This window comes from Acinetobacter sp. SwsAc2, from assembly GCF_013391465.1.
GTDB classification, from domain to species: Bacteria; Pseudomonadota; Gammaproteobacteria; order Pseudomonadales; family Moraxellaceae; genus Acinetobacter; species Acinetobacter johnsonii.
Genome location: NZ_JACBEZ010000005.1, coordinates 57,672 through 115,342, shown reverse-complemented (window position 1 = coordinate 115,342; position 57,671 = coordinate 57,672). Strand labels below are relative to the sequence as shown.

Below are 57,671 nucleotides of genomic sequence, written 5' to 3'. Positions count from 1 at the left end.
CTTGATATCTACAGTCTTAAAGAAGCCTGTACGCTCTAAACGAACTTTAGATAAATCAATTTTCTCATTACTTGCAAGTGCACCTTCCATTTGGCGCATTTCACGACGTAATACTTCATCCGCAGTTTTCGTGTTGCCGGTAAAGTTAATACGACGCACAGTTACTTGCTGACCTGGATTCACATAATAATTTAAATCCACCAGATGAGTTTCTTTATCAATCTGAGGCACGACGTTCACTTCTGCATAGTAATAACCTGCATTACCGTATTTACGTAGAAGCAACTGTTTAACCGCATTCACTTTTTCTTGTGAATAGATATCGCCATCTTTATATATTTGTAAAGCTTTCAGTTCTGCTGGGGTGTATAAAGCATCGCCCAAAAATTTGGTTTCGCCAAATTTAAACTGTTCGCCTTCATCCACTGAAACTTCAACAAAAATATTCTTTTTATCTTCACTTAAATTTAAGCTTGAGTGATTGATATTAAAGTTGATATAGCCTTTGTTTAAATAAAGTGCACGTAAAGACTCTAAGCTTGCAGCCATCTTTTCACGTGCATAACGGTCATTACGTGAAATAATGGACGTCCAACCACTTTCTTTTACCGCAAACGCTTGTTCAATTTCGCTTTCTTTAAATACGGTATTACCAATAATATTGATATCTACAACTTTTGCAGCCTTACCTTCAACAAACTCAATAGTAAGATCTACACGGTTGTTCGGCTTCGCTGTTGTCACAACTTTTACATCAGCATCATAACGACCTTGCTGCATGTACTGTTGTTCAAGCTCAGACTCAACCGTCTGTAGCGCTGATTTTTTCAGCACTTCACCTTCGGTAATCCCCATCTTCTTCAAGCCTTCTTCCAAGGCCTCTTTAGGAATGAGTTTATTACCTTTAAATTCAACTTTAGAAATTAGTGGACGTTCGACAACTTTGAAAACCAGCGTATCACCCTGCTTTTCTGTTTTAATGTCATCAAACAAACCTGTTGCATATAAACTACGAATGGCATTGGCAAGTGCTGCATCGCTCACACGATCCCCACTATTCAACGGAATCATTCCATAGACATTTGCTGGCGTTAAACGAACAAGTCCATCAACCTTAATATCACGTACTATATAATCTTCTGCTGCATATACTTGTTGTACTGTTGCCATAGCACTGATGAGCGCCAAAGGCATAAATAAATGTGTGTGCTGCATGCCAGTTTTTTCCGATGTAAAATTTAATTCCGTATCTACGCTTTTTTACAAACGCATAAAATCATTGAATAGTGCCAAAAGCATCATACTTCCGAGCAATACCATACCAATTTTTAAACCAACCAATTGTATTTGTTCAGAAACAGGTTTACCACGTATTAGTTCTATAAAATAATAGACCAAATGTCCACCATCAAGCATAGGAATAGGCAATAAATTTAATATCCCTAAACTTACACTCATCAATGCCATAAATGAGATAAAAGTTTGCCAACCCATTTCCGCACTTTGTCCTGCGACTTTGGCAATCGTGATCGGTCCTGATAGGTTGTCTAGACCAATCAAACCGCGCACCATTTTTACAATCGAGTTCAAAATCATACTCGACAGTTGACCGGTTTTATCTACCGCCATCATGAAGGCTTCGGCAGGATTATATTGTATCGTTTGTTTATATTCTGTAGGAATACTGATTTTCCCAGGGTCACTTTGTACACCTAAGACACCAGAAACCTTGCCCATATTGTCGCGCTTACCTTGCGGCATCACCTCAAGTTGTACTAATTTATTTTGACGAAGCACATCAATTTTTAACAATTTCTCAGGTGAAGCTTGAACCACTTGAACCACATCAAACCAATCATTCATCTTAATGCCATCAATCGCGACAATTTTGTCACCTTGTTGCATACCCTGACGAATGGCTGCACCATCTTCGCTCAACTTAGTCACGACCGCAGGAATTTTAGGTCGATAAGGCGTAAAACCCAGAACATCAAGCGAAGACTGTGTTTGATCTTTCAAGAAGTTTTGAATAGGCAAACTAAATGTCTTAACTTGTCCCGCACGTTCGGCCTGAATTTGGATTGATCCCGTTTCACCTACACGATCAACCAAGGCAAAATTCAACTTTTCCCAAGTTGGTGTCGTTAAGCCATCAACAGCGGTAATTTTATCGCCCACTTGCATTTGAACTTGTGCTGCAGGTGTATTAGGTAGCACTTTACCCACACGTGTATTCAACTGCTCTTGTGCAGGTAAAAACAAAATCCAAAACAGAAAAATGGCGAATGCCAAGTTAATCAATGGGCCCGCTGCAACAATTGCGATACGCTTCCAAGGTGACTGACGATTAAATGCTTTGGGCGCATCCTCTTCAGCAACATCACCTTCACGCTCATCCAGCATTTTGACATAACCACCCAAGGGCAATGCCGAAAGCTGATATTGAATACCTGACTTTTTAGAAGTCCACTTTAAAACCGTTGGCCCAAAACCAATGGAATAAACTAAAACTTTTACGCCCAATTTACGCGCAACAAAATAGTGCCCAAACTCATGTATTGCAATAAGTGGGCCTAAAAGCAAAATTGCCGCAACAATCATAAACAAGGCGCTCATGCTTAAATTCCTATATTCACCACATATTGCTGAGCAACATGACGTGCGTTTTGATCGGCTTCTAAAATAACATCAAGTTGTGTTGCTGCTTGATGTGGGATGGTATTCAAAGTGTGTTCAACAATAGCAGGAATACCCATAAACCCCACCTGTTGATTTAAAAATGCAGCAACCGCAATTTCATTGGCTGCATTTAAAATCGCTGGGGCTGTGCCCCCAGTTTTCATCGCTTGACGTGCCAAGCTTAATGCAGGGAATCGATGCGTATCTGGCGCTTGAAAATCCAACTGATGATTTTTAAATAAATCTAAAGCTGGAACATGGGTTTGAATACGCTCAGGCCATGCCAACGCATGTGCAATCGGCGTACACATATCAGGATTTCCCATTTGCGCCAATGTTGAACCATCCACATATTGCACCATGGAATGAATAATACTCTGCGGATGCACAACTACTGTAACAAAATGTTCTTCGATTGAAAAAAGATGACAAGCTTCAATTAGCTCTAACCCTTTGTTCATGAGGGTCGCCGAATCAACCGAAATTTTCTGCCCCATGGACCAATTCGGGTGTTTGCACGCCTGTGCAGGCGTTACATTGTGTAATTCATCTAAACTATGTTTTAGAAATGGCCCGCCGGATGCAGTCAGAAGGATACCAGACACTCCAAGTTTCGGCTTTCCGTGACGCTCAGCTTGTAAATAGGTCTGGGGCAAGCATTGAAAGATTGCATTATGTTCAGAATCTACAGGAAGTAAAAGAGCCTGATGGTCATGAGCAGCTTGCATCATGATGTCACCCGACATCACCAGCGCTTCTTTATTTGCCAAAAGGACACGCTTTCCTGCTTTTACCGCTGCTAGCGTCGGCATTAAACCTGCCGCACCAACAATCGCCGCCATTACCACATCCACTTCTGGATGTTCAGCAACTGCGATGAGGCCTGCCTCATCCGCCAAAATTTCAATGTTTTGTAAATTGGCTGCGACTAGAAGCTGGCGCAGTTCATCTACTTTGGCTTGAGGTACAACTGCAATTTCAGGTTGAAACTGCTGACAAATATCGACAAGTTCTTGCATCCGACTATGTGCCGTAACAGCAAACACAGTGTAGTGTTCAGCATGTTGTTGCAATATTTTTAAGGTGCTCTGCCCAATCGAACCAGTAACACCCAAAATACAAACAGATTGAGACATTTACAAATCTACGCCAATAAGTTTTAACACATATACACCCGCAGCAAAGATAGGTGCCGCAGCCAGTAGCGAGTCAATACGATCCAATACCCCACCATGCCCTGGCAAAATACGACCTGAGTCTTTAATTCCAGCACGACGTTTAATCATAGACTCAAACAAATCACCTAAAACTGAGCTAAATACAGTCACTACAGATAAAATAAGAAATAATAAATGCTGTGCGTACGTTAGGTCTAAATAGAGGATTTCAACAGCGACCACAATGATCATGGCCGTAATCACACCACCATAGAGACCTTCCAACGATTTATTTGGACTCACTTCAGGTGCAAGTTTACGCTTACCCAGTTTACGCCCAACAAAGTATGCCCCGCTGTCAGCACCCCATACCAATAAAAACAGGTACATCAGCCACCATGGAGACATCTTCCAGAGTGCAAAAATAGCAGTCACAGCCGAAGATATCAGAACAATCCCAACCACTTTAAGGGTTGAATTATACCAAGCATCATAATTTGGATAGGATTTAACCCAATACAGACTGAGCAACCAGCATAGAATAGAGGCAGCCCAAAGTAGAAGTGCAATATCATTAAAGTATAAGGCAAGTGTAGCAAGGCCAGCACTTAGTAAACCAAAACCCCATGCTAGAGGTTTATTAACATTTTTTGTTGTACGGGGCATGAGTTTAAACCACTCATAGCCTGCAACCCCTGCCGCAATAATCATCAGCACAAACATTGGATAGTGTGACTGGGTTGCAAACATACAACTCAGTACAACGGCCACCAAAACCAATGCGGTTATAATCCGCTCTAACATTTATTAGTTCTCAATTTTATCTTGTAGAATTTGTTCCGTCGTTTTTCCGAAACGACGTTCACGCCCACCAAATACAGCCAAGGCGTCATCAAACTCTTCTACACTAAACTCTGGCCAAAGAGTCGGAGTGAAGTAAAGCTCTGCATAAGCTGCTTGCCACAACATAAAGTTCGATAAACGAAAATCCCCACCTGTACGAATCAATAGATCTACAGCGGGTAAATCACTCAAACTTACGTATTGGCCAAAAACATGTTCATCAATTTGCTCAGGATCTAACGAGTGAGATTGAACAGCAAGTGCAATCTGCTTAGCCGCATGCGCCATATCCCACATCCCACCGTAACTAATTGCGATGGTCAAAGTCATCTTGTCGAAATTAGCAGTGTCTTGTTCGGCATGCAACATTAAGTCACGCAATTGCGGAGATAATTTAGAACGATCACCAATAAAACGTAAGGACATTTGATATTGATGCATACGAGGCAACTGTTCATGAATCGTGTCTTCCAACAGTTTCATGAGCAAATCAACTTCAGCTTGAGGGCGCTTCCAATTTTCACTCGAAAAAGCAAAAACGGTTAATGCTTGAATATTTCTTTTTCGACAATGCTCTACAATTGGGTCAAGGACATTTTTTCCTTCACGGTGACCATCGCCCTTTTGCATTGCATTTTTTTTGGCAAAACGATTGTTGCCATCCATGATGATGGCAACATGTTTTGGAAGAGTAAGCTTATCTTCTGAATCGGTCATTATACAAGTTAGACCTTCAACAACTCAGCTTCTTTATTCGCAAGACGTTTGTCGATTTCAGCAACAAACTTATCTGTGATTTTTTGAATATCATCAGATGCACGACGCTCATCATCTTCAGAAATTTCTTTTTCTTTCAACAATGCTTTGATGTCGCCCAGTACATCACGGCGAATATTACGTACTGCAACTTTTGCATTTTCAGCTTCGTTACGCGCAACTTTTTGCATGTCACGACGTGTTTCTTCCGTCAATGCAGCCATTGGAACACGAATCGCATCAGCCGTAATTGGGTTTAAGCCCAAATCTGACTCACGAATCGCTTTATCAATTGCCGCAACCATCGTACGCTCAAATGGCTGAACCAACAATGTACGCGAGTCTTCAACACCCACGTTTGCCACTTGGTTTAATGGCACATCTGAGCCATAGTAAGGAACCATCACCCCGTTTAAGATAGATGGATGCGCACGTCCTGTACGAACCTTGGCAAAACCGTGTTCTAACGAGTCAAGTGACTTGTTCATACGGTCTTCTGCGTCTTTTTTAAGATCGTTAATCATGTGATCTTCCTTACTTAATTCGAAAAGATATAAATTCTAAAATAGCGTGTAGTATAAAGAGCTTTCGAGGTCACGTACATTAGTTCGTTACGTGAGTACCCTCTTTTTCGCCCATAACCACTGAAAGCAATGAACCTGCTTTATTCATGTCAAAGACTTGAAGCGGCACATTATGGTCACGACACAAGCAAATCGCTGTTAAATCCATCACACCCAATTTCTCATCTAACACTTGGTCAAAAGTTAAGGTGTCATATTTAACAGCATCATCATATTTGCTTGGGTCTTTGTTGTAGACACCGTCAACTTTCGTTGCTTTCAAAATAAGGTCTGCTTCAATCTCGATACCACGTAAGCATGCTGCTGTATCTGTGGTAAAGAATGGGTTACCTGTACCTGCGACAAACACACAAACTTCACCTTGAGTCAGGTGGCGAATTGCATCACGGCTTGAGTATGATTCAACCACAGCACCAATTGGCAATGCTGACATCAAACGGGTTTTAATATTACGACGTACCAAAGCATCACGTAATGCTAGACCATTCATTACGGTTGCAAGCATACCCATTTGGTCACCCGTTACGCGACCAACCAAACCATCTTTTTGCAATTGACTACCGCGATATAAGTTACCACCACCCACAACAATCCCGACTTGCACACCCAAACCCACTAAGTGCGCAATGGCCAAAGACATTTGATCAAGTACTTGAGCATCAATACCCATATCTTTATTTCCAGCCAATGCTTCGCCAGAAAGTTTCAGTAAGATGCGTTGAAAACGTGGTTTTTTAGAATCCAACATCGCAATAACTCCAATATCTAAATTTTTAAATTTTATTTGTGTCTTAATTCGATTTAATCGAAATCAATTGTGCATACAGATCATATTCATCTGCATCGGTAATTTCGACTTCTAGCAAATCGCCTGATTTAATCTGGCTTTTATCAATATCTTCCACAAAGACATTGCCATCAATTTCAGGAGCATCTGCGTATGAACGTGCAATCGCAACTGGGAATTCTTCATCCAGTTCATCGACCAGCACCGTCATTTTCTGACCAACACGCTTTTGAAGTTTTGCAGCAGAAATCGCCTGTTGCACTTCCATAAAGCGCTCATAACGTTGTTGCTTAATCTCTTCAGGCACGTGATCTGGCAAGTCGTTTGCTGTCGCACCTTCAACAGGCGAATACGTAAAGCAGCCTACGCGATCAAGTTGTGCTTCTTTCAACCACTCAAGCAAGATTTCAAAATCTTCTTCAGTTTCGCCAGGGAAACCCACAACGAAGGTTGAGCGAATCACCAAGTCAGGACATTTTTCACGCCATAGCTTTAAACGCTCAAGTGTATTTTCACTATGCGCTGGCCGTTTCATTAGTTTTAAAACTTTTGGACTTGCATGTTGGAATGGAATATCCAAATAAGGCAAAATTTTGCCTTGTGCCATCAAGTCAATCACTGCATCCACATGTGGATATGGATATACATAGTGCAAACGCACCCAAATACCGAGTTGACCTAAGGCCTCACACATGTCATAGAACTTCGTCTTAACAGGTTGACCATTCCAAAAGTCTAATTTGTATTTGGTATCGAGGCCGTAAGCAGAAGTATCTTGGGAGATAACGAGTACTTCTTTTACACCGGCACGTTTAAGCGCAGCCGCTTCTTCTAAAACAGAACCGACTGGGCGAGACACTAAGTCACCACGCATACTTGGAATAATGCAGAAGGTACAACGATGGTTGCATCCTTCTGAGATTTTTAAGTACGCATAATGCTTCGGCGTTAAACGAATCCCTTGTTCTGGAACAAGGTCAATAAATGGGTTGTGTTTTGGTGGCTCAGGCACGTATTGGTGCACAGCTTCCATCACTTCTTGATATGCAGCCGCCCCTGTCACTTTTAAGACATTTGGGTGCATTTGGCGAATTTTGTCTTCGTCTTTACCTAGGCAGCCCGTAACGATTACACGACCGTTCGCACTCATGGCTTCGCCAATGGCATCTAAAGACTCTTGCACTGCAGATTCAATAAAACCACAGGTATTTACAACAACTAAATCCGCACCATCATAATCTGATGCTACATCATAACCTTCAGTCTTCAACTGAGTTAAAATTCGTTCGGAATCAACCAATGCCTTAGGACAACCTAAAGAAACAAAACCGACTTTGGGGGATTTCATGAATCTGCGCTCCACTAGAATGCGCGTATTGTATGTCTTTTCTGTTTATAAAAACAGATCGATTCCACACTCTTTGTTTAATGCACCAAAATAAAACCAACACTGTAGTAGAATTAACATAACGCACCATTTTAATTCACTTTCGGTTTACTTGATTTTTAGAATCCGCTATATCTTTAGCTAATCGTTCATTTACAGCGCATTCCGCAAAAAAAGTGTGCTCATTTCACTATACAAAATCAAAGTTGGCGTGCATTTTGCTTTATTTGCATCAATTCAGTCCGCTATTTGGAACGGTTAATGCTTTATCAAGATGCCATTGCGCTATTTTAATACAGGATACATTCGCTAATGGATCACCCTATTTCTATCGACTATCGCCTTTTAGTGGACAATTTGACCACTGCGATTTTATTGGTCGACAGTAAATTAAATATTTTTTACTTAAATTCCTCTTGCGAAGCATTATTTGATATCAGTCTTTTACGTGCCTCTGGTCAACCTGCGCTTAATTTACTCCATGCACCCAATGATGAGTTCAATACAGAAGAAGCTCTTCTCAATACTTTAAACTCGGGACAACACTACACCCGCCGTGAAGCCATCATTAAGGTCAACTTTAAAGATATTCATGTTGACTATACCGTGTCACAGTTGAATTCAAATAAGCCCTATCATCCTTTGCTTTTAATTGAGATCAATCCGATTGATCGGATGCTCAAAATTTCCAAGGAAGAAAACTTCTTACAACAACATCAGGTTGCACGCCAACTGATTCGCGGTGTTGCACATGAAATTAAAAATCCGCTAGGCGGAATTCGCGGTGCTACACAACTTTTAGCACGTAGCCTCAATGATCCTCAATATAGCGAGTTCACCGACATTATTATTAGTGAAGTCGATCGCTTACGTAATTTAGCAGACACCATGCTTGGTTCACGTCAGCTCCCAAGTTATGAGTTGGTCAATGTACATGAGCCTTTAGAGCGTGTTCGCTCACTCATTACCAACCAAACCAAAAAGAAAATTAAGATCACCCGTGATTATGATTTGTCATTACCTGAAGTGATGGCCGATCGTGATCAACTGATACAAGTTATGCTGAACATTAGCGTCAATGCAGTGCAAGCCATGACTGAAAATAAAGAGTTCTTTGTCGACCACCAACCTGAACTAATGTTACGCACCCGTATTCAACGTTTAGTGACCATCAATGGTGTACTGCAACGCTCTGTGGTACGGATTGATATCGAAGACAATGGTCCGGGCGTTCCAGAAGAAATTTTAGAATCCGTGTTTTACCCACTGGTCACGGGTCGTGCTAAAGGCACAGGACTGGGTTTAAGTATTGCGCAAAATATTATGCATCAACATAACGGAATGATTGAATGCCAATCTGTTCCCGGAAAAACAACTTTTAGCTTATATATACCTTGGGAGTTAAACCATGTCGCGAAATAAAATATGGGTAATTGATGACGATCGCGCCATGCGCTGGGTGCTGGAAAAAACGTTCAAAGAAGAAGGTTTTGACGTCACAAGTTTTGAAGAAGCTCAATCTGCTTTAGACCAACTCAGTTTAGATGCACCCGATGTGATCTTGACCGATATTCGTATGCCCGGCATAGATGGCTTAACTTTTTTAGCGAAAGTTAAAGCCAACTATCCTGATCTACCTGTCATTATTATGACGGCTCACTCTGACCTAGAGTCTGCTGTTTCAAGTTATCAAACAGGCGCATTTGAGTATTTACCCAAGCCTTTTGATATTGATGAAGCCTTAGCTTTAGTGAATCGTGCGATTTTGCACATCACCAAAATGCAGCAGCAAGAATCGGCAAAAACGGTACCACCGATTCAATCGACCGAAATCATTGGCGAGTCTCCTGCTATGCAGGAAGTCTTCCGCGCGATTGGTCGTTTGTCTCAATCACACATTACAGTGTTAATTAATGGTGAATCTGGTACAGGTAAAGAGTTAGTTGCGCATGCGCTACACCGCCACTCACCACGGAGCAGCAAACCTTTTATTGCACTCAACATGGCCGCGATTCCCAAAGACCTAATTGAAACAGAGCTTTTTGGTCATGAGAAAGGTGCATTTACTGGCGCCAATACCCAGCGCCAAGGTCGCTTTGAACAGGCCAATGGTGGAACGCTGTTTTTAGATGAAATTGGCGATATGCCTTTTGAAACACAAACGCGTTTACTGCGTGTCTTGGCTGATGGCGAGTTTTACCGTGTTGGTGGGCATATCCCAGTAAAAGTAGATGTACGTATTGTCGCGGCAACGCACCAAGACTTAGAAAAATTGGTACATGATGGTCGTTTCCGTGAAGACTTATATCACCGTCTGAACGTGATTCGCATTCACATTCCAAAACTGGCGCATCGTAGCGAAGACATCCCAATGTTAGCGCAACACTTCTTGGCACGTGCAGGCAAAGAATTAGGTGTAAGCCCTAAAATCCTTCGTCCTGAAACGCAAGAATATATGCAACAGCTGCCTTGGCAAGGAAACGTACGTCAGCTCGAGAACACTTGCCGCTGGTTAACGGTCATGATTACAGGACGTGAAGTTTATCCTGAAGACTTACCATCAGAGCTGAAGCAAATTCCAATTACCCGCTCAGGTGAAGATGCGCAAGCCGCGCAAAACTTAGATCGGATTGCGGTGCATCATTGGGACGAGTTGTTGGGTCAATGGGCTGTGCAAAAGCTGAAAAATGGCGAGATGAAAATCCTCGATATCGCCACCCCAATGTTCGAACGTACATTGATCATTGCTGCGCTGCAACAAACCCGTGGCCGTAAACGGCATGCGGCTGAGTTACTCGGTTGGGGGCGTAACACCCTTACGCGTAAACTTAAAGAGCTAGGTATGGATACCGCAGATGATGAAAGTGAAGAAGAAGCTTTAGAAAACTAAGACAGATTCAAATAAAAGCGCCGCAATGGCGCTTTTATTTATTAAGCCGTAAAGCCTAAATAGCGTGAATAGCCTTCAACACCAAGTGGTGCTTTTAACATGATAAATTTTGGGTAACTGGCTTGAGTTAACTCTTCAAACATAATCACTTGATCATCATGTGCATGGAGATCATCAACACTGCGCTTCATGGTCGCTTCAAATTCATCTGTGATATATTCAAAACCAATGTCCATCGCAATAAATAAGGTATGCTCACAAGGCTGAACGTATTGTTCCTGAGACCAATCAATTACCTGTTGTTGGCAGTGTGGACACACTACGGGATCTGTCGCTTCACAGTCTAGTGGGATCAATTGATAAGTCATAATTTAGTTTTTAAACAAAGATGCTGCGAAGTTTAGCATAGGATAAAGTACCTAGAATAATCATGTCGACTTTAGAAAAAGCCATTGCACTGGCTGCAACCCAACATGCGGGGCAACTCGATAAGGGCGGACAACCTTACATCTTGCATCCACTTCGCCTAATGTTGCAATTTTCCAATCCCACCCTACAAATCATTGCGGTGTTGCATGACATTTTGGAAGACACCGCAACGACTGCTGAAGACTTAGAAGCGCTTGGCTTTAGTGCCGAGATCATTCAAGCCATACAAGCACTGACCAAACAAATAGGTGAATCACGTTTGGAAACGGTCAAGCGTACTGTATTAAACCCTCTTGCAACCCAAGTAAAATATGTCGATGTACTCGATAATATGAACCTTTCGCGCATAAACAACCCAACAGCACGCGACTTTGCACGGCTTGAAGAATATAAAGTAGTGCTTGAAATACTCAAACAAGCGAAAATACTGTGAAACCCTTTGAATAACTGAGTATTTTCAATTAAATCTCTACAATTTCAAAATTGACAAACTGCAACGATCACTTTTTAATTAAGACTATCGTTGCACAAATGGACATCGTGAATGTTAAGCGATTTAGATGATTTTTATTGTTTTGCTCAAGTGGTTGAACATGGTGGTTTTAGCGCAGCCGAACGCGCAACAGATATTCCCAAGTCCAAACTCAGTCGACGTGTGTATAACCTCGAAGAGCGCTTGGGTGTACGCCTAATTCAACGCAGCTCTCGACACTTCGCCGTGACCGATATTGGCATGAACATTTACCGTCATGCGCAAGTGATGATGAATGCTGCACAAGCTGCACACGATTTGGTCGATCATCTCAGTTTACAACCGCGCGGTGTAATTAAACTCAGCCTGCCAGTATCGATTGCACAAAACGAAATTGCACGTATTTTACCGAGCTTCTTAAAAACCTATCCCGAAATTAAAGTACAAATGATGGTGACCAATCGCCGTGTGGATATTATCAACGAAGGTTTTGATATTGCCCTTCGCGTCCGCTCCAATCTAGACGATGATCCAAGTTTGGTGATTCGTAAATTTGAAAATATCGAGCAGCATTTATTTGCCAGTCAAGCCTACTTAAATGAATTTGGCGAACTGAAACAACCTGAAGATTTAAGCCAACATCATATACTGAGTATGGTTGATGAGCATTTAGACCAACATATCATCGTGCATAATGATGCGCAGCAACAAAAGAAAATACGCGTCAATCCTGTGGTGATGGGCTCTGATTTGAGTATGTTGGCTCAACTGGTCCGTAAAAACTGCGGTATTGCCTTACTTCCAGACAGCATCGTACAAGATATGGTGAAAAGTGGTGAGCTGGTTCGTGTATTGCCCGATTGGAAAGCACCACACGGCATTTTTCATGCGGTGTATCCTTCACGTCGTGGTTTACTGCCTGCTGTCCGTGTGTTTATTGACTATTTAATTGAACACCTCAGCGCAAATAAATCACTTTAAACCCTACACATGCTCAATCACATTGAGCCAATCCATGAGACAAAAAAAAGAGCTTAACCGAGGTGGATAAGCTCATAAACTTTCAAAATAAGAAACTACAGCGAGTATCTTGGAAACAATTTTAGTGACAAAATAAAGTCTAGACCAATAGCTTACATGTATAAGTTTTAATCAAAAAATATCAAAAACACGACAAATAAAGGGTTTCAGAAATATCAGTGATTGCTTTTAAGACTTAATTTAGCTTTTAGGCCACAAAGCTAGACCAAAGTCTAAAATTTAATCACCGACAAAACATCAACTTAAATTTCTGGATAACTGCCCGTACCTTCAGGCCAAGGTGATAGTAACTCAAAACCTGTTTCAGTCACGAGTACCATATGCTCCCACTGCGCAGTTAAAGACTTATCGGCAGTCACAACTGTCCAACCATCCTTAAGTTCTTTGACATGCGCTTTGCCCATATTAATCATCGGTTCAATCGTGAACACCATGCCCGCTTTAAGCTGCATCCCCTTACCGGGTTGACCATAGTGCAATACGCTTGGCTGTTCGTGATAAACCTTGCCAATACCATGACCACAATACTCGCGTACCACACTATAACCTTCACGGTGCGCAACTGTTTGAATGGCATAACCAATATCACCAAGCGTTGCACCTTGCTTCACAGCATGAATACCCGCAACCATCGCCTCATAAGTCGTATCGACTAGCTTTTTGGCTTCCGGTTTCACTGTACCCACATAGTACATACGACTGGTATCACCAAAGTAGCCATCTTTAATAATCGCCACATCAATATTAATAATATCGCCATCTTTGAGTACAACATTCGGCGATGGAATACCGTGACAGACCACTTCATTTGGAGAAATACAGGTGGTTTTGGTATAGCCATGATAACCAATATTGGCAGGCGTCACTTTTAAGGTATTTACAATGAAGTCATGACAAATATCATCCAGATATTCAGTCGTGACACCCGGCTTTACATGCTCACCAATCATCGCTAAAACTTCGGCAGCCAAACGACCAGATATACGAAGTTTTTCTACATCTTGTTCAGTTTTTATGCTCACATTTAAGCCACGCATTGAAATATCCTCAATTATGAAGTCGCAAGTATAGACCTTTTCTCAATATTTTTGTTCAAACTTAAATCTTAGGGTAGCCTCCAACAACCGGCCTTTAAAAAATTTGTGTAATTTTAAAGCATTTGCACTACAACTTTTAATTTAGGAAAAATAGCGCCTCAAGCTTTTAATATTTATAATTTTTCTATTTTAAAATGGATAATCAATTACATATATCAACCTATTTTTTTACAAGTTGATATATTCACTTTTCATCTTATAAAAAAATTTAATACCACCCATGAAATAAATTAGCCAAAAAAACACTTATGCACTAAAATCGTCCCCTTTGTTCAACTCGATCTCCCTTTTATGACAAGTCTGCGTACTCGGGATATTGTTGCTTTGGGTTTTATGACTTTCGCACTCTTCATTGGTGCGGGCAACATTATCTTTCCACCGATTGTGGCTCAACAAGCGGGTGAGCATGTATGGCTAGCAGCTTTTGGTTTCTTAATCACTGCTGTAGGCTTACCTGTAATCACCATTATTGCGCTGTCACGTGTCGAAGGTTCGATTCAAATTTTAAGTTCACCTTTGGGTAAAATAGCCAGCCTCATTTTAACCATTACGTGTTACCTAACTGTCGGGCCACTCTTTGCAACACCACGTACTGCAACCGTTTCTTATGAAATTGGTTTTTCATCTTATCTTGGAACATCAAGCAGCAGCTTGCTGATCTACAGTGCAATCTACTTTAGTGTAGTCACCCTCATTTCACTGTATCCAAACAAAATTTTAGACACGGTTGGCTATGTACTCTCGCCACTGAAGATTTTATCTTTGGCCATCCTTGGCATTGCGGCGATGATGATTCCAACGGGTTTCGTTCCGCCAGCCATCAATAATTATGTCGACAGCCCTGTTTCTGAAGGTTTTGTAAATGGTTATTTAACCATGGACACTTTAGGTGCTTTGGTTTTTGGTATTGTGATTATTCAAGCCATTCGTTCACGTGGTGTCAGCAACCCTAAACTGATTACGCGTTATGCAGTTATTGCAAGTATCATTTCTGGTATTGGTTTAACTGTAGTTTACCTCAGCTTATTTAAACTTGGCCTTGGAAGCCATGAAGTCGCAGCAAATGCGAGCAATGGTGCAGTGATCCTGCATGCATATGTTCAACATGCATTTGGTGACTTAGGTTCTATCTTCCTTTCTGCCATGATTTTTATTGCGTGTATGGTCACTGCGATTGGCCTGACCTGTGCATGTGCTGAATATTTCAGTTCAATCACTAAAATTGGCTATAAAGTTTGGGTCTTCATTCTGATTGGTTTCTCTTTCATTATTTCAAACTTAGGTTTAACCAAACTCATCGCCTTTTCTGTGCCTGTTTTAAGTGCAATTTATCCACCTGCAATTGTGGTGATTATGCTGAGCTTTGGCTGGAAATTCTTTAATCATCCTCGCCGAGTGATTGCACCTGTTACCGCAGTGTCTTTGGTCTTTGGTCTTCTAGACGGTTTAAAAGTTGCAAACTTTGAACTGCCTTATGCGCTGACTCACTTACCTCTTGCAGAACAAAACCTTGCATGGCTTATCCCATCTTTAGTGGTTTTTGTAATTGCCATTGTAATCGACAAAGTGAAAAAGTAAGCAAAAACTGATGTTGTTAAAGTCTGGTTTTACCCAAACCTGATTTTAAGCATGATCAATATTTGTCACATTTTATCCAAATGGACACATATTGTTTCATTTCTTTCTACATCAGTTTTTGTACATACTGACACATTTCATATACACCGCTAAAGTCGTATATCAACACCATCATATCTCTTATAAATTTAATATTAGAAAATAAAAAACTCTTTAAAGCCTGTCCTAGCAAGCCACTCATGGCATCAATATTGCTTTATACAATCTATGTATAAGCTTACATACATCATTTATTTGTCATCTTATACGGTAACGAAATACTATTTATTCACTAAAAAAATGCTACATATATATTTTCTAATGGGTATAGCATAATTTCTCTGAAAAATAGTTGTTTTTGCTCTTGATCAACGCAAGTTTTAGCAGTACAACATTAAGAACTAATCCGACTAAACACATTGGTTTTTAGTCAAAAACTCAAGGAGGGATGGAGATGTTATCATTACATTTCAACAAGCAAGTCTTCATTAACGCTCTGAAGGCAAACAAGAATATGGTGACGTATTTAAGTACCACCATTGCCCTGATGGTCATTATGATCATGCATGGCTTAATTCAAGGTAACCTTAAAGCTGAATATTTTGTTTACGCTATCGTCGTATCATTTGCCTTTTATTTATGGGCAGTCGTCGATCAAAAATTCCGAAAGGCCACACAGTCAATTGACTAGCAAACAGGTGGATGATTAGTCATCCACCTTTGTAAAAGTATAAAAATTAAAAAAGCTATAAGAACAACTTAAAATAAACCTAAAAACATTCCCCACAACAAGCCTAACGTCGCCACAATTTCCCCCACAACCAATGCCATCATTGCCATTAGCATAATTGATTTGGGTAAAGTCCATTTGCCTAAAACATGCGGACTACGGAACTGGTTATTGGTGTCTTGCAATAACCCATGCACAATATAGCTCAGTATAGAGAAGCTAAAAAAGAATAAATTGATTCCCACAAACAGTATGTTCACAGGCTCTGTCCAGACTGAAATTGCGGCCATTAACGCAATAATTAAACTTGCAGGTGCATATAACAAACTGCTGCGGTGGGCGATATCAACATAATAGTGCGCGCGAAACTGCGGTGAATGGCGTATTTGTGCATATTTCCATACCCCTGTCAGCATCCCAACAAATAGAAAAATCCCACTAAATAAAAGTGCAAATTTTACCGACATATCTAATTCAACAAACTGCATGTGTTTTCCTTTTTTATTTTCACCCTATTCTATACAGATCTACTTGACTTCAAAGTCATAGATTAGACCAGTTTCTTTTTGGAACTTAGATAGAGTAGAAAAAAATTCAATGCTTAACCGATTATGCAAAATTACGAAACTTTAGCTATTACCTGCTCTGACCATTATTCACTCAGTGGACGCTTTTATGCAGCCCAAGGTACACAACAAGCCCTACCTGTTTTAATCTGCCCTGCCACAGGTATTACCCAGCAGTTTTACCACCATTTTGCATCATGGCTTACAGAACAAGGCTATGCCGTTTTGGTTTTTGACTTTCGCGGCATTGGTGAGTCTTTGCATGAACCACTGAAAAAGTCGAAAGCCAGCATCGTGCAATGGGGGCAATTGGATATCCCAGCGGCGATGGAGGTATTATTGAATAAGACCCAAGCGAAACAAGTGATTTTGCTAGGTCATAGTGCAGGCGGGCAACTTTTAGGCATTAACCCAAACTATGAAAAAGTCGCAAAAGTCGTTGCTGTTGCAGGATCAACAGGCCACGTAAAAGATTTGAAAGGTCGTACCAAACTCTTGGCTCCTGTGATGTTTAAACTGATCTTTCCTATTGCACGTTATACCTTAGGTTATGGGCCGACCAATGCCATTGGCATGGGCGAAAACCTACCCAAAGATGTGGCGCGTGATTGGGCACAGTTTTGCAGCAAACCAGGTTATGTAATTAATGCCTTAGGCAAAACAGTACAAGATGACTTCCACCGTGATATTCGCTGTCCAATCACAGCCATTTGGGCCTCGGATGATGAAATTGCCACGCAAGTGAATGTCAAAAGCTTACTCAGCCTTTACCCAAATGCACAAACAGATCAAATTGAACTCAAACCACAGGCTTATGGCCACAAAGCCATTGGTCATATGGCGATGTTTAAGCGTTCCCATCAAAACATATGGCCTGAAATTGCAGCACAGCTTTCATCTTAAGGCGGCACATATCAAGCCAAGCCTATCCGCCAGTTTAAGCAGCACTTGCTTGACTGGCTTTATTTTCACCGCAAAATTGCAGCTTTCAGATAAAAACCAACGCTATTGATAAATTTAATTTCATTAATCGATAAATAAATATTATATTTCCACCACGAATTTTTATTAAGTCATAGTTCATGTGATGTCTATCGCATGTGCTAGAGATGGATGAATCATGTCTGCACAACAGCAACCCCAGCTTAAGCATGGGCTGAGCAACCGTCATATTCAGCTGATTGCTTTAGGCGGCTCTATTGGTACAGGCCTATTTTTAGGCATTTCGCAAACCATTAAACTGGCTGGCCCTTCCGTTATTTTAGGCTACGCACTGGCGGGCTTAATTGCATTTTTCATGATGCGCCAGTTGGGTGAAATGGTGGTTGAAGAACCCGTGAGTGGCTCTTTTAGTTATTTTGCCTATAAGTTTTGGAGCCCTTTTGCCGGCTTTATGTCGGGTTGGAACTATTGGGTGCTCAATGTCTTGGTCTGCATGGCGGAACTAAGTGCCATAGGCCTCTATGTCCAGTATTGGTGGCCTGAAATTCCCACATGGATTTCAGCACTTGGTTTCTTTGTACTGATCAATGCCATCAATCTGTTACATGTCAAAGTCTTTGGTGAAACAGAATTTTTATTCTCCATGATTAAAATTCTCGCAATCATTGGCATGATTGGATATGGCGCTTGGTTACTGGCAAGTGGTCATGGTGGTGCACATGCCTCTATTTCCAACCTCTGGGCTCTAGGCGGTTTCTTTCCCAACGGGATTTCTGGCCTAATCATGGCGATGGCCATCATTATGTTTTCCTTTGGCGGGATTGAACTCGTTGGTATTGCTGCTGCGGAAACCAAAAATCCGACTACAACTATTCCTAAAGCAGTCAATCAAATTGTCTATCGTGTGTTGCTGTTTTACGTGCTTACGATCATCGTTCTGCTCTCATTGTTTCCATGGAATCAAATCGCAGAAGGCGGTAGTCCTTTTGTTTTGATTTTTGACTCCTTAGGTAGTCAAGGCGTTGCAACTGTGCTGAATTTTGTGGTCTTAACCGCAGCTATATCGGTGTATAACGGTACCAGCTATGGCACGAGTCGTATGCTGCTAGGTCTGGCAGAACAAGGCAATGCCCCACAGTTTTTAAAGAAAATTAACCAGCGTGGCATTCCTTATGCAGCCATTTTATGCTCTGCATTGGTGACCCTACTGTGTGTCGTCTTGAATTATATCTTTCCAGAAAAAGCCTTTAAACTACTGATGAGTCTTGTGGTTTCAGCCATTGTAATTAACTGGATGATGTTGGCATTGACCCACTTAAAATTCAAGCAACGTATGCTGGCATTGAAAAAATCAACCTTGTTTCCAACTTTGATTTACCCCATCAGCAACTATATCTGTATTGTATTTATGCTTGGTATTTTAGTGGTGATGTGGCTCACACATGATATGCGAATTGCAGTAATGCTGATTCCACTTTGGATTGGCTGCTTAACCCTAACTTATTGGTTTAAACAAAGATCAAAAACGCAAAAAATACAATAAATAAGTAAGCAAACAGCGCCAATAAAAGGCACCCTTCCCTTTATAGACGCTGTTTGCAAATCAAAGTCAATTTCCCAAATGACTTTGATTGAATCACTTTATTGTAGTCATGGCTGATGCAGAGTATTTCTCTTTTATTTGCTTATTTTGAGTATTTATTGAGAAATATTTTCACATAAAATAGTTTATAAAGAAAATTATACGCAGGAATACATTATGAATGACGCCCACTACGTTTTAGATAAAATTGACCGTCGTATTTTGTCTGAACTTCGCCAAGATGGCCGCCTGACCGTTACCCAGTTGGCTGAGAAAGTTGGGCTGTCCTCTTCTCCTTGCTGGACACGTGTAAAACGCCTAGAAAATCTCAACATCATTGAAGGCTATACAGCAAAGATTAATTCAAAAGCCATTGGGATTAATGAGCTGTTTTTTATTGAAATTACCCTTGAACGCCATGATGATGAAATCTTAGAACAATTTAGTGAAGCACTGGCTTACATGCCTGAAGTGATTGAAGCGCATTTAGTAACTGGCGATTACGACTATTTACTCAAAGTTGCCGTGAAAAATGCAGAACACTATGAACGCTTTTTGCGTAAAAACTTATACTCAATGAAAGGTGTACGTCATACACGCTCCATTTTTGCCTTACGCCCTTTGAAGCTCGAAAATAAATCCGACCTCATTATGATTGAGTGATTGCTGCAAATATTGTGTAAATGTGGTTTAATACACGCAGTATGAGATGAGCCTCTTACAGTATGTGCCTTAGATGTGCATACGACTAGCCCCTAACCATGGGGCTTTTTAATGTCTATAAGTTTTAGAATACTGATATTTTAAATAGTACACATTATTCAAATACAAAATGGTAGCCAATAAAAAAGCACCCCAAGGTGCTTTTTTATTAACGATATCATCTCTAAAAATATTAACCCAAAATACCAATTGAGAGCTGAATCACAAAAGCATTCACAATATCGACAAAGAATGCGCCCGTCAGCGGAATGATCAAAAAGGCTTTATGGGATGGTCCATAGGTATTGGTTACCGCTTGAATATTGGCAATTGCTGTCGGTGTCGCACCTAAATTGACACCACATTGACCTGCACACAGTACTGCAGCATCATAGTTCTTGCCCATTACACGGAAAGTTACAAAGTACAAATAAAGTGCTAAAAATATAGTTTGAACAATCAGGATAATCACCAGTGGACCAGCCAAATCTGCCAACAACCAAAGCTGTAAGGACATCAACGCCATGGCTAAAAACAGTGCCAGTGAAGCATTGCCAAATACATCGATGCAGCGGTCAAAGACCTGAACTTTCAAACCATGCTCTAAAATATTACGTAAAACCACACCACACATTAGCGCCCAAACAAAACTTGGTAGCTCAAACCACTGCCCTTTAGCTACCCCTGTCATGAAGTATGCAAAGCTGATGCAAATGGCAAACATCCCCATGGTTTTGACCGCATCATCTGCCGTAATTAGACGTGTTTTTTCAGGAAATTCAAATGGAGCCGTTTGTGCTGAAGGTGGCGCTTCATTACGCCCTGTTGCTGCTGGAATTTCTTCAGCCAACTGGTAGCGACGTATCAGAAATTTAGCGATAGGTCCACCTATTACCCCACCAATGATTAAACCAAATGTTGCACTTGCCATACCCAGCACAATCGCACCATGCACACCATGTTCTTGTTCAAATATCGTGCCCCATGCACCTGCTGTCCCATGACCACCTGTGAGTGTGACCGAACCGGTAATTAAACCAATCAGCGGGTCTAGACCTAAAACTTTGGCAAGACTAATACCGACCACATTTTGCAGCAGGACAAATACAATAACGCAGACTAAAAATATAAGCAGCGACTTCCCACCTTCTTTGAGCTTAACTAAGCTTGCACTTAACCCCACAGAGGTGAAGAACATCAGCATAAAAATTTGCTGAATATTGGTATCAAAGTTGACAGTTATGTTTGAACTTTTAAATAAGATATAAGTGATAACAGCTGCAACCAACCCACCCGCAACTGGTTCGGGAATGTTATATTTTTTTAAAATACTGACTTTATTCACAAATACATAACCGACCAATAGCACAGCAACTGCTGCAACAATGGTCATAAATGCATCGAATTGATAGTTCATGAGATATCCAATGATGCTTATTGCATTAATTCTAAAACAGATAAGTCAGTGATGAACAGGCTAAAGTTTCTCAATGTACAATTTCTATGCTTTAGATTACATGATGTTTTAAAACTGAGCTCAGTATTTTAAAAATACATAATCTTAAAAAATAAAAAGACCCAATTGGGTCTTTTTTGTTTTTACAGCAACATAACTTTAAAATTAAAATTTATAATGAAAGCTTAATGTTGCATTTCTTGGTTCGCCCCAAATCATTGAATCTGAGCCTATTCCATCATAATATTTTTTATCAAATAAATTATTTACATTGAGTTGTGTACTAAAATTTGGATCAAACTTATAACCCAGCATTGCATTTGCAAGATACAAATCACCTCTGTCCACACGCGTCGCACCAGTACCTTTATAAATTTTACTAAAATAATTTAGACCAGCACCGGCATACCATGCTTCATTTTTATATTTAACAAATAAGTCTGCCGTAGTCCGAGAACTGGTAGAGTTATAATCAACACCTTTAGCATCCTTAGCATCAAAATTGGCAACACCAAAGCTAAGCCCCCAATTCTCATTAAGCTCGCCATCAATATTGAGTTCAACACCTTTACTGGTTACACCTTCAGCTGCAAAATAAGCATTTTCTGGGGTATCAGCCCCGTTGCTATCTTTAACTTTTACTTCTTTTCCATTTGAATCATATAATTGCTCTGCAACATTATCTTGCTCAATTCGGAAGATAGATAAGGAGGCATTTAGCTTTCCATCCAAATATTCACCTTTTAAACCCATTTCATAGCTTTTACCATCAATAGGATCAAGGTAATTACCACTTACATCTTTTCTGTTTTGTGGTTTAAAAATACTGGTATAGCTCAGGTATGCTGAATAATCTCGCGCAACGTCATAAATAAGGCCAAAGTAAGGTGTAATCTCATTTTTAAACTCTCTATTCCCTTTACCATCTGCTGCTTCGTATTCCCAATTTGAAACACGAACACCTGCAACTGCTTTTAATGGATCTAAAATATGGAATTTACCTGAAATGTAACCTGCTGTTTGAACCGTGTTATTGAGTACACCTTTTTGATTTTTTTCTATAGGTACAACAATTTGGGTATTCATATCGTTAAAGTTTAATGCATCTACATTTAATACATTCCCCCCCGTATAATAAGAACCACCAAAATTATTTTTCTTTAGTTCAGATTTATTCCATGCCCCTCCAATAACAATCTCTTGCTCACGGCCGGCAAGTGTGAAAGGTGCTGCGATATAAACATCGACATTATTTTCATCGGTACGTTGATCATCTGCATAAACAGAAACATTATACTTTTTGGTAGCCTCATTATAGACAGGAAGTTTATTTGTTTCTTTATTCACTTGCCCTGTTGTGTACAACAAGTTTGAAGATGAATCTTCTTGTCTGTATAAATATGAAACGTTTAAACTTACATCATTAAACAAAGTATGCTTTAAGTCAGCAAAAAGCATAGTCGTTTTTGCGTCCCAATACGTCCAGTCAGAACTAACTGTTAGTGATCGATCAAAATTGGTTCTGGTACCATCGGTATAAAATGCGGGTAAGCCTCCCCAACGCACACCATCGCGATTCAACTCTTGATAAGATGCTGCGAAAGATAATAGTGTTTTATCGCTAATATCATAATCAATTGCACCATAAACAATATTTCGCTCTTTCTCATAAAAATCCATAAATGAATCTTCATCAGAATGTTTTACAAAGATGCGTCCACGAAGTGAACCATCATTATTTAAAGGTGCAGATAGATCTGCCGAGCTTGAATAACTATTCCACGAACCTGCCGATGCACTTACTGATCCAGCAAATTCCCTTGAATTTGCATGCTTACGGATTAAATTAATACCCATTGCTGGGCTTCCAGCTCCAGTCATTAAACCATTAGCACCCTTTACGACTTCAACACGATCATAAATACTTAAATCTAAGTCAGCTGCCACTAAGTTTGCAGTTGTTGGCTTGCCATCGATAAGGAAGTAATCTACATCAAAACCGCGTGCATAAGGTCGTTGACGTTCGTCCGTACGCGGAGTAGATACACCTGTAATATTACTCATCAAATCTTGGAAGGACTCAATGTTTCGGTCATCCAAATATTCACGGGTATAGACTTTGACTGTTTGTGGGGTTTCACGTAGGGATAAATTTAACTTGGTTGCGGTATTTGTGCTACTCGTCGTATAGCTGCCTGTATTTTCGGTAACTGCTGTTTTATCTTGGGCTGTAAGGGTAATGGTCGCCAACTGTGCATTTGGCTGAGACGTTGCATTCGCCTCCTCCTCTTCCACGGTGTTTGCGTGTGTTATAGACAGCATGGCAGTTGAAGACAGGAAAATAATTTGCATCGCCAAATAGAGTGGCTTTTGCGTAGACAGAGGACGTATAAACATATCAGGACATTCACAGCTAATGAGAAAAAATAAGACAATGAATTGATAATTTTAAAGTGCGCACGTGCCTACTATGCTTAAGTAAAACAAGCACCTTTGTAGCATCACAAGTACTAAGATTCGTAAAATCCTTTTCGAACATCTCAGTGGTTTGAGTCATTACATATCAATCCATTTCGAAAAATTATAAACAAAAAATAATATAAGTGATACTAATTATCATTAGCAAATACATCTTTAATTTAGATTTAAGATATTTGTATTGCCGATATAAGTTCCTTTTCACAGAAAAACTGAGTGAAAAACAAACAATCGATATTTATAATGCTCTAATTTTTTATAATTATAAATATGACAACAAAAAAATAGACCACGTGTATTTTGGTCTATTTTAACTCACGATCTTGTCACGGACTTACTCGATGTCATACACCCAATTTTTGGCTTGTTGGTCTGTTGTCGTTTCACACACATAGTAATCTTGATCCCACGAGTCTTGATGGAAAATTTCCATTTTTCGGTAGGTCACTTGTTTACCATTTTCCACACAGACAAAACTGTCACCTTGGTCTTTGACTTGGGTTCCGTTGAGGAAACCACCTATACAGAGGAATCGGGATTGTTTAGCCATTTCTAGATCAACTTTTTTAAATCATTCTTTAATGTGGGGGATTAAACGATTTATTGGTTGAGCTGTAAAGTGGCGTTAATTATTTTGTTTAAAATAAAATTTAAGCTTTCTATTTCATACTCATATGTAATGAATCTGAGGCTATATACTGCTACCCCCTAAACTATCAGGGCTTTTAATTTCTAATAATGTAACATCAACAACTGTGCAGTATTGAACGGCTGCTCAAAACACTCCTTTGGTACTTTAGTTAATTTTATTGAAGTAAGATAATTTTTATTTATGTTATCTAAGTTTAGGTATTTTGCATTTTCTTGAATAATTTGAAAAATTAATTGTTGTACTACCTTTGCCAACCCCAAAATAATCAAATCTCCTTGATTAAGTTTTCTAAAAACAGTTTCTTGTAACTTCATTATCAGCGGATGAAGATCTTTATCTACATGCGCACCACCTTCTTTATTTGCCATGATTTTGATTAATCTTTCTATAGTTATAGGCACAGGATGTGCTAATACAATTTGATTAATCCAAGTATTTAAAGGTAATAATTCTTTCCCTAATATTGGTAAGCTATCCTCAACTCCATTCCAATAGCATCTTACTTCAAAAGGCATACCTATGTAGGCTGAAATTTCTTTATCATTACAACCAACATGCTCAAAAGTCTGTAATTCCAGACCTGGTATCAACCTTAGCAATAGTGGTTCTGACTTATTACTATAATCACATAATAACATTCTTAGTTGCACAGAGAGAACTCTACACATATATGTCTCCCCAGCATAAATTTCTTTTAAACAATTCCCTATCACTTTAAAGCACTTTAAGGTTTCTACAAGATTTCTATCGTAAAGCATACTAATCTCGATTCATTTATTTCAAATTTTTGCATTTTTATACTCAAAAAATAAGGGCTGATTAATCAGCCCTTATTTTCAACTCATTTAATCTTAATTTTCAAAAAATTAAGTCAACTGAGCAGCAGCAATTTTCTTCGTATCAACATTCGCAGCAGCGTCAGTATAGTCGCCCATTTTGTCGAAGCTTAAGTATTGGTAGATGTCAGCAGACATGCTATCAATTTGAGCTGCATACTGTTGGTATTCTTCTGGAGTTGGTAATTTACCAAGTACAGCAGCAACAGAAGCAAGTTCAGCAGAAGCTAAGTAAACATTCGCACCTTGACCTAAACGGTTCGGGAAGTTACGAGTAGAAGTCGATACACAAGTAGTGTTTGGTGCTACACGTGCTTGGTTACCCATACATAATGAACAACCTGGCATTTCAGTACGCGCGCCAGCTTTACCATAAGTATTGTAGAAACCTTCTTCCATCAATTGACGCTCGTCCATACGCGTAGGTGGAGCAATCCACAAACGAGTTGAAAGTACGCCACCAGGAACTTTCTCTAACAACTTACCAGTTGCGCGGAAGTGACCGATGTTTGTCATACATGAACCAACGAATACTTCGTCAATTTTCACGCCTTGAACATCAGAAAGCAATTTCGCGTCATCTGGGTCATTCGGGCAGCAAAGCACTGGTTCAGTAATTGTCGCAAGGTCAATTTCATACACTTTCGTGTATTCAGCGTCAGCATCAGCTTTAAGAAGTGATGGGTTCGCTAACCATTTTTCCATGTTCTCTACACGACGAGCCATAGTACGCGCATCGCCATAACCTTCAGAAATCATCCACTTCAACATTGTGATGTTTGATTTCAGGTATTCAGCAACTTTCTCTTCAGAAAGTGTGATAGAACAACCAGCAGCAGAACGTTCAGCAGATGCATCAGAAAGTTCGAATGCTTGCTCAACCGTTAAGTCAGTTTCCATTTCTGTTAAGTCGATCTCAAGGATACGACCAGAGAAGATGTTTTTCTTACCTTTCTTCTCTACAGTTAAGTCACCTTGCTGAATCGCAACGTAAGGAATGGCATGTACAAGGTCACGTAGAGTGATACCAGGTTGCATTTTACCTTTGAACTTAACAAGTACAGATTCAGGCATGTCTAGTGGCATAACACCAGTCGCAGCAGCGAAGGCTACAAGACCAGAACCTGCTGGGAATGAAATACCAATTGGGAAACGAGTATGTGAGTCACCACCAGTACCAACTGTATCTGGAAGAAGCATACGGTTTAACCAAGAGTGAATAATACCGTCACCTGGACGTAAAGACACACCGCCACGGTTCATGATGAAATCAGGAAGTGAGTGTTGCATTTGAACGTCAACTGGTTTTGGATACGCAGCGGTATGACAGAAAGATTGCATAACAAGGTCAGCAGAGAAACCTAGGCAAGCCAAGTCTTTCAATTCGTCACGAGTCATTGGACCAGTGGTATCTTGCGAACCAACAGTCGTCATCTTAGGTTCACAGTAAGTACCTGGAAGTACGCCTTGACCTTCAGGAAGACCACATGCGCGACCAACCATTTTCTGTGCTTGAGTGAAACCTTTGCCAGTAGCAGCAGGTTGAACTGGAGTACGGAATAAAGTCGATGGAGCAAGACCTAAAGCTTCACGCGCTTTAGTCGTCAAACCACGACCAACGATTAAGTTGATACGACCACCCGCACGTACTTCGTCTAGAAGAACTGGAGTTTTAAGTTCAGCTTCAGCAATGACTGCGCCGTCTTTAGTTGCAGTAACTTTTGCAGCAGCATGATCAATGTTAAGAACGATTTCGTCGCCCATGTTCATGTTGGCAACATCAATCTCGATTGGCAATGCGCCAGCATCTTCCATTGTGTTGAAGAAAATCGGAGCGATTTTAGAACCTAAGCAGTAACCACCGTCTTTTTTGTTCGGGATGTGAGCAATTTCGTCACCGAAGAACCAAAGTACAGAGTTAGTTGCTGATTTACGGCTTGAACCAGTACCAACAACGTCACCTACGTAAGCAACTTGGTTGCCTTTCGCGATTAAGTCTTTGATTTGGTTAAGTGGACCAACTTCACCAGGAACTTCTGGGTTGATACCGTCACGTACGTTTTTCAACATTGCATTTGCGTGCAATGGAATGTCTGGGCGGCTCCATGCGTCTTGTGCAGGTGACAAGTCGTCAGTGTTAGTTTCGCCAGTTACTTTGAAAACAATCAGTTTGATTTCAGTCGGAACGTCTTTACGAGTCGTGAACCATTCAGCATCAGCCCAAGACTGCATAACCGCTTGTGCATTCGCGTTACCCGCTTTTGCTTTGTCTGCAACGTCATGGAATGCATCAAATACTAGAAGCGTTTTCTTTAATGCTTCAGCAGCTAATTCAGCAAGTGCAGCATCGTCAAGAAGAGCAACTAAAGGAGCAACGTTATAACCACCAAGCATAGTGCCTAGTAAGTAAACCGCACGTTCTTTAGAAACTAATGGAGAAGTCGCCTCGCCTTTAGCCAAAGCAGCTAAGAATGCAGCTTTAACATATGCAGCTTGGTCAACACCCGCTGGAACACGGTTTTCTAGTAAATCAACTAAAAATGCTTCTTCGCCAGCTGGTGGGTTTTTTAATAATTCAACTAATGCAGCTGTTTGAGCATCGTCAAGTGGCTTCGGTGGGACTCCGAGTGCGGCACGTTCTGCAACGTGTTGGCGGTAAGCTTCTAGCACGGTGTTATTCCTCTTTTTTAAAAAATTATTTGCGTATTCCTGCTTTAAATAAAGCTACGTAAATAATATGGACTGCTTAATTTTACTAAAATTCCAGTTAAAAGTTAATGCGCTACAAGTGTTTCTTCGTGATGCCCATTATTTTCTAACTAAATGATGTTCATATCGATTGAACATAAAAACAGCAATATAGTCAGATCGTTTGGAAATGTTTCACATTAACTTTGAACTGCCATTTAAAAACAAAAAAGGCAACCTATGTTGCCTCTTTTTACGCAATATAAATATTCAACCTTAGTGTACTGTTGTGGCTTGAATATATTGTTTGAAACTTTCACGGCAACCTTCAAATTTCATCTGAATTTCATCATCATGCAAATTTTGATGTGCAGAGCTTGCAAAAGAAATTTGTACTGAAATTCGTGTAGGTTCATGGTCAAGTGCGTGTTTGAAGTATACATGGTCACCCAAGCTAAGGACATAATGACCACCGCCAATTACGGCCACACCATTTTCATCTTCCAAGAGTAAATCAGCGTGATTTAAATAGCCAACAACTTCCATTTTCTGCTCCTCTCGTTTTTTATTCTATGTTCATTATTCTTTATTTTTATATGCTTTGCTATATATATGATTTAGAGTTTTGTCACAAAAAGTTCCATGCAAAAAATAAAAAAACCGTTCCTTAGAACGGTTTGTAATCTGGCATTTCAGTATGCGGTGTTGCAATACATTTTTCAGTATATTTCACCCGAACTTTTTCACGTGCACCTTCAATATCGGATTTAATTTCAGCCTCAGGTAAAGCATAAACATCTTCAATAATTTCTAACGCAAATGTTTTGGTCATTTCGTCTTCAACTTTATTGGCATGCTCAATTGCTTTATCTTTTTCAATGGCATTTTGACGGTCTAACATAATTGAACGTGCTGCATTACCAATACTTTTACAATAGCCATGCCATTGCTCTTCTGGTGTTAACGGTTTTTTTTCAGCACAACCCACCAGTGCAATCACAGCAGCCAAAGCGAATAACTTTTTCATTACAACTCTCCTATTCGCCCTATCATAATCAAACTTTTTCAAATGAAGAACCATTACCCACGTTAAATAGAATAAAAGCCCAAATTTGGGCATTTATTCTTAGAAAAATTAACCGCAGCTTGCTTGAACTACTTTATTGGTTTTCGGATCGACTGTTACTGTCACACGGTCTTCACGATAATCCATAGTCACAGGCTGCCCTGGTTGAACTAAGCGAACCATCTTCGCACTGGTTTTTTGCTTAATCTGTGCTTCAGTTAAATTTGACTGACCAATCAAAGCTGTCGCTTGCTCAGCAACACATTTGCTTTGACTAGCACGGAAAAGCGCCCATTCTTCAATGACTTGACCATTCGGCAAATGGCAATAGCCTACTTCACCATTGGCCTCTTTTCGAATCTCTAATTTACCACCCTGTTCAACACAGTATGTACTGGCAGGATTAGCCATACCTAAAGTTGGCTTTTCAGTTTCATTCTTTTGCGCAGTACTACAACCCGAAATAGCAGCAACCATTAATCCAAGCATTAAGATTTTTTTCATAAAAAATATTTCTTTAAATAAAAGATCAACATAGCAAATATGTTTGAAAAAAATTGTGCGAGTTTTGCAAAATTTAAGATTGCATAAAAAAGCCCATCACTTGACGGACTTTTTAGGTTGAAAAGCTATATTTTCAGGTCATTTTTAATTGACTGAGTGAATATCAAGCTCTTCATTTTTCGCTAAAACTACAGATGCTAAAATTGGAGTACCTAAAATGAACGGCATAGCAAAGATCCAAAAGACCACGGTATAGTGCGGATCAAAGAAAAACTGAATAGCAAGCGCCACTAAAATTAAAACTGAAAATAAAATCGCTGCAAAGCGTATTACAAAATTGATCGGCATAGGGATCATCACTCTAAATTTAGCAAGTCCATTTACTATACACCTACTTTCATTATGGTTTAATTGATTTTAAGTATCTAGTGTCTGTTATTCATAGGTTTTCTTCATCTATCAAATAAAAAGTTTTATCAAATGGCGGATTAAGCTTTTTTAACACCTAAAAGTAAAGCCTACATGATGTAGGCTTTATTTAGCAGAAGAGTAGCTTTAGAACTTCCAGTTATAGAAGACGTCGATGGCACGCTCTAATGACTGACTCGCCTCTAAGTACATACGTTTGTTCATTTGATAACGCAGAGTCAGTTTATTGACTGGCGTAAAGACACCCACGCCATAACGAATATATAAATCAGGTGTAATATAACCCGTCAGGCTGACTTGTGTGTCATCCCCTGTACCTTGCGCATCCAGCGCTAAACCGCTTAAACCAAAAGTACGTCCAATTTGGTTAGTGAAGGCGCGTGTGCCGCCTAAACCTAAACTAATCCCTGCGGCAGCAATGGTGTTATTGACATCTGACTTAAAGCCTTCCGTTTGACTTAAACCAGTTGTACCTTCATTAATGCGGCCTGTAATTAACGCATTCAAAGCTTCTTGCTCGGAAAGCCCTGCATCGTTATAGACTTGAATATTGGGTGATGTTGCCGTACCCGTCACACGGAAACCCACAGTGCTGCCTTGTACATTTTTATTTGCATCGACATCCAGTGTTGGGTTGCTCAACACACCGTTAAAACGCGCTATGGCACGGTTTAAATCCAAACTCTGTCCATAAGCTTCAATTTTAACTTTCTGACTTACCCCAATTGCACCATTGGCACGCATTGCAGTTTCAGCACCGCGCTGCGATAGATATAAACGTCCTAACAATGGAATACGACTATTAAAGCCTTGGAAGACAACTTGATTACCTAGTCCAACCATCAGATCGGCACGAATGTCCCAAGGTTTTGCACTATTTAAAATCGCCAATTGGTTTTGACCTTCTCTGACCACGCGTACATCAGACGATACGTTCACCACAGGTACAGATGCTTCAGGCATGGAAATAAGCGCACGAGGAACTTGAATTTCACCGTTTAAGCTTAATTTCTTACTCAACGGTAAAACATCCAGTGTGATTTTCGGCGTCACTAGCGCGGTAATTAATGGCGCTTGGCGAATCAGTAGATTTTCTCCATTCAACTGAAGCTGAATACGTGGATCATTTTTCCAATCTACCGTCCCTGTAAGTGTCCCCACACCACGACCACTGTTAAAAGCACCATTGATGGTGGCTTGGTCTTGGCGTATAGCGGAATACAGCTGAATATTGGTCAAATTGACTGGAAGTGAGATCATACTAATTGAACCATCTTTCAGACGGACATCGCCTGTAAGTAGTGGTGCTTTTAGCGTTCCATTAATTTTACCTGCATACGAAAGTGTTCCGCCCATCGAACGTACATCAGCAATGAAAGGTTTAAAAACTTTGAGTTGTATCTGATCAAATGCAATTTCACCGCGCATAGGCATATTGTCCCGATACGGATCAATAACCACATTGGCATAGCCCACACCAATTTCAGGTGTTTTGACATCCAAACGGATTTGTAAACCTTCCGCGATGCTTTTGGCAACCAAAGCTACTTGTTCATATTTTAAGGTAGAACCCATATCTTGTGGATCATCCGCCGCCAAGCCAATCACACCATCACGAGTGACTAAACGCGCATCAATTTTTGGTTTAGACCCTTGTGCCCAAACCGCTTTAGCATGACCATTTAACTTACCTGTAATTGCTAACCCTTCAGGCATAAAGGCAGCAAAGTCGTTTAGGTCGAGGTTTTGAGTTACGAATGAAATATTGCCACGTGTTTTACTCACACGAATCGGCTGGTCAAAACACAACTGACTTTGTTGACTCATCCAACAATGCGCACCAATCAACAAATCTGCTTTGGCACTGTTATAGACAACTGCTGCATTTTGGCGCTGTACCAAACGTGCACGTAAAGAGTCAAAATCACCTTTTTGGATCTGACCTAACCAATCATTTTGCGCATTAAAACCACCTGCCAATTGCACATAAAATTTCGACTTTTCGTTTTGTGCAGAAACTTTTAATAAATGGGCTTTACGAATACCTGCCAGTGAAATTTCACCTTGTTGAATTTCACGATTACCACTTCTTAAGCTTTCCATTTTTGCAGTCAATAATGACGGCGTTGTTTCCGATGTCGGCAATTGCCCGACAATGCGTAATTTACGCATATCAATCAGATCTTTAAAGCCAAAATTATCCACTGCTAAGTTTGCGGTAGCCCTTAAACGCGGTTGAGATTGGATATTTAAATAGCCGTAGGCACGGCCACGTAAGCCCGCATAAATTTCATACAGAGCAGGTGCATTAATATTCAGTCTCAGGTTTTGTGCATTACCCGTCGCTTGCACTTGGTTTTTGGCATAAGCCAACAGTAGATTATTCGCTTCAAACTGTTGCGGTAAAAAGCCCTTTTCACTGGAGTTGAGCACCAAAGCTAAATTACCTGTACCACGGACTGGCTTATTGTTCAGTGTACCCGCTAGGTTTAAGCTTTCAATGTTAATGCGTTTTAAAGCATCCGACCATGTGCCTTTGGTTTTCACTACACCAGACAATTCGCCTTTAACACTAGATGCAAAATATTGTGGTTTAAAACGAATGAATGCTGCATTCACATCCCAAGTGATACCGTGAATAAAATGTACCAAACCACTGGCATTAATTTGACCTGCCACACCATTGTGTTTCAGCTCAGTTACTTTAATAAACTCAGGCGTTCCTGAAAGTTTTAGGTTTAACGTGCCCTGACTGGCTTCAAACTGGCTGGCTTTTAAAGCACCATCATAGTTCACTGCATAGCCTTTGAAAGCACCACCAGCTTTTTCATCATTAAACAGGAGTGCCGCTGTTGACTTACCCGTTAAGTGAACCGTTTCATTATTGCCCACCATTTTTCCAGTCAGATCAATGCCCTGTAGCTGAATGATTTGCTGATTCGGTTTGGCATAGCCACTTGCTTGTAGCTTTCCGTTCAATAGATTAACCGGTGAAGCTTCTGCAACCATTTGCGGATTAAAATCTTTCGCGTTTAAAGCGGCTTTCCACTTCAGTTGACGTTTCTCATCTGGCAGCTCAACCACCGCATTGCCACTTAAGCTTCCCTTGCCTGCCACATAACTAAAACTCGGCACATTTAAATTATTATTTTTAAAATTTAACTGTGCGAGGTAATTACCCGCAGGTAACGTCGCTTTTTCGTGTTGACTCACAACAGTGGCAACATGAATATCTTGCTGACCTTCAACCAACGCCAGTTTTACATCCCCTGAAGCACTACTTAACCAACCGATATAAGGCACGGCGCGGTCAATATTTTTCCAAGAGACATCCATCAACATTGGCTGGACTTTGTTATTTTTCTCTGGGTTTTGGTCTAGTGCGAGATGCCATGCTTCATAACGATCAAAGTCTAGATCTGCGGTTAAGTGTAAACCCTTTTCAAGCGTACCTTTAGATGCAATTTTTGCATCTAAACTTGGCGGTAGAAAGTCAGAAACCACTTGTGGCAGTACATCGTCTTTAGGATTGATTTTATCTAAACGACCTTGTACATCCCAAGTGACATGATCTTTCCAACTCACCACACCACCCAGATTGACCGAACCTTTCATCAACTGAGCATTTAGGTTATCAATATCGAGTTGATGAACCAAATCGGTATGCATCAAAGCAGTATATTGACCTTTTGGAATGTCTTTACCACTCAGATCTGTATTTAAGTCGATATTTAAACGTTCGATATCACCTGAAAATTTAGCAACGCCTTTTTCAGCATAGAGTTTGTAATCGGTCAGGAGTGGTAAGTTGTAATGATTAAATTTAAGCTGACCTTGCATCGGTACATGCTTACGTACAGGGTGCAAAATGGCCCAACCTGTCAACAGGTCAGGTGTCCGCGTTGCAAAACCCGCTTGGATGGTGTCCAGTGTTCCTGTTGCATGTACAGCAATATCATGCACATTTAAACTATCACGCAGTGCCGGTAGGTTGGCAATAGCAGTCGCCTCAAGTGGATATTTCCCTGAGAATTTCATTTTCCCAGTTGCATTACGAACTGCTAAATAGCCCATGTCCATACGAGAGTCTTCAAACTCAAGTTCTGTCCCCGACCAGAGGGCATTATTTAAATGCACATCATAAAAATCTACTTGGGCATCGGATGCGGTACGGATATTTAAATGATCAACATCTGCTGTATCTAAACGTAAAACAAAGGGTAATTTAATTTCGCTGAACTTAAAGGGTTCATCACTCGGTTCACCTTTGGTAATGATGCGCAAATTGCGCACATCAGCTTCACGTAGATGAATCTCTTTATCTAAGATGGCGCGCCAGCCTAAAACCACATCGGCACGGTCAATTTTGACATCAACAGGTTTTAAGGTGACCACCACATTTTTAAGGATAATGCCTTTCCACAGATTACCGCCTTCATATTCATATTGGATAATCTGCTGGCGTTGTAAAACTTGGTCAAGTAAGAACTTACTGCCTTTATCGGTAGAAAACATGACTGCAAGCGATATCACCAACAAGATGAGCGTCAACAACAGCGTCAAAAGGACACTTCTAAAAATACGTCGCTGTTTGGCAAGCGGCGTAGGTGGTGTTGGTTCTTGCTGCTGTTCTACTTCAGCCATAGTCTTCCCAAAAAGTGTTAAATTTTATAATAATGAGCCAATAAAGAAATGCACACGTATCGGATGACTATCATCAGAAATTCCTGAAGCTACATCTATACGAATCGGGCCTATCGGCGATGCCCAGCGCACACCAAGACCGACACTGTATTCGGTGTCATTGCTAAAATCTGTATCATAAGCATTACCAAAGTCGCTGAATACTGCCGCACGCCAGCCTTCTTTAAATTGGTAATTGTATTCCATGGAGCCAACAGCCAAGGCCTGACCACCCACTTTAAAACCATCGACCACAGGTGACAAACTCTTGTAGTCAAAACCACGAATGCCTTGGTCTCCACCCGTGAAATAACGTAAGTTATAAGGAACTTTATTAAAGTCTTCAGTAAAGATATAACCGAGATCACCACGTCCGACAAACTGATGGTTGTCATTTTCACCCAATGAATAGATAAAGCGCCAACCCGCATTTACGATGGCCATATCTACATCTGAAAGTAGGCTTTCGCTTCCAAGTTCAATTTTATAAGTTTGTTTAATTCCTTTACTTGGGTTTACACGTTTATCGCTATCAATTCTAGAAATTTCATAACCCAATAAAAGCGACTCTTGCTCAGGGTCATTATTTGCAATAAATGCATCCGGCAAATCATCTACATTCGCTGAACCCTTTTGCGTCAATCGATCTAAACGGTAACGTACACCATAAGTATGTTGCCAATTTCCCATTGGGTTTTTAATAACACGATCAGCCCCGGCAACAGCAGACTCCGTGAGTAAGTTTACGCCTTGTCCGATGTCATCTCGTTCTTCACGCTCATACCCCCCCACGAGACTGATATAATCATTTAGTGGATGCTTATAGGGAATATTATAACGACCGTCGATAGACTGACGAATTTCTGAAAGCTCAAAGTTGGCGTCAAAAGAGTGACCACGTTGATTCACAATCGCACGGCGATACTGTGTACGTAAGCGTGCACCTGAGTCACTACCATAACCAGCACCGACTTCTACACTATTTAACTGGTCCGCGTTTAAAGTGACTTTGACAGGGATCACTTTTGTTTCTCGAGCTTCAAGTTTTAAACGTTCTTCTTCACTTTTTTTGGTTTCTTGTGCGCTGCGAAGCTCTAATTGTGCTTGATTTTGCTCGGCATCATTGACACCAGCAAACTGTGCTTCACTTACCACAGACTGCGTCACTTCACGGCTTGAAACAACTTCCTGTTTTTCTTGAACCAGAACATCCTGACGAGAAAGTTGTTGGTCATCGACCAACTGCTGTAAATCAGGGGGTAACTCACGAACCCTTTCTACAGGATCAGGTCGAACAGCATCTACCAAGCTGTAGTTAAAGTAACGTGAGTTGGTCAAATTATTAGCCAAACCATTAACACGCCAAAAAGTATAATCCGCCCCAGGCTCCCAAGTCACTAAACTTTGTAAAACATCTAAATCAATAGGCAGTGGTTTGCTTGGGTCGCTCATCACAAACTCAACACCGCCGAGTTTATAGCGTTCACCTGTTTCATAACGTAAGTTAATGTCTGCCGTATTTTGCGGCTGTTCAACTTTCACATCATGTAAACGCCAGTAACTATCAAAGAAACCGTTATTACTAGCAGCTTCATTAATTCGTGCTTTAGTCGACTCATATAAACCATGGTGTAATACATCACCGACATCTTGCTCTGGTAAGACTTTAATCACTTGGAACTGCGGTAAGTACTGACCTGCACCACTAAACTCGATGTTTTGTTCTTCAATCCGCACAGGGTTATTCGGTACCACTTGAATGCGCACACGATTACTGCTGGTTTTTTCAAACTTAAACTCAGCATTATAAAACCCGACGGCTTGAGCAGCTTGGTTGGAAAGTGTCCGCAACTGTGGCAGTGCTGAAGGAAAGTCTTCAAAAGATTCTTCAGTAAAGCTCGAAACCTTGCCTTCAATATTTTCTTTTAAATTGACCAAAGCAGCCTGATACGCTTTATTGGATATCTCGCCTTCATATTTCGCATTGATGATTTCAACATCTGCATTGATTCGCGGCACTTTTGCAGTATCTAATGCTCTTGGTGGTCGAATTTTATAAAGCATGCGCTTAAAGAAATTGGGTTCTTTGGCAATTTGCTCTTCAGCACTCATGCCAAAATCTAAGGTATTCCCTTCAGTGTTGGCTTCTACTGAAATTTTACTGTCTGCTTGAATGCTTTGCATCAGTTGATCAACATTGACTGGAGCTTGATTAATTTCCGCCATTTCCTGTTGAGTTGCATCGCTTAGCACCAACTCTGTCGTTTGACCACTTCGGTAAGCTTGAGCTTCTGCTTTCGCTTGCTCAGCCACCTGATAAATATCATTGGCCATGCCTTGATCAACTTGTACAGTTGGCAAGTCCTCAAGATCATCAAACTCAATCGGTGCAAATTCAGGTAAATTTTTTAAAGCCGTCTGTTGCTGTTGCAACATTTGCATACTGTCTGGAACCGTGGGCTGAACTACAGAATTTTCAACTTTTTTTAATTCGTCCGCGCTACCCATACCTTGACGAATCGCTTCTTTTTTAATGTCTTCAGTGAATTCTGTAGAATTTTGTGGCTCGACTTGTACGTTACTTGGTTCAATCGCAACGGGGGTTTCAGCCAAAGCCGCTTGTGGCAAAAGCGTTAAAAAGATACTCAGACACAAATATTTATTGTTATGATGCCACGGTATGAAAGAATTCATACTCAATGAAAGAGTCGACTTTTTAAATTGTGTTTTGGCAAGCATAGAAAACTCTAAATTTATTTAATCGTTATGGATTTGCTCTAATGAATTGTCACAAAAGAACTGAAATCTATTGATTATTTTACCCAATTTCAGGTTTTAAATATCTTACATGATTTTATTGAACGTTTGAGCAATTAGTCACATTTCTTAATAAAACTTAATACAGCGCAAAAAGCATGAAAAACAATGAACATCTATTAAGTACCCGTCGTTTTCTTCCCATGTTTATTACCCAATTTTTTGGTGCTTTAAACGACAATGTCTATAAACAAGCTTTGCTTTTAGTCATTACTTATGGATGGATTAATCAACAAGCTGCAGATGTCAGTACCTTAAATAATTTAGCCGCACTGTTTTTTATTTTGCCTTACTTCATTTTTTCTGCAACCGCAGGACAAATTGCCGATAAGTTTGAGCGCTCACAACTTATTCGTGGCATCAAAGTTCTAGAAATTGTGATTATGCTCATCGGTTCCGCGGGTTTCTTATTGGGCAATTTATGGCTACTGCTCTTGGCTCTATTTATGATGGGCACGCACTCCACCTTCTTTGGCCCCATTAAATACGCCATTTTACCTGAGATTCTAAAACCGAATGAACTCATGTCAGGCAATGCGCTATTTCAGTCGGGTACCTCCATTGCTATTTTAATCGGGATGATTTTGGGTGGCGCAGTCATTTCGGTTTCTCAAGGCAATCTTATTTGGATCAGCCTAACTGTCGTCATCATTGCCGTTTTGGGTTATCTCTCCAGCCGATTTATCTTAAAACAGCAAGTCAGCTCACCCGACTTAAAAATTGACTGGAATTTCTTTAGAACCAGTTTTCAAACACTCCAATATGCCAAAAGTCTCCCCCTCATCTTTATGATTTTACTGGGGAATTCATGGTATTGGTTTTACGGTGCAACTTATCTCACCCAAATTCCACAGCTGACTCAACAAAACCTACATGCATCAGAAAATGTCGTCAGTCTTTTACTCACGTTCTTTTCTGTCGGGATTGGAGTTGGTTCACTGCTGTGTCGTAGAATTGGTGGCTCTGAAGTGAATATTAAAATGGTGCCAATCGGTGCGATTGGGCTCACCCTATTTGCCTTTTACTTGGCTTTGAGTCTGGCTTTTGTACCTGAGCGTACAGGGGCAATGATGAATGTCGCGGATATGTTTAACCACGGTGCAATTTACTACCATGTCATGCTTGCGGTGACCTTACTCGGCATCAGTGGCGGTTTTTATATTGTGCCGCTATACGCCATGATGCAAGCCTATTCACCGCGTTCACATCGTGCACGTGTTGTTGCCGCAAACAACATATTAAATGCGGTGTTTATGGTGTCTTCTGCTATATTTTCGATTATCATTTTAAGTGTTTTGAAGATTGATATTAAAATACTTTTCAGCATTACTGCTGTATTGAGTGCGGGCTTTACGCTGTGGTTGTTATATCGACTCAAACCCATGCTAAAAACTGTACAACCTGAGTTAGAGGACTAAAGTTATGCGTCATTACACTGGCATCGATGAATTTATCAATTCTTTTGATCAAGCCCTGCGCAGCTTAGTTCCAGGCACGACGTCTGCTCAACGTGAAAACCCAGGCAAGGCGGTCGAAACCCAACTCGCCGTGAGTGAAGCGCGTCATGTTGCAGGTTTAATGCGGGTCAACCATAGTGGTGAAGTCTGTGCGCAAGCGCTTTATCATGGGCAAGCTTTAACGGCAAAACTGCCAAATGTACGCCGCGAAATGGAACAAGCCGCGATTGAAGAACAAGACCATCTTGCATGGTGTGAAGACCGATTAAAAGAGCTGGATAGCCATACCAGTCTGCTCAATCCTATTTGGTACGGCTTATCCTTTGGTATGGGCGCAATCGCAGGCATTGCAGGCGATAAATATAGCTTAGGTTTTGTTGCAGAAACTGAACGCCAAGTGAGCCTGCACTTACAGCATCACATCAGCCAACTCCCTGCTCAAGATGACCGTTCTCGTAATATCCTTGTGCAAATGAATGAAGATGAATTACACCATCGTGATACAGCACTGAATGCTGGCGGTGTCGATTTACCGATTCCTGTCAAAATTACCATGACGGCGATTTCAAAACTCATGACCAAGACCAGTTATTTTATTTAAACCACAATGGTTTGAACCCAATAAAAAAGCAGTGGTTATGCCACTGCTTTTTTATTGGCTGAGTGCTGAGTTATTCCACAACGATCGGCAGTAATAAAGTATTACCTACTTGCTTTAAATTCGCCGTATATTTTGACGCTAGTGATGGGTTAGATGGATAGCTTTTCCCATTGTATTTCAGCACGACTTGCCCTAAACCTCGGGTATAGACCGATAAATCACGCCAACCTTGGGTTTGAGTACTTAAGGCATAAATCGGTGTAGATGACACGGTCATTTTGCTATGCGGTTGAAAACTTCCATTTGCAAGACCTTGAAAGACCAGCAATGTACAGCCACCAGAACCACACCACTCCATCCCACTTAATAGCACCACGGCGTCATCGATTCCGTCTTGGTTTAAATCATATAGGCGAGTTTGATAATCCGATTGATCTTGGGTATAGGCCTGAACAGCTAGTTTTAACCCTTGTTTTTCAGTCGTTTGAGATACACTCGTTATATCCATAGCAGTTGTCGCTGTCATTTTGGACGGAGTTGAATGACAGCCCGTTAGAAACACTACTAAAGAAAGAGCACTCAAAATTTGTATTTTCATGAAAATAGCTCGCTGCGAATTATATTTTATAAGCATGTTAAGCCAGTTCAAGTGCCAATCACACTTCGATATGTTATTTGGTTTCCAAGCAGCTTACCGTTGGAAATGTATGCGCTTGATGTTGAAATGCAGCATCCTTCCACACATCGAACATTGGAATTTTAACATCTAAAGCCAAAGGCAATTTTTTGGGATTGAACTGCATATGTTCTAAGTTTTCACCCCATGCAATCAAATCGACATCCAGTGAAATCTGATGTGATGGACGGACACGCCCAGATACTGCTTCCATATTTTTCAGCAATACCGAAATATCGGCAACGGACAAAGACGATTTCAGCAAACAGGCTGCATTCCAATAATCTGCCCCAACTCCATCACGGCATGGAATTAAATAAATGTTCGAAAATTGCAGTTGCCCAATTTTAGCAAGTTGCTCAGAGGCATATAAAAAATGTTGCTTTGGATTATTATTACTCGCCAGAGCTAGGGCGAAAATCGTTTCGGTGGCGTTCAAGACGAATTCCTACAGAATTTGCTTGCGCGATAATGGCAGGCTTACGGATGGTAATATTAATCGATTCAATCGCATGAAAGGTAGAAAAAAGTGCGTTGATGACCAATTTTGCCGCATGTTCAATCAGTTCAGGCTTAGCATCTTGAATGACCTTTGCCGCGATTTCACAAATTTCAGCATAGTTTAAGGTATGGTCTAAGTCATCTGAGTTTGAAGCTTGCTCCAAATCTGTTTGAATAATCATATCCAACATTAAAGGCTGAATAATCTGACGTTCCCAGTTAAAACAGCCAACCACTGTTTCAACTTTTAAGCCTTCAATGATAATTGCGTCCACATTATTACCTTTAACAGATTTGACTTTTTAATCCCTGCCTTGCGAAACCATGTTTCTCACCGCTTAAACAGGAAAGCGTTTTTCAGTCCCTCCTTTCAAAAGAAGGACTGAAAGGGATTTTTTGGTGAATGTGCTTCAAAAGAACTTAGTTTTTTAACAACACATTTGGATCCATAGTTTGCACCATTTGCAAACGCTGGTCAGCATAGATGTCGGTATACGGCGCAAGGATGCGCATGAAACGATCAAAATACAGCATCTGTTTAAATAACAAGGCAAAATCACGCGGGAAGCGAATACCGTGACGCTCGCCCACTGCGACCATATCCATCATGATGTCATTCAAATCTGCTGGGTTTGAACTCAGCAATTCTTGCGGATCTGCCAACAACACACCACTAAATAAACGCTCAAGATCTGCGGCCAACACCTGAGTATCAATCTGCACTGCGGTCATGCCCATTTTCAGCATGTTTTCTGCCATGAGTGCATAATCCGTTTTTTGTAAGGCATCCATAAAGGCGATACAAGCTGTCCATACTTCAGGTTTCAACTGTCCCACAATGCCGAAATCAATAAAACCCACACGACCATCATCAAGCAGCATTAGGTTTCCAGCATGTAAGTCAGCATGGAAGCTATTACACATCATTAGACTACCAAACCATGTATTCATGGCAGTTATCAGGACTTGGGAAGGATCTTTGCAACGCTGTTTAACCACTTCAAAATCAGTTAATGGCACACCGTAAAGACGCTGCATGGTGAGCACACGGCGAGTCGAATATTGATGATAAACTTTAGGTGCCATCGCCTTATGGTTTTGCGTGATATTGAGATAGTTCACAAAGTCATCCAGATTACTGGCTTCTTCAATAAAATCGACTTCTCGAACCATGCGGGTTTTAATTTCTTCCACAATGTCTGCAAGCGATGCAAATTTAACTTTAGGCACTGCTTTTTCTAAAACCTTGGTTGCCCAGTGCAGAACATTTAAGTCGGTATATAGAATTGTTTCTACACCCGGCTTTTGTACTTTAATCACTACATCTTCACCCGTCACTAGCTTTGCAGCATGGACTTGGGCAATAGACGCTGAAGCTAAAGGTGTTTCATCAATCGATGCAAAAATCTCAGACAGGTTTCGGCCTTCAAACTCAGACGCCAAAACCCCCTGTACATAACTAAACGGTAAAGATGGAGTTTGGTCTAAACAGCCTTGAAACTCTTCAACATATTCACGTGGAAAAAGTGAAGGTGTACTTGCAATAAACTGACCCAACTTGATATAGGTTGAACCTAGAGACTCGAAGGTTTCACGCATCAGTTTGGCATTACTTGGTTTTTCAGTGGCGTACTTAATACCCGCACGTGCAGCAATGACAGCTGTTTCCCCAACACGGGCAACAGAGCGCAGTCCATCTAAAAAGATATTGTTCTTCATAATATCGGTCAAAAATAAATTGTATTGAGTGTATCAAAGAATGAAAAAATTGTAGGCTTATCTTGCCTGACAAACGAGACAATCTGTATCTTTTTCGAAAGCAAGCAAACGTTGTTTCATACTTAGACCATCCCAAAGCAACAGGCGTTGTTTGAGTGCGGTGACATTTAAACCCAAGTATAAAAGTGCATGATGCGCTTGAAGGCTGGCCATCACGTTCGGCGTGGTGGCCAAAACACCTGAATCTGCACAGCGCAGGCTTTCATTCGCATGTTCTTCTTTCGGGAACAGACATTCATAGCAAGCGGACTCACCTTCCACCATAAACAGTTGCCCTTGAAAACCAATGGCCGATGCACTGATGAGTGGAACATTGGCTGCTTTACACTGCTGATTGACCAAATATCGTGTCGTAAAATTATCACAACCATCAAGAACTAAGTCTTGACCTGAAATTAAACTGGCTGCATTGGCTGTATCAAGTTTTACAGCATGCGCATGGACTTGGATGTAGGGATTGATCTGCTTTAAACGCTGGGCCAAAACCTCTGCTTTATAAAAACCGACATTATTTTCTACATAGGCAATCTGTCTTTGGAGATTACTCACTTCGATCGTATCAGCATCAATCAGGGTGATTTGCCCTACGCCAGCACGTGCCAATAACTCCGCAGTCATACAACCAATGCCGCCACAGCCGACAATGAGTACATTGGCCAACTTGAGTTTTTCTTGTGCCTCTATATCCCAACCGTCCAATAAAATCTGACGACTATAGAGGTGCATTTCAGCATTACTGAGTTCTAGACTTTCATCTAACTCGTCCATGATTCAGCCTTTTGCTAAAGAAAATGTTGATGGCGAATTATACCCATGAAACCAAGGTTAGCCATGCACAAATTCAATAAATGCTATGTGCTTTAGATAGCTCAACTTTTTGACTTTTAAGTTACGGAGATTGAATCATAATAGTTGCCTAGTCAAATTTACTTAGGCTATTTATATCTCCAGCTATATTTCTAGTGGTATTCCACAGGTCACATGCCGCTATGAATGGATAAAGAAAAAGCCAGTCTATTAGAACTGGCTGGCTTTAGCTTTAAGACCCTTTTATTTGTAAATTAAATGGCAGCTTGTAGGGTTTGCATCTTTGCCACTTCTTGCTGTTTCAGCAAATTACGTTGAATTTTGCCACTCGACGTTTTTGGCAAGCTTTCAACAAACTCAATTTCTTTCGGATACGCATGTTTAGATAAACGTGAACGCACATAGGCTTGGAGTTTGCTATCCAACTCTTTAGAGGCTTGGTACTGTGGCTTTAGCACCACAAAAGCTTTCACCACTTCCGTGCGCTCTGGGTCAGGCTTACCAATCACAGCCGACTCAAGTACTTCTACACACTCAAGCAAGGTACTTTCGACATCAAAAGGCCCAACGCGATAGCCTGACGTTGTAATGACATCATCAGCACGCCCAACAAAGTCGATACCGCCAATTTCATTCAGTTTGACCGTATCACCGGTTAAATAATACTGCCCCACAAAGGACTTACGGTTATTGCCACCATAGCCTTTAAACCATGTCAGTGGTGACTGGCTAAAGTCTATCGCCAACGTTCCAATTTCACCGCACTTCACTTCTTGGTGATTCGCATCCAGCACAGCAAAGCGGTGTCCAGGGTTGGCAAAGCCTGCCGACCCGACTTTTTTCTCATGCTCCAGTGCATGATGGTTGGCAATCACCATGCCCAACTCAGTTTGTCCATATTGGTCATAAATGTTGACGTTCAGATCATTATTGAACCAATGAATCACTTCTGGGGTCAAAGGCTCACCCGCACTACTGACGGCGCGTAAATGGGTCTTAATGGAAGGATCAAACTTTTCTTTAAAACCAAAGAACATCCGAAAAGCTGTAGGCGAACCCGTTAAGTTACTGACGCGATACTTTTTAATGACTTCAACCGCATGATCGACGCTAAATGCACGCTCATCCATAATGATGCTATGCCCCAAACTGAGCGGGCCTGTAATGCCGTAGTACAACCCATAAGCCCAGCCCGGATCGGCTAAATTCCAAAATGAATCGTCTTCTCTTAAATCAACCGCATGTTGCATATAACCCTTAAAAGCCAAAACAGCTTTTAAAGGGACAGGCACTGATTTGGCCAAACCTGTGGTGCCTGAGGTAAACATCATCAGGAAATCATCATCAAAGCTACGTAAAACAGCTTCACATTGATCAGACTGTTGTTTGACCTCCTGCCAAAATTCAGCTTCATTGCTAGCTAAGTTTGTTCCTGCATTCACAGTCAGGATATGTTTGACTTCAACGTGATTTAGCTTTGGACGTTGCTCTGCATTGGTCACGATCAATTTGGTGTTCGCAGTTAAAACTCGATGTTCAATCGCCTTCGACTCAAAAGCAGTAAACAAAGGCTGATAAATCGCACCGATCCGCCATGTTGCTAAAATCGTAATCAGCAGTTCAGGCGTACGCGTTAACAGCCCTGCGATACAGTCACCCACTTGAATGCCAATACTTTTAAAATAATTTGCCAACTGTGCTGAGGCAACATCGAGCTGTTCAAAACTCCATTGCTCTGACTCGCCATTTTTTCCTTCCCAAATGAGTGCTGTTTTTTGCTGCCCGACATAGCGCTGACAGCACTCAATATAAGCATTCATTGCATTGGGTTGGCCGACCAATTGTTCTTGAATCAGTTGATCATAGTTAAATTCTTGATGGGCTTGTTCTAATGTCTTCATCACGACAACCTCGCATTATCCATTTTTTAAGGCCAAATCCACTTTGGCCGTCCATATTCTTTATTGTTTTAAGCGTTGAACTGACCTCATTGTCAGTCCTATATTGTTTGAAAACCTAGAGCAGCTCAGCTGCTCGACTTAATACTTGTAACTAACTGCTGCACCTAGATAACCATGTTTTAAATGCACCTACAATTTCCAAATCCCTCAATGAAAATGCAGGCTTTGAACATCGACCAAGGTCTAAAACTGAGTCGACTTAAACCTTGGTGACTTCACGTGCAATGACAAGACGCTGGATATCAGACGCCCCTTCATAAATCTGGCTCACACGGACGTCCCGATAAATTCGTTCAACAGGAAAATCTGAAACATAGCCATAGCCACCATGAATTTGAATAGCATCAGAACAAACACGCTCCGCCATGGTTGAGGCAAACAATTTGGCCATAGACGCTTCTTTTAAACATGGCAAACCTGCATCCTTCAAAGCGGCTGCATGGAAAATTAACTGACGTGCAGCTTCAATTTGTGTCGCCATATCGGCTAAACGAAAAGCAACTGCCTGATGTTGTACAATTTCAACACCAAAGGCTTTACGGTCATTGGCATATTCAACTGCTGCATCTAAAGCGGCGCGAGCCATGCCCACTGATTGCGCAGCAATACCAATACGTCCCGACTCCAAATTTGAAAGCGCTATTTTATAACCTTCGCCTTCAGCACCTAGCAAATGATCAGCAGGAATGCGGCAGTTCTCCAAAACAATGGTTGCCGTATCCGAACAGTGCTGCCCCATCTTTTCTTCTATACGAGAGACAATATAGCCTTCGGTATCGGTTGGGACTAAAAAGCAAGAAATACCTTTCTTACCCGCACCTTTGTCTGTGACTGCAAAAACCAAAGCGACTTGCGCATGCTTTCCTGTGGTAATGAATTGTTTGGTTCCATTCAGCACCCATTCCTCACCTTCACGAACGGCCTTGCACTCCAACGCACCTGCATCTGAGCCTGCTTGTGGTTCAGTGAGACAAAAACATCCCAACCACTCACCTGTGGCAAGCTTGCTTAAATATTGCTGCTTTTGTGCATCAGTTCCGTAGCGCTGAGTAATACCACACGGCAGTGAGTTTTGCACACTGACAATGGTCGAAATCGCACCATCACCTGCTGCAATTTCCTCAAGTGCCACCACCAGTGAAATATAATCTAAGCCTGCACCACCCCATTCAGGTGAAACAGTCATACCCAAAGCGCCTAACTCCCCCAACTCTTTAAGTTCTTGCGCAGGAAACTGTGCGGTTTTGTCACGTGCAGCCGCAGTTGGCTTCAGTTTTTCCTGCGAATAACTACGCAACATATCCTGAACCATTTTTTGTTCTTCATTTAAAAGCATTAGATGTCCTTTTCTATATCAATTATATTCAGTTCAAAATTTCTACTATTTACAGCATTTGGATAGATGTGACGGCGACATGGATGTCGCCTCCGAAACTGAGATACAAGGATGTATCTTCAGTTTCGAAAAGGATTTTTGTTTCTTTTGATCCTTCAAAAGAAAATGAATACGGACACAATGCTATTTTAATTCGATTAGAAATTTGCAGCTGTACAGATCATCATTTTCTATAAAAATCTAACTTATTTAGGCTGCATACGAATCGCGCCATCTAAACGAATCACTTCACCATTCAAATAACTATTTTCAAAAATATGCCCTACAAGCTGAGCGAACTCTTGAGGCTTTGCCAAACGCTTCGGAAATGGCACCATTTCACCCAACGCATCTTGTACATTTTGCGGCATCGCCTTCAACATTGGCGTTTCCATAATGCCCGGAGCAATGGTCATCACTCGAATTTTCTCACGTGCTAGTTCACGTGCCAGCGGTAAAGTCATTGAGACAACCGCGCCTTTCGATGCCGCATAAGCGGTCTGGCCAATTTGTCCGTCATAGGCTGCAACAGAAGCTGTATTCACAATCACTCCGCGTTCTTCTTCACCAGCTTGAAGTTCATATTTCGCGATTAACTGCGCAGCAAAACGCAGCATATTAAAAGTACCTGAGACATTGATGTTTAATACTTTTTGGAATAACGCCAGCTCATGAATACCATCACGACCCAACACTTTGGCTGAAGGCGCTACTCCCGCACAGTTCACCAAACCATTCAACTGTGCATATTCCGCCTCGACTTCTTGGAAGAAACTTTGCACAGCGTGCTCATCAGTAACATCGAGGCTTTTAAAATGAGCATTTTCACCCAACTCACGCTGTAGCTCTTCACCTAAAGCTTGGTTCATATCTACCAAAATGACTTTCGCACCTTGTTCAATCAAATGACGTGCTGTTGCTGCACCTAAACCCGATGCTCCACCCGTGACGACAAAAACCTTCCCTTGAATCTTCATTTATTTTTCCTTGTATGATTGAATGCTACGACTTAAGAAGAAATGTAAACACAGAAGCACTTGAGTACAATTTCCAAATATTGCATCTTCCATGATGGTTTTGGACAATGCTCAAAATGCACAATAAAAATATGGAAGCCACTATGACTGCATCAGAACATGCAAATGCCCAGAAAGATTCCATTTCAATTGCTTTGGTACACGAAGCATTGTTTGAAGCTGAAAAGCAGGGATACGCAGTTGCAGATATTTTGAAAAATGCAGGCATCAATAGCGAATTGCTAAGTGCGACAAAAGCACGGGTCTCAGTCAATCAATATGCACAGCTCTGGACTGAACTGGCCAATGTCATGAATGATGAGTTTTTTGGAATGGATCGTCATGCTATGCGCCGTGGCAGTTTTCAGTTTTTATCTAAATCACTGTTACACACCACCCAGCTGGACCAAGCCATTCAGCATATTTTGCAGTTTATGAATTTGGTACTAGACGACTTTAGCAGTCACCTCATGGTGCAAGAACATTATGCCTATATTGTGATTTATGAACGACAACAGCCCAAGCGTATGTTTAGTTACGCAACTTACATCATGCTGATTCATGCCCTAATGTGTTGGCTAATAGGTCAACGGGTGATTTTGAATCAAATTCAACTCAAATGTGATGCGCCTAGAGATGATATCGACTACAAAGTTCGTTTTTGTGAAAATATCCTGTATCAAATGGCTGAAAACTATATTCAGTTCGATGCCAATTATTTAAAAATGCCCATAAAACAGGACAGTAAATCGTGGTATCAATTTATTCAGCAAACCCCACATATTTTACTGACCCGTTATAAAAATCCACATTCAACCAGTTCTCAAATTCGTCGCTATTTAATGCAAGAACACCCGATCCAGTGGCTGGAACTGTCTGAAATTGCCCATCATTTCAATATGTCTGAGGCGACTATTCAGCGACGACTGAAAAGTGAAGGTTTCAGTTATCAACAGCTCAAAAATGATATACGCCGTGATATGGCGATTGAGCTGCTCAGCAACAGCCAAGTATCATTACAAGACATTAGCATTGAACTCAATTTTCATGATCCGAGTGCTTTTCATCGTGCTTTTAAAAAGTGGACTGGGGTCAGCCCTGGCGCCTATCGTCAAAATAAGGACGCTTAACTTCAGTCGATTGGTATAGGCAACTACGTGACGCCCTTGCTCTTTCCACATAACAAATAACCAACCCATACCATTCTATTGTTCTAGCATTGGTTTTGATTGGCCAAATAAAATGTCAACAGGGCTTATAAATTAAATTGATTTTTTGATGCTCATTCATCGGAAAATCAGGGCGCTGTCGCACTTTGTCACTGACTTAAAAAAATTACCTGCCATAGTGATCTCGTCATATTGTTTTACACAATATTGAATAAAAACATCATGGAGGGAACACATGAGCACCCAATTAAATAAAAACTTAATGGAAAATATCGGATGGTTATTATTATTGCTGTGCAGTCAGCCAGTGATAGCCGACTCATACGTTTATGTGACCAATACCACCCCTGAAACAGTCTCCGTCAATATTAATCATCACGGTACACGCACCTTAACGCAAGGGAGTCAATGGGCCCAAGAAGCCACCCAAATTGCACCTTATGAAACCAAACGTGTACTGCGTTTTAACCGTTATACAGGGGTAAAGTCAGGTCAAACTTATAATTTTGATACCGTGATTACAGGCGGTGGTTCAAGCGTCACCCTGAAGCAATCCATGACCGGCACTTGGTCTGGCAGTAATATTAAACACTCTGCATCTGGCAGTGATTTTTCTGCACCATGGTTTAACGACCGTAACATTCAGCGCTTCAACACCAATTATGCAGGAAAAACGGCACAGACTGCGTTTAAAGCTGAGTACACTGGTGGTTATGACGACTTCCACTACACTATCCATCAAAATACCGTGCCAGAACCCGTCGCCAGCAGTGCTGATGAGTTTAAAGTTTTAACCTACAATATTTATGCGCTTCCTTTAGTAGCAAGTAAAATTGATTCGCGTTTAGAGCAACTGCCGCAAAACCTAAAAGGTTACGACGCGATCTTATTCCAAGAAACCTTTGCTTCTGGTCGTACCGCCATGTTGGCCAAATTAGCGCAGGAATATCCGTACCAAACCTATATTCCAATCGGTTCAGGTTTCAATATCTATGACAGCGGCATATTGGTTGCAAGTCACCATCCAATTGTAAAAACGGATCATTTTATTTACCCGAGCTGTACAGGGATTGACTGTTTTGCCGATAAAGGCGTGATTTATGCTGAAATTCTCAAGAATGGCAAAGCCTATCATGTGACCTCCACACATACCGCATCGTTTGATACCGACGCGGCACGTGATATGCGCCAGCAACAATTTAAGCAAATCCGCGCTTTGGTCGATAAGCAAAATATTCCATCATTTGATGCAGTGCTCATGGGCGGTGACTTTAATGTCAACAAACTCCTGTGGCCTCAAGATTATGCGCAAATGCAAATTAACTTGAATGGTACAGTACCAGTCAGCACAGGATATACCGAATCGACCTTCGACCCACGTGTGAATAAACTCGCAGGTGCAGGACTTACGGGTGGCTCTACCGTAGAGTATTTAGACTACGTGGTGTCATCCAATAACCACCGTCAGCCTATGCAAGCACGTAACGATGTCCGTATTCTTCGCTCGGCTGCCGACCCCGTATTTATGACTTGGGACTTATCTGACCACTTCCCAGTAATGGGTCAATTCCAATACAACCCATAAGGAATAATAATGAAGCGCTTTGGGCTTATCGCTTTGGTGCTGAGTGTATTGGTAATCGGTGTGGTGATATGGTTGGGCCTTGGCTCATCATATGCCACATCGGCTCAAACTCAGGCATCCTCACCGTCCCTTACAGAGACTGCTCAACCCAGCAGTTTGCAAGAGAAGCTTGCCGCTGCAAACAATGACGAGTCAAAAATGCAGCAACAACAGCAACAAGAATCCATCCAACAAATCATTCAACATTTTCAAAAAAATCCGGGCAATATCACACAATTATTAAACCAGTTACAGCAAAACTGCCCCGATACCAACTGTCAGGCATTATTAAAACAGGTACTGGCCGAATATCCAGATCAGCAGTTTGCTCAGACTTTAAAACAATTGATAGAACGCCTGCCGCTTTACGAAAAAGAAATGCAAGCTAAAATCATGTCCACACAAATGACTCCACAACAGCGTTATCAGGAAATTTGGAACTTACGTGAGCAGACTTTAGGTAAGCAAGAAACCCAACTCGGCTTTGCTGAAGAAAAAGAGTTTGCTAGCTATCAGTTTGCTTATGGTGAGCTCTTGAGCCGCGCACCGCACATGACCTTACAACAACGACTGAGTGAACTTTCACAACTACAGCAACAATATAGAAACCCGAGCAAAAATATTGATGGTCAGAGTGGTAGTTATGATAAAGCCCTTAAATTGGCTTTAATTGGCGTCACCGACCCAATACAACAGCAAGAAATTACCCAACAAATTCGTAACAGCTACTTTTCAGGCAAAGAAGCGGCGCAGTTGGCTGAACGCGAACAACAAGTCGCTCGACAACAACAACAGATCGCCAGTTATCAATCTGAGCTTGCTGCTCTCAACCAAGAAATGAACCAGCAAAAACAAACCTTAGCTGAAAGTGCATGGCAACAGCAATATCAACTCCGTCTAGAACAACTGAGGCAAAAGCACTTTAACTAGTGGCTTAAACATTCATCATTCTCCACATCAAACAAAGACAGCTAAAGCAAGGTGATATACCTCATGTTGCTTTAGCATGTCCTTATAAATTGCAATTCCACAATGTTTTGAGTTCGCATCACTGATGCGTAAAATAAAGACTATTGCAATGATAATATTAATAAAGTTATTATAATTTAATATCTTAAGTAAAAATAAAAGAACTTTTTGATTAAAACTCCACAATATTTCACCTTGAATACTTCTTTTTGATCAAGCCGAGTCCATTTGAGCAATAGCGTAAAATGTAAACATGCACTCAATTTAATAAATTGAATCTTTTCACTCACTTAACAAATCCATCTTTCATTTATCGGAATCTATTTGCAAAAAGTTCCAAAATGGATTATTTTTCAACCAATTTTAAAGCATTCTTTAATGCTTATTTTCCGGCTGTACTCCCCCTGTTTAATCACCTTATTTCTTTTAAAGGTTATGACATGCTTAAAATGATTGATGTTCTCGATCAACGTCTGGTGCAAAACTTTACTCAAGCTTTGCAGTCTCCTACCCCACAATTTGAAGAGCAACTGGATCAAGGTATTCTCAATGCATCAGACCTTGAATTAAATCATGCTGTTACTGCATTTTTTAATGAAGTTAATGCGATTGAAGCTGCTCAAGCGTTGGATATTAGTGCTGACCGTATTCAAGCCCTTCAGTTAGGTGCATCGTTTAAAGATGAACAATATTTAGCTGATCTAAAGAAAATTGTGACGCTTTGTCTTGCACTTGAAACTGATGCTTTAGAGCAAGTTGAAGTGTTTGATAGCTTACAAGACTATCCTATGTAAGCTTGCAACCCCCTTAAAAAAGCGACTATTAAAGTCGCTTTTTTACATTCAAAATGAATGATTTAGTTATGCAATCTTCATATAAGAAGAAATTATTCTATGCTTTTTTAAAGTTATTCTATACTCCAAAAACCACATAAAGTTCAATCAAGTTATTAAAATTCAGATACTTAAATCAAGATTATCTACTTATTTCAATTTAATATTTTGTTATCCATTTTTCTTTTTTATTTTTCGCATACATCAGGTTAAAAGAACCCACAAATGAACTTATTTAAATGATGCAACATGAAAAACTTTAAACTACTGAGCACTTCACTGATTTTAGGTTTGATCGGCACTTATACCCATGCCGCTATTCCAAACACACTTAAACTCGATTATGCCTACTACGCACCAACCAGCCTTGTGGTGAAAGAACAAAAACTGTTAGAAAAAGCCTTACCTAAGACTGAAATTAAATGGGTGTTTAGCCAAGGCAGCAACCGCTCGCTGGAATATTTAAATAGCGGCAGTGTCGATTTTGCTTCAACCGCAGGACTTGCAGCCGTACTCAGTCGTGCCAACGGCAGTCCAATCAATACTGTTTATATCCAGAGCCAACCTGAATGGACTGCTTTGGTGGTTGCTAAAAACTCCCAAATTAAAAGCCTAAAGGACTTAAAAGGAAAAAAAATTGCCGCGACCAAAGGCACAGACCCTTTTCTGTTTACCTTACAAGCGTTGGATACAGTGGGTCTAAATAAACGTGAAGTCCAACTGGTTCATTTACAGCATCCTGATGGCAAAACAGCTTTAGAACGTGGTCAAATCGATGCTTGGGCAGGCTTAGATCCATTGATGGCATCCGCACAAGTGCAATCTGGCGCAAAACTGTTGTATCGAAATATTGGGTTTAACAGTTATAGCGTACTCAGTGTCAAAGAGTCTTTTACTCAGCAAAGTCCCGAAGCCATTGAAGCAGTGATTAAAGCTTATGAGCAAGCACGTAAATGGGCCAAAGCTAACCCAGAGAAATTGGCGGAGTTACTGGCACGCGAGTCCAAACTTCCGTTGAATGTCGCAAAATTACAATTAAGCCGTACCAACTTTGATCAAAACATTCCGTCAGCCAAACAGATTGCCGCATTACAAAAGTCTGGCGGCATTTTGAATGAAGAAGACTTAGTCCGTAAAGGCACCAATGTTAATCAAGTCGTGACTCAGTTGTTTAAGCCACAATATGCACAAAAGGTTGTAAGCAAATAATGACCAAGTCAGTCGCGAGCTCTTTCAGCCCTATTGTAGTGAAAAAGAGTTCCTCATTTCAGTTGAAATTGAAGAGTGTTCTCAAAGCGATCACCCTTCCAGCGCTCTTACTGATTGCTTGTGAATATCTGGTCCGTGCAGGTTTTATTGAACCTTATTTATTGCCTGCTCCCAGTAGTCTATGGCAAACCTTTCTAGATTTATGGCAGGCAGATTTATGGATGCATGTCTGGACCAGTACATGCCGGGTATTTTTAGGCTTTTTTATTGGGAGTACTCTGGCTTTAATGTTTGCGATTTTGGTGGGACTCAATAAACAGGTTGAAGCGTTTTTAGAACCCAGTTTTTCAGCGATCAAATCCATCCCGAGCTTAGCGTGGATTCCTCTACTTTTACTGTGGTTGGGAATTGATGAAGCATCGAAGATTACCCTAATTGCGATTGGCGCATTTTTTCCGACCTATACCAACACTGTCGCAGCGATTAAAGGGGTTGATCGCAAGCTCATCGAAGTCGCACAAGTCTACCGACTGAAGTACTGGCAGCAAGTACAACAGATTATTTTGCCTGCGGCATCTCCGGGGATATTAACGGGACTGCGCAACAGTTTAAGTTTGGCATGGATGTTTATGATTGCAGCAGAACTCATTGCAGCGACACAAGGCATAGGCTACTTACTGAGTGATGGCCGAGAAACTTCACGTCCCGATATTGTGATCTTAGCGATTATTCTTTTAGCCGTGCTCGGAAAATTCAGTGATAGCATCATGAAAGCCTTCGAGACTTGGCTACTGCGTTGGCGTGACGTATTTGGAACATAAGGTAGAAAAAATAAAAGCGCATCGAATGCGCTTTTATTTTGGAGGGAACAATGAAATTATTGTGTCCACTGCCCTAAAGTAACGCGGTCATTTCCACCATAATCTTTCACCGTACGGACTTGTTTATAGCCCGCTTCTTTAAAGATTTTCTGTACAGCGTCACCTTGATCATAACCATGCTCAAGTATCACCCAGCCATCAAGAGTTAAATGCTTTTTACCTTGCTGGATAATGACTTTCAAATCAGCCAAACCATGATCCGCAGCAACTAGGGCACGTTCAGGCTCAGTTGCTAAGTCTTGCATGTGAGCATCATCAGCATCGATGTACGGCGGGTTCGAGACAATCACATCAAAAAACTTTCGATTTAGCGGTGCAAACCAACTGCCACACACAAAAGTCACATCATTTAAGTCATGCTTTTCTGCATTTTGCTGCGCAACGGCTAAAGTTGGCTCATAAATATCGGTAGCCGTGATGTCCCATGTGTCCCGTTCACTGGCCAATGAAAGCGCAACCGCACCCGTCCCCGTACCTAAATCGACAATTCGGGCATCTTCAGGTAAGTCTAAACGTAATACAGTTTCTACCAGTACCTCGGTATCTGGACGTGGCACTAAAGTGTCAGGAGTGACAATCAGATCCAATGTCCAAAACGGCTGTGAACCTGTCACATAGGCCAAAGGTTCACCTGCTTCAATTCGTGCCAAGGCAGCAACATAGGCCTGCTCTTGTTCATTGGTCAGCACTTGATCTTTTTTCATAACCAAATCAAAAGAATCAATTTTGGTAATGTGTTCCAGCAACCATGCGTTCTCTTGACGTTCGTAACTCTCGGCTTCACCACGTAAAGCCAAAGCTTGGGCAATATTCATTATCCACCATTCTGCTGTGCAAGCATCGCAAGCTGATCTGCTTGATATTCACGATGTAAGCTATCTAATAGTTCAGTTAAATCACCTTCCATAACCGCGTCTAACTTGTATAAAGTTAAGTTAATACGGTGATCGGTCATACGACCTTGCGGGTAGTTATAGGTACGGATACGTTCTGAACGATCGCCCGAGCCAACCAAGTCACGGCGCATTTCAGAAGTTGCTGCATCAGCTGCTGCACGTTTTGCATTTTCCAAGCGTGAAGCAAGTAAAGCCATCGCTTTGGCTTTGTTCTTATGCTGCGAACGCTCTTCCTGACATTCCACCACGGTTCCTGTTGGAATATGAGTAATACGCACAGCTGAATCGGTTTTGTTGATGTGCTGACCACCCGCACCTGAGGCACGGTAGGTATCAATACGTAAGTCTGATGCATTAATCTCGACCGTTGTATCGACATCAATTTCAGGCAAAATCGCAACGGTACACGCCGAAGTATGTACACGACCCTGAGACTCTGTTGCAGGTACACGTTGTACACGGTGCGCGCCACTTTCAAACTTCAAGCGACCGTAAACGCCTTCACCATTCACCAAACAAATGATTTCTTTATAACCACCGTGTTCGCCTTCATTTTCAGACAACACTTCAATACGCCAGCCTTGTGATTCAGCGTACTTGGTATACATGCGGTATAAGTCACCCGAGAAAATAGCGGCTTCATCACCGCCTGTTCCCGCTCGAATTTCCAAATATGCAGAGTTCGCATCATTTGGATCTTTCGGAATCATTAAGATATTTAAATCAGCTTCTAAAGACGCAATAATGGCTTTATTTTCTTTAATTTCTTCAACAGCCATTTCCTTAAAATCAGGATCTGACAGCATCGCTTCAGCCGTTTCAATATCAGCTTCTGCTTGTTTGTACTTAGTCCACACTTCTGTGATTTCGCTTAAATCACTATGTTCACGTGACAACTGACGAAAGCGTTTGTTATCCGAAATGACTTCTACATCTGCAAGTAATGCTGTTAATTCTTCGTGACGGTCAGAAAGTTGATCTAATCGTAAACGTAACGATTCTTTCATTAGGAAAATATCTCAATATAAAGGCTGCAATACAGTTTCACAGCACCAAAAAATTTGCGCTTAGTTTAACGGCTCTATCACGCAAAGAACATCTTTATTCAATCCTGAGCGACGTTTACTTTATACGCCTCAGTGGATTGATACACTTTTAATGCGTGTTTATGCGCTTACTAGCGCTTAAAAAATGTAGAGCTGCTTATTTCATATACACCTTTTTAATAGGTCATTTCAGCTCAAAACTCAGAGTGTGAACTGCATCACTCCTAGGTTTATCCACATTTGCATGATTTTGGATAAATTTCATTCTGCTTATTCACATTTGTAATAAAACTGATACAAACAAGAAACCAACGGGTTTCAATTTAGTTTTAACTCTCCACAATTAACTGGAATCTTTTTGTTACATTAGCCACATCGAAAAAAGTAAGACAGTTCAACCAATGTTGGACATGGAGAAACACATGAAACTTAATACACTCTTAATTTCAGCAACATTAGCAACGGCATCTATGTTTACTGCAACTGCGTATGCAGACAGCACAACTCGCGTTGCAGCAGCCAGTGCTTTAGGTAGTGTTGCAGGGACAGCAATTGGTAAAAACATGGGCGGCACAACTGGTGCAACTATTGGCGCAGCACTTGGTGGTGCAGGTGGTGCAGCAGTTGCAAGTGACAAACGTCATCGTACTGAATCTGCTATTGGCGGTGCGATCGGTGGTGGTGCGGGCTATACCGTAGGTAAAAGCATGGGCGGAACCAATGGTGGCTACGTGGGTTCTGCATTAGGTGCAGCGGGCGGTGCAGCACTCGGCAACAAAATCTCAAAAGATAAACAGTATGACTCTTACCATGGTAAAAAATGGAAGAAAAAACATAAACACCATTAATTAGCTGCATCGTAAAGATGTCATTGAAAGCACCTTCGGGTGCTTTTTTATGGCACAGATTTAGACGCAACAACACATCAGCCAAACTGGTAGAAAATACGAAGAGTCGTTACACAGCACTTACCAAAGCAACGGTTTCGATAAAATTTCTCT

The 57,671-nt window shown here is 41.0% G+C and carries 50 protein-coding genes (1 of these 50 only partly in view); 18 read left to right on the top strand and 32 right to left on the bottom strand.

All coding sequences use genetic code 11. The features are described from left to right. The 8 genes from bamA to rimO all read right to left on the bottom strand — a co-directional run. On the bottom strand, window positions 1–1,215 hold the start of the coding sequence (gene bamA, locus HYI04_RS04030) for an outer membrane protein assembly factor BamA (protein WP_159152815.1). Its footprint begins 1,302 nt before the window's first position; only the first 1,215 of its 2,517 coding nucleotides appear in the window; its start codon is at window positions 1,213–1,215; the stop codon falls past the left edge of the window. Window positions 1,216–1,260: 45 nt separating this feature from the next. Continuing rightward, window positions 1,261–2,616 carry an RIP metalloprotease RseP gene (gene rseP / locus HYI04_RS04025; protein WP_159152816.1) on the bottom strand — a complete coding sequence of 452 codons (1,356 nt, stop codon included), beginning with the start codon at window positions 2,614–2,616 and terminating at the stop codon, window positions 1,261–1,263. Window positions 2,617–2,618: 2 nt separating this feature from the next. Continuing rightward, window positions 2,619–3,815, bottom strand: coding sequence for a 1-deoxy-D-xylulose-5-phosphate reductoisomerase (ispC, locus tag HYI04_RS04020; protein WP_094148175.1), 1,197 nt, complete (start codon window positions 3,813–3,815; stop codon window positions 2,619–2,621). Further along, the gene (locus HYI04_RS04015; RefSeq protein ID WP_004981939.1) at window positions 3,816–4,640 is read right to left on the bottom strand and encodes a CDP-archaeol synthase; all 825 of its coding nucleotides are present in this window, start codon (window positions 4,638–4,640) and stop codon (window positions 3,816–3,818) included. 3 nt (window positions 4,641–4,643) lie between these two features. Beyond that, entirely contained in the window at window positions 4,644–5,396 is a 753-nt protein-coding gene (gene uppS / locus HYI04_RS04010; RefSeq protein WP_010326989.1) for a polyprenyl diphosphate synthase, read from the bottom strand. Window positions 5,397–5,404: 8 nt separating this feature from the next. Continuing rightward, entirely contained in the window at window positions 5,405–5,959 is a 555-nt protein-coding gene (frr, locus tag HYI04_RS04005) for a ribosome recycling factor (protein ID WP_010326990.1), read from the bottom strand. A 79-nt stretch (window positions 5,960–6,038) separates the two neighbouring features. Beyond that, a complete protein-coding gene (gene pyrH / locus HYI04_RS04000) occupies window positions 6,039–6,767 on the bottom strand; it encodes a UMP kinase (protein ID WP_010326991.1) in 729 nt (242 codons plus the stop codon). 43 nt (window positions 6,768–6,810) lie between these two features. After that, a complete protein-coding gene (rimO, locus tag HYI04_RS03995; protein WP_004696556.1) occupies window positions 6,811–8,154 on the bottom strand; it encodes a 30S ribosomal protein S12 methylthiotransferase RimO in 1,344 nt (447 codons plus the stop codon). Between the two features lie 351 nt (window positions 8,155–8,505). Between rimO and glnL the strand changes: the two genes are divergently transcribed. Continuing rightward, on the top strand, window positions 8,506–9,615 hold the full coding sequence (glnL, locus tag HYI04_RS03990; protein WP_004696555.1) for a nitrogen regulation protein NR(II): 1,110 nt from the start codon (window positions 8,506–8,508) through the stop codon (window positions 9,613–9,615). Continuing rightward, entirely contained in the window at window positions 9,602–11,083 is a 1,482-nt protein-coding gene (gene glnG, locus HYI04_RS03985) for a nitrogen regulation protein NR(I) (RefSeq protein WP_004696552.1), read from the top strand. The genes glnL and glnG overlap by 14 nt, the downstream gene beginning before the upstream one ends. Window positions 11,084–11,124: 41 nt before the next feature. Here the strand turns inward: glnG and HYI04_RS03980 are convergent, their stop codons facing one another. Continuing rightward, on the bottom strand, window positions 11,125–11,451 hold the full coding sequence (locus HYI04_RS03980; RefSeq protein WP_178895859.1) for a hypothetical protein: 327 nt from the start codon (window positions 11,449–11,451) through the stop codon (window positions 11,125–11,127). A 62-nt stretch (window positions 11,452–11,513) separates the two neighbouring features. On the opposite strand from HYI04_RS03980, the gene HYI04_RS03975 reads away from it, so the two are divergent. Then, window positions 11,514–11,945 carry a phosphohydrolase gene (locus HYI04_RS03975; protein ID WP_010326994.1) on the top strand — a complete coding sequence of 144 codons (432 nt, stop codon included), beginning with the start codon at window positions 11,514–11,516 and terminating at the stop codon, window positions 11,943–11,945. Window positions 11,946–12,056: 111 nt separating this feature from the next. Then, entirely contained in the window at window positions 12,057–12,965 is a 909-nt protein-coding gene (locus HYI04_RS03970; RefSeq protein WP_010326995.1) for a LysR family transcriptional regulator, read from the top strand. Window positions 12,966–13,267: 302 nt separating this feature from the next. Here HYI04_RS03970 and map read toward each other — a convergent pair whose 3' ends face one another. Then, window positions 13,268–14,062 (bottom strand): type I methionyl aminopeptidase, encoded by a 795-nt coding sequence (gene map, locus HYI04_RS03965; protein ID WP_005400725.1) that lies wholly within the window; start codon window positions 14,060–14,062, stop codon window positions 13,268–13,270. 351 nt (window positions 14,063–14,413) lie between these two features. Between map and brnQ the strand changes: the two genes are divergently transcribed. Then, a complete protein-coding gene (gene brnQ / locus HYI04_RS03960; RefSeq protein WP_010326996.1) occupies window positions 14,414–15,700 on the top strand; it encodes a branched-chain amino acid transport system II carrier protein in 1,287 nt (428 codons plus the stop codon). 493 nt (window positions 15,701–16,193) lie between these two features. Next, window positions 16,194–16,430 (top strand): hypothetical protein, encoded by a 237-nt coding sequence (locus HYI04_RS03955; RefSeq protein WP_010326997.1) that lies wholly within the window; start codon window positions 16,194–16,196, stop codon window positions 16,428–16,430. 68 nt (window positions 16,431–16,498) lie between these two features. Here the strand turns inward: HYI04_RS03955 and HYI04_RS03950 are convergent, their stop codons facing one another. Further along, on the bottom strand, window positions 16,499–16,957 hold the full coding sequence (locus tag HYI04_RS03950) for a hypothetical protein (protein WP_010326998.1): 459 nt from the start codon (window positions 16,955–16,957) through the stop codon (window positions 16,499–16,501). A 123-nt stretch (window positions 16,958–17,080) separates the two neighbouring features. Here HYI04_RS03950 and HYI04_RS03945 point away from each other — a divergent pair, with 123 nt between their 5' ends. From HYI04_RS03945 to HYI04_RS03935, 3 genes are all read left to right on the top strand, one after another. Beyond that, window positions 17,081–17,938, top strand: coding sequence for an alpha/beta fold hydrolase (locus tag HYI04_RS03945; protein WP_010326999.1), 858 nt, complete (start codon window positions 17,081–17,083; stop codon window positions 17,936–17,938). 217 nt (window positions 17,939–18,155) lie between these two features. Beyond that, window positions 18,156–19,520: an amino acid permease gene (locus tag HYI04_RS03940; protein WP_178895858.1), complete on the top strand. Its 1,365-nt coding sequence runs from the start codon at window positions 18,156–18,158 to the stop codon at window positions 19,518–19,520. A gap of 216 nt (window positions 19,521–19,736) precedes the next feature. Next, entirely contained in the window at window positions 19,737–20,222 is a 486-nt protein-coding gene (locus HYI04_RS03935) for an Lrp/AsnC family transcriptional regulator (RefSeq protein ID WP_178895857.1), read from the top strand. 232 nt (window positions 20,223–20,454) lie between these two features. On the opposite strand, the gene gltS is transcribed toward HYI04_RS03935, so the two are convergent. The 11 genes from gltS to HYI04_RS03880 all read right to left on the bottom strand — a co-directional run bounded on the left by gltS (window position 20,455) and on the right by HYI04_RS03880 (window position 37,792). After that, complete coding sequence (gene gltS, locus HYI04_RS03930) at window positions 20,455–21,678, bottom strand: sodium/glutamate symporter (protein WP_010327001.1); 1,224 nt, start codon at window positions 21,676–21,678, stop codon at window positions 20,455–20,457. 204 nt (window positions 21,679–21,882) lie between these two features. After that, window positions 21,883–24,114 (bottom strand): TonB-dependent siderophore receptor, encoded by a 2,232-nt coding sequence (locus tag HYI04_RS03925; protein ID WP_178895856.1) that lies wholly within the window; start codon window positions 24,112–24,114, stop codon window positions 21,883–21,885. A gap of 415 nt (window positions 24,115–24,529) precedes the next feature. Then, the gene (locus tag HYI04_RS03920) at window positions 24,530–24,745 is read right to left on the bottom strand and encodes a hypothetical protein (protein WP_010327003.1); all 216 of its coding nucleotides are present in this window, start codon (window positions 24,743–24,745) and stop codon (window positions 24,530–24,532) included. A gap of 182 nt (window positions 24,746–24,927) precedes the next feature. Continuing rightward, window positions 24,928–25,605 carry a hypothetical protein gene (locus HYI04_RS03915; RefSeq protein ID WP_010327004.1) on the bottom strand — a complete coding sequence of 226 codons (678 nt, stop codon included), beginning with the start codon at window positions 25,603–25,605 and terminating at the stop codon, window positions 24,928–24,930. 108 nt (window positions 25,606–25,713) lie between these two features. Further along, window positions 25,714–28,353: a bifunctional aconitate hydratase 2/2-methylisocitrate dehydratase gene (locus HYI04_RS03910; RefSeq protein ID WP_178895855.1), complete on the bottom strand. Its 2,640-nt coding sequence runs from the start codon at window positions 28,351–28,353 to the stop codon at window positions 25,714–25,716. A gap of 294 nt (window positions 28,354–28,647) precedes the next feature. Next, window positions 28,648–28,917 carry a hypothetical protein gene (locus HYI04_RS03905; RefSeq protein ID WP_010327006.1) on the bottom strand — a complete coding sequence of 90 codons (270 nt, stop codon included), beginning with the start codon at window positions 28,915–28,917 and terminating at the stop codon, window positions 28,648–28,650. Window positions 28,918–29,038: 121 nt separating this feature from the next. Beyond that, window positions 29,039–29,398: a hypothetical protein gene (locus tag HYI04_RS03900; RefSeq protein ID WP_010327007.1), complete on the bottom strand. Its 360-nt coding sequence runs from the start codon at window positions 29,396–29,398 to the stop codon at window positions 29,039–29,041. 108 nt (window positions 29,399–29,506) lie between these two features. Continuing rightward, window positions 29,507–29,941, bottom strand: a complete 435-nt coding sequence (locus HYI04_RS03895; protein ID WP_010327008.1) for an I78 family peptidase inhibitor — start codon at window positions 29,939–29,941, stop codon at window positions 29,507–29,509. 144 nt (window positions 29,942–30,085) lie between these two features. Then, on the bottom strand, window positions 30,086–30,289 hold the full coding sequence (locus tag HYI04_RS03890; protein WP_010327009.1) for a hypothetical protein: 204 nt from the start codon (window positions 30,287–30,289) through the stop codon (window positions 30,086–30,088). Window positions 30,290–30,496: 207 nt separating this feature from the next. Next, window positions 30,497–35,014 carry a translocation/assembly module TamB domain-containing protein gene (locus HYI04_RS03885; protein WP_010327010.1) on the bottom strand — a complete coding sequence of 1,506 codons (4,518 nt, stop codon included), beginning with the start codon at window positions 35,012–35,014 and terminating at the stop codon, window positions 30,497–30,499. A gap of 24 nt (window positions 35,015–35,038) precedes the next feature. Further along, the gene (locus HYI04_RS03880) at window positions 35,039–37,792 is read right to left on the bottom strand and encodes an autotransporter assembly complex family protein (RefSeq protein ID WP_010327011.1); all 2,754 of its coding nucleotides are present in this window, start codon (window positions 37,790–37,792) and stop codon (window positions 35,039–35,041) included. 176 nt (window positions 37,793–37,968) lie between these two features. Here HYI04_RS03880 and HYI04_RS03875 point away from each other — a divergent pair, with 176 nt between their 5' ends. Continuing rightward, window positions 37,969–39,288, top strand: a complete 1,320-nt coding sequence (locus tag HYI04_RS03875; protein WP_010327012.1) for an MFS transporter — start codon at window positions 37,969–37,971, stop codon at window positions 39,286–39,288. Between the two features lie 4 nt (window positions 39,289–39,292). Then, window positions 39,293–39,928 carry a 2-polyprenyl-3-methyl-6-methoxy-1,4-benzoquinone monooxygenase gene (gene coq7, locus HYI04_RS03870; protein WP_178895854.1) on the top strand — a complete coding sequence of 212 codons (636 nt, stop codon included), beginning with the start codon at window positions 39,293–39,295 and terminating at the stop codon, window positions 39,926–39,928. Between the two features lie 70 nt (window positions 39,929–39,998). On the opposite strand, the gene HYI04_RS03865 is transcribed toward coq7, so the two are convergent. The 8 genes from HYI04_RS03865 to HYI04_RS03830 all read right to left on the bottom strand — a co-directional run bounded on the left by HYI04_RS03865 (window position 39,999) and on the right by HYI04_RS03830 (window position 48,004). Then, entirely contained in the window at window positions 39,999–40,436 is a 438-nt protein-coding gene (locus HYI04_RS03865; RefSeq protein ID WP_010327013.1) for a hypothetical protein, read from the bottom strand. A gap of 163 nt (window positions 40,437–40,599) precedes the next feature. Continuing rightward, entirely contained in the window at window positions 40,600–41,043 is a 444-nt protein-coding gene (locus tag HYI04_RS03860; protein ID WP_010327014.1) for a 2-amino-4-hydroxy-6-hydroxymethyldihydropteridine diphosphokinase, read from the bottom strand. Then, the gene (gene folB, locus HYI04_RS03855) at window positions 41,000–41,380 is read right to left on the bottom strand and encodes a dihydroneopterin aldolase (RefSeq protein WP_010327015.1); all 381 of its coding nucleotides are present in this window, start codon (window positions 41,378–41,380) and stop codon (window positions 41,000–41,002) included. The genes HYI04_RS03860 and folB overlap by 44 nt, the downstream gene beginning before the upstream one ends. A 145-nt stretch (window positions 41,381–41,525) precedes the next feature. After that, complete coding sequence (locus HYI04_RS03850; protein ID WP_159152821.1) at window positions 41,526–42,824, bottom strand: AarF/ABC1/UbiB kinase family protein; 1,299 nt, start codon at window positions 42,822–42,824, stop codon at window positions 41,526–41,528. A 57-nt stretch (window positions 42,825–42,881) separates the two neighbouring features. Then, on the bottom strand, window positions 42,882–43,652 hold the full coding sequence (locus HYI04_RS03845; protein ID WP_159152822.1) for a HesA/MoeB/ThiF family protein: 771 nt from the start codon (window positions 43,650–43,652) through the stop codon (window positions 42,882–42,884). 293 nt (window positions 43,653–43,945) lie between these two features. Beyond that, window positions 43,946–45,592, bottom strand: a complete 1,647-nt coding sequence (locus HYI04_RS03840; RefSeq protein ID WP_159152823.1) for an AMP-binding protein — start codon at window positions 45,590–45,592, stop codon at window positions 43,946–43,948. A 259-nt stretch (window positions 45,593–45,851) separates the two neighbouring features. Continuing rightward, window positions 45,852–46,988 (bottom strand): acyl-CoA dehydrogenase family protein, encoded by a 1,137-nt coding sequence (locus HYI04_RS03835; RefSeq protein WP_005400702.1) that lies wholly within the window; start codon window positions 46,986–46,988, stop codon window positions 45,852–45,854. A 245-nt stretch (window positions 46,989–47,233) separates the two neighbouring features. Next, on the bottom strand, window positions 47,234–48,004 hold the full coding sequence (locus HYI04_RS03830; RefSeq protein ID WP_005400701.1) for a 3-hydroxyacyl-CoA dehydrogenase: 771 nt from the start codon (window positions 48,002–48,004) through the stop codon (window positions 47,234–47,236). Between the two features lie 143 nt (window positions 48,005–48,147). On the opposite strand from HYI04_RS03830, the gene HYI04_RS03825 reads away from it, so the two are divergent. From HYI04_RS03825 to HYI04_RS03800, 6 genes are all read left to right on the top strand, one after another. Further along, complete coding sequence (locus HYI04_RS03825) at window positions 48,148–49,173, top strand: AraC family transcriptional regulator (protein ID WP_178895853.1); 1,026 nt, start codon at window positions 48,148–48,150, stop codon at window positions 49,171–49,173. Between the two features lie 301 nt (window positions 49,174–49,474). Then, entirely contained in the window at window positions 49,475–50,797 is a 1,323-nt protein-coding gene (locus HYI04_RS03820; RefSeq protein ID WP_171519349.1) for a sphingomyelin phosphodiesterase, read from the top strand. A gap of 9 nt (window positions 50,798–50,806) precedes the next feature. Next, window positions 50,807–51,766, top strand: coding sequence for a hypothetical protein (locus HYI04_RS03815; protein WP_159152825.1), 960 nt, complete (start codon window positions 50,807–50,809; stop codon window positions 51,764–51,766). Window positions 51,767–52,245: 479 nt separating this feature from the next. Then, a complete protein-coding gene (locus HYI04_RS03810; protein ID WP_029575052.1) occupies window positions 52,246–52,599 on the top strand; it encodes a hypothetical protein in 354 nt (117 codons plus the stop codon). A gap of 288 nt (window positions 52,600–52,887) precedes the next feature. After that, window positions 52,888–53,847: an aliphatic sulfonate ABC transporter substrate-binding protein gene (locus HYI04_RS03805; RefSeq protein ID WP_178895852.1), complete on the top strand. Its 960-nt coding sequence runs from the start codon at window positions 52,888–52,890 to the stop codon at window positions 53,845–53,847. Then, window positions 53,847–54,668, top strand: coding sequence for an ABC transporter permease (locus tag HYI04_RS03800; protein WP_178895851.1), 822 nt, complete (start codon window positions 53,847–53,849; stop codon window positions 54,666–54,668). Before HYI04_RS03805 ends, HYI04_RS03800 begins: the two co-directional genes overlap by 1 nt. Before the next feature lie 56 nt (window positions 54,669–54,724). Here the strand turns inward: HYI04_RS03800 and prmC are convergent, their stop codons facing one another. Beyond that, window positions 54,725–55,543, bottom strand: a complete 819-nt coding sequence (prmC, locus tag HYI04_RS03795; protein WP_159152828.1) for a peptide chain release factor N(5)-glutamine methyltransferase — start codon at window positions 55,541–55,543, stop codon at window positions 54,725–54,727. Beyond that, window positions 55,543–56,631 carry a peptide chain release factor 1 gene (gene prfA, locus HYI04_RS03790; RefSeq protein ID WP_004982013.1) on the bottom strand — a complete coding sequence of 363 codons (1,089 nt, stop codon included), beginning with the start codon at window positions 56,629–56,631 and terminating at the stop codon, window positions 55,543–55,545. The genes prmC and prfA overlap by 1 nt, the downstream gene beginning before the upstream one ends. Window positions 56,632–57,092: 461 nt before the next feature. Here prfA and HYI04_RS03785 point away from each other — a divergent pair, with 461 nt between their 5' ends. Continuing rightward, a complete protein-coding gene (locus HYI04_RS03785; protein ID WP_010327029.1) occupies window positions 57,093–57,518 on the top strand; it encodes a glycine zipper domain-containing protein in 426 nt (141 codons plus the stop codon). Window positions 57,519–57,671: the final 153 nt, after the last annotated feature.

Excerpts from the sequence above, each read along its gene's own strand:
- rseP (WP_159152816.1), bottom strand. The coding sequence starts at position 2,616 with ATGAGCGCCTTGTTTATGATTGTTGCGGCAATTTTGCTTTTAGGCCCA.
- ispC (WP_094148175.1), bottom strand. The coding sequence starts at position 3,815 with ATGTCTCAATCTGTTTGTATTTTGGGTGTTACTGGTTCGATTGGGCAG.
- HYI04_RS04015 (WP_004981939.1), bottom strand. The coding sequence starts at position 4,640 with ATGTTAGAGCGGATTATAACCGCATTGGTTTTGGTGGCCGTTGTACTG.
- uppS (WP_010326989.1), bottom strand. The coding sequence starts at position 5,396 with ATGACCGATTCAGAAGATAAGCTTACTCTTCCAAAACATGTTGCCATC.
- frr (WP_010326990.1), bottom strand. The coding sequence starts at position 5,959 with ATGATTAACGATCTTAAAAAAGACGCAGAAGACCGTATGAACAAGTCA.
- pyrH (WP_010326991.1), bottom strand. The coding sequence starts at position 6,767 with ATGTTGGATTCTAAAAAACCACGTTTTCAACGCATCTTACTGAAACTT.
- rimO (WP_004696556.1), bottom strand. The coding sequence starts at position 8,154 with ATGAAATCCCCCAAAGTCGGTTTTGTTTCTTTAGGTTGTCCTAAGGCA.
- glnL (WP_004696555.1), top strand. The coding sequence starts at position 8,506 with ATGGATCACCCTATTTCTATCGACTATCGCCTTTTAGTGGACAATTTG.
- glnG (WP_004696552.1), top strand. The coding sequence starts at position 9,602 with ATGTCGCGAAATAAAATATGGGTAATTGATGACGATCGCGCCATGCGC.
- HYI04_RS03980 (WP_178895859.1), bottom strand. The coding sequence starts at position 11,451 with ATGACTTATCAATTGATCCCACTAGACTGTGAAGCGACAGATCCCGTA.
- HYI04_RS03975 (WP_010326994.1), top strand. The coding sequence starts at position 11,514 with ATGTCGACTTTAGAAAAAGCCATTGCACTGGCTGCAACCCAACATGCG.
- HYI04_RS03970 (WP_010326995.1), top strand. The coding sequence starts at position 12,057 with ATGTTAAGCGATTTAGATGATTTTTATTGTTTTGCTCAAGTGGTTGAA.
- map (WP_005400725.1), bottom strand. The coding sequence starts at position 14,062 with ATGCGTGGCTTAAATGTGAGCATAAAAACTGAACAAGATGTAGAAAAA.
- brnQ (WP_010326996.1), top strand. The coding sequence starts at position 14,414 with ATGACAAGTCTGCGTACTCGGGATATTGTTGCTTTGGGTTTTATGACT.
- HYI04_RS03955 (WP_010326997.1), top strand. The coding sequence starts at position 16,194 with ATGTTATCATTACATTTCAACAAGCAAGTCTTCATTAACGCTCTGAAG.
- HYI04_RS03950 (WP_010326998.1), bottom strand. The coding sequence starts at position 16,957 with ATGCAGTTTGTTGAATTAGATATGTCGGTAAAATTTGCACTTTTATTT.
- HYI04_RS03945 (WP_010326999.1), top strand. The coding sequence starts at position 17,081 with ATGCAAAATTACGAAACTTTAGCTATTACCTGCTCTGACCATTATTCA.
- HYI04_RS03940 (WP_178895858.1), top strand. The coding sequence starts at position 18,156 with ATGTCTGCACAACAGCAACCCCAGCTTAAGCATGGGCTGAGCAACCGT.
- HYI04_RS03935 (WP_178895857.1), top strand. The coding sequence starts at position 19,737 with ATGAATGACGCCCACTACGTTTTAGATAAAATTGACCGTCGTATTTTG.
- gltS (WP_010327001.1), bottom strand. The coding sequence starts at position 21,678 with ATGAACTATCAATTCGATGCATTTATGACCATTGTTGCAGCAGTTGCT.
- HYI04_RS03925 (WP_178895856.1), bottom strand. The coding sequence starts at position 24,114 with ATGTTTATACGTCCTCTGTCTACGCAAAAGCCACTCTATTTGGCGATG.
- HYI04_RS03920 (WP_010327003.1), bottom strand. The coding sequence starts at position 24,745 with ATGGCTAAACAATCCCGATTCCTCTGTATAGGTGGTTTCCTCAACGGA.
- HYI04_RS03915 (WP_010327004.1), bottom strand. The coding sequence starts at position 25,605 with ATGCTTTACGATAGAAATCTTGTAGAAACCTTAAAGTGCTTTAAAGTG.
- HYI04_RS03905 (WP_010327006.1), bottom strand. The coding sequence starts at position 28,917 with ATGGAAGTTGTTGGCTATTTAAATCACGCTGATTTACTCTTGGAAGAT.
- HYI04_RS03900 (WP_010327007.1), bottom strand. The coding sequence starts at position 29,398 with ATGAAAAAGTTATTCGCTTTGGCTGCTGTGATTGCACTGGTGGGTTGT.
- HYI04_RS03895 (WP_010327008.1), bottom strand. The coding sequence starts at position 29,941 with ATGAAAAAAATCTTAATGCTTGGATTAATGGTTGCTGCTATTTCGGGT.
- HYI04_RS03890 (WP_010327009.1), bottom strand. The coding sequence starts at position 30,289 with ATGCCGATCAATTTTGTAATACGCTTTGCAGCGATTTTATTTTCAGTT.
- HYI04_RS03885 (WP_010327010.1), bottom strand. The coding sequence starts at position 35,014 with ATGGCTGAAGTAGAACAGCAGCAAGAACCAACACCACCTACGCCGCTT.
- HYI04_RS03880 (WP_010327011.1), bottom strand. The coding sequence starts at position 37,792 with ATGCTTGCCAAAACACAATTTAAAAAGTCGACTCTTTCATTGAGTATG.
- HYI04_RS03875 (WP_010327012.1), top strand. The coding sequence starts at position 37,969 with ATGAAAAACAATGAACATCTATTAAGTACCCGTCGTTTTCTTCCCATG.
- coq7 (WP_178895854.1), top strand. The coding sequence starts at position 39,293 with ATGCGTCATTACACTGGCATCGATGAATTTATCAATTCTTTTGATCAA.
- HYI04_RS03865 (WP_010327013.1), bottom strand. The coding sequence starts at position 40,436 with ATGGATATAACGAGTGTATCTCAAACGACTGAAAAACAAGGGTTAAAA.
- HYI04_RS03850 (WP_159152821.1), bottom strand. The coding sequence starts at position 42,824 with ATGAAGAACAATATCTTTTTAGATGGACTGCGCTCTGTTGCCCGTGTT.
- HYI04_RS03845 (WP_159152822.1), bottom strand. The coding sequence starts at position 43,652 with ATGGACGAGTTAGATGAAAGTCTAGAACTCAGTAATGCTGAAATGCAC.
- HYI04_RS03840 (WP_159152823.1), bottom strand. The coding sequence starts at position 45,592 with ATGAAGACATTAGAACAAGCCCATCAAGAATTTAACTATGATCAACTG.
- HYI04_RS03835 (WP_005400702.1), bottom strand. The coding sequence starts at position 46,988 with ATGCTTTTAAATGAAGAACAAAAAATGGTTCAGGATATGTTGCGTAGT.
- HYI04_RS03830 (WP_005400701.1), bottom strand. The coding sequence starts at position 48,004 with ATGAAGATTCAAGGGAAGGTTTTTGTCGTCACGGGTGGAGCATCGGGT.
- HYI04_RS03825 (WP_178895853.1), top strand. The coding sequence starts at position 48,148 with ATGACTGCATCAGAACATGCAAATGCCCAGAAAGATTCCATTTCAATT.
- HYI04_RS03820 (WP_171519349.1), top strand. The coding sequence starts at position 49,475 with ATGGAAAATATCGGATGGTTATTATTATTGCTGTGCAGTCAGCCAGTG.
- HYI04_RS03815 (WP_159152825.1), top strand. The coding sequence starts at position 50,807 with ATGAAGCGCTTTGGGCTTATCGCTTTGGTGCTGAGTGTATTGGTAATC.
- HYI04_RS03810 (WP_029575052.1), top strand. The coding sequence starts at position 52,246 with ATGCTTAAAATGATTGATGTTCTCGATCAACGTCTGGTGCAAAACTTT.
- HYI04_RS03805 (WP_178895852.1), top strand. The coding sequence starts at position 52,888 with ATGAAAAACTTTAAACTACTGAGCACTTCACTGATTTTAGGTTTGATC.
- HYI04_RS03800 (WP_178895851.1), top strand. The coding sequence starts at position 53,847 with ATGACCAAGTCAGTCGCGAGCTCTTTCAGCCCTATTGTAGTGAAAAAG.
- prmC (WP_159152828.1), bottom strand. The coding sequence starts at position 55,543 with ATGAATATTGCCCAAGCTTTGGCTTTACGTGGTGAAGCCGAGAGTTAC.
- prfA (WP_004982013.1), bottom strand. The coding sequence starts at position 56,631 with ATGAAAGAATCGTTACGTTTACGATTAGATCAACTTTCTGACCGTCAC.
- HYI04_RS03785 (WP_010327029.1), top strand. The coding sequence starts at position 57,093 with ATGAAACTTAATACACTCTTAATTTCAGCAACATTAGCAACGGCATCT.